This is a genomic window from Algoriphagus sp. AGSA1 (genome assembly GCF_021390545.1).
Taxonomy (GTDB): Bacteria; Bacteroidota; Bacteroidia; order Cytophagales; family Cyclobacteriaceae; genus Algoriphagus.
In genome coordinates, this window is the sequence record NZ_JAJUWR010000001.1 from 230687 (window position 1) to 288357 (window position 57671).

Annotated in this window: 51 protein-coding genes (1 of these 51 cut by a window edge); 33 read left to right on the forward strand and 18 right to left on the reverse strand. The window is 42.7% G+C overall.

Features of this window, described 5'->3' with window-relative positions; all coding sequences use genetic code 11:
- Positions 1 to 74 precede the first annotated feature (74 nt).
- From LZF95_RS00870 to LZF95_RS00880, 3 genes are all read left to right on the forward strand, one after another.
- Positions 75 to 1211 carry a hypothetical protein gene (locus LZF95_RS00870; RefSeq protein WP_233753095.1) on the forward strand — a complete coding sequence of 379 codons (1137 nt, stop codon included), beginning with the start codon at positions 75 to 77 and terminating at the stop codon, positions 1209 to 1211.
- 55 nt (positions 1212 to 1266) lie between these two features.
- Positions 1267 to 1947, forward strand: a complete 681-nt coding sequence (locus LZF95_RS00875) for an SDR family NAD(P)-dependent oxidoreductase (protein WP_233753096.1) — start codon at positions 1267 to 1269, stop codon at positions 1945 to 1947.
- Positions 1948 to 2010: 63 nt separating this feature from the next.
- Entirely contained in the window at positions 2011 to 3012 is a 1002-nt protein-coding gene (locus LZF95_RS00880) for a phosphotriesterase (RefSeq protein WP_233753097.1), read from the forward strand.
- Between the two features lie 151 nt (positions 3013 to 3163).
- Here the strand turns inward: LZF95_RS00880 and LZF95_RS00885 are convergent, their stop codons facing one another.
- The 3 genes from LZF95_RS00885 to LZF95_RS00895 are packed head-to-tail and all read right to left on the reverse strand — an operon-like array spanning position 3164 to position 6188.
- Entirely contained in the window at positions 3164 to 3766 is a 603-nt protein-coding gene (locus LZF95_RS00885; protein ID WP_233753098.1) for a hypothetical protein, read from the reverse strand.
- Between the two features lie 58 nt (positions 3767 to 3824).
- Positions 3825 to 5534, reverse strand: a complete 1710-nt coding sequence (locus tag LZF95_RS00890; RefSeq protein WP_233753099.1) for a M28 family peptidase — start codon at positions 5532 to 5534, stop codon at positions 3825 to 3827.
- A 54-nt stretch (positions 5535 to 5588) separates the two neighbouring features.
- Positions 5589 to 6188, reverse strand: a complete 600-nt coding sequence (locus LZF95_RS00895; protein WP_233753100.1) for an outer membrane beta-barrel protein — start codon at positions 6186 to 6188, stop codon at positions 5589 to 5591.
- 216 nt (positions 6189 to 6404) lie between these two features.
- Here LZF95_RS00895 and guaA point away from each other — a divergent pair, with 216 nt between their 5' ends.
- From guaA to hemL, 3 genes are all read left to right on the forward strand, one after another.
- On the forward strand, positions 6405 to 7934 hold the full coding sequence (guaA, locus tag LZF95_RS00900) for a glutamine-hydrolyzing GMP synthase (RefSeq protein WP_233753101.1): 1530 nt from the start codon (positions 6405 to 6407) through the stop codon (positions 7932 to 7934).
- A 331-nt stretch (positions 7935 to 8265) separates the two neighbouring features.
- The gene (locus tag LZF95_RS00905) at positions 8266 to 9915 is read left to right on the forward strand and encodes an amino acid ABC transporter substrate-binding protein (protein WP_233753102.1); all 1650 of its coding nucleotides are present in this window, start codon (positions 8266 to 8268) and stop codon (positions 9913 to 9915) included.
- Between the two features lie 3 nt (positions 9916 to 9918).
- Positions 9919 to 11211 carry a glutamate-1-semialdehyde 2,1-aminomutase gene (gene hemL / locus LZF95_RS00910; RefSeq protein WP_233753103.1) on the forward strand — a complete coding sequence of 431 codons (1293 nt, stop codon included), beginning with the start codon at positions 9919 to 9921 and terminating at the stop codon, positions 11209 to 11211.
- On the opposite strand, the gene LZF95_RS27720 is transcribed toward hemL, so the two are convergent.
- Entirely contained in the window at positions 11208 to 11414 is a 207-nt protein-coding gene (locus LZF95_RS27720) for a DUF5615 family PIN-like protein (protein ID WP_368670757.1), read from the reverse strand. The two genes, hemL and LZF95_RS27720, sit on opposite strands and share 4 nt — an antisense overlap.
- A 484-nt stretch (positions 11415 to 11898) precedes the next feature.
- Here LZF95_RS27720 and LZF95_RS00915 point away from each other — a divergent pair, with 484 nt between their 5' ends.
- The gene (locus tag LZF95_RS00915) at positions 11899 to 12252 is read left to right on the forward strand and encodes a Spx/MgsR family RNA polymerase-binding regulatory protein (protein WP_233753104.1); all 354 of its coding nucleotides are present in this window, start codon (positions 11899 to 11901) and stop codon (positions 12250 to 12252) included.
- A 186-nt stretch (positions 12253 to 12438) separates the two neighbouring features.
- Here the strand turns inward: LZF95_RS00915 and LZF95_RS00920 are convergent, their stop codons facing one another.
- The 4 genes from LZF95_RS00920 to LZF95_RS00935 all read right to left on the reverse strand — a co-directional run bounded on the left by LZF95_RS00920 (position 12439) and on the right by LZF95_RS00935 (position 19693).
- Entirely contained in the window at positions 12439 to 13821 is a 1383-nt protein-coding gene (locus LZF95_RS00920) for a c-type cytochrome domain-containing protein (RefSeq protein WP_233753105.1), read from the reverse strand.
- A 155-nt stretch (positions 13822 to 13976) separates the two neighbouring features.
- The gene (locus LZF95_RS00925) at positions 13977 to 15482 is read right to left on the reverse strand and encodes a DUF1501 domain-containing protein (protein ID WP_233753106.1); all 1506 of its coding nucleotides are present in this window, start codon (positions 15480 to 15482) and stop codon (positions 13977 to 13979) included.
- 1 nt (position 15483) lies between these two features.
- Complete coding sequence (locus LZF95_RS00930; protein ID WP_233753107.1) at positions 15484 to 18225, reverse strand: DUF1553 domain-containing protein; 2742 nt, start codon at positions 18223 to 18225, stop codon at positions 15484 to 15486.
- A 520-nt stretch (positions 18226 to 18745) separates the two neighbouring features.
- Positions 18746 to 19693: an NAD-dependent epimerase/dehydratase family protein gene (locus tag LZF95_RS00935; RefSeq protein ID WP_233753108.1), complete on the reverse strand. Its 948-nt coding sequence runs from the start codon at positions 19691 to 19693 to the stop codon at positions 18746 to 18748.
- Positions 19694 to 19848: 155 nt separating this feature from the next.
- Between LZF95_RS00935 and kbl the strand changes: the two genes are divergently transcribed.
- Positions 19849 to 21045, forward strand: a complete 1197-nt coding sequence (gene kbl, locus LZF95_RS00940) for a glycine C-acetyltransferase (RefSeq protein ID WP_233753109.1) — start codon at positions 19849 to 19851, stop codon at positions 21043 to 21045.
- A gap of 264 nt (positions 21046 to 21309) precedes the next feature.
- On the opposite strand, the gene LZF95_RS00945 is transcribed toward kbl, so the two are convergent.
- Positions 21310 to 22032, reverse strand: coding sequence for a DUF5715 family protein (locus LZF95_RS00945; RefSeq protein WP_233753110.1), 723 nt, complete (start codon positions 22030 to 22032; stop codon positions 21310 to 21312).
- Between the two features lie 318 nt (positions 22033 to 22350).
- Between LZF95_RS00945 and LZF95_RS00950 the strand changes: the two genes are divergently transcribed.
- Positions 22351 to 22551, forward strand: a complete 201-nt coding sequence (locus tag LZF95_RS00950) for a helix-turn-helix domain-containing protein (protein WP_233753111.1) — start codon at positions 22351 to 22353, stop codon at positions 22549 to 22551.
- Between the two features lie 23 nt (positions 22552 to 22574).
- Here LZF95_RS00950 and cdaA read toward each other — a convergent pair whose 3' ends face one another.
- Together cdaA and folP are read right to left on the reverse strand one after the other, a co-directional pair.
- Positions 22575 to 23456 carry a diadenylate cyclase CdaA gene (gene cdaA, locus LZF95_RS00955; RefSeq protein WP_233753112.1) on the reverse strand — a complete coding sequence of 294 codons (882 nt, stop codon included), beginning with the start codon at positions 23454 to 23456 and terminating at the stop codon, positions 22575 to 22577.
- Positions 23453 to 24337, reverse strand: a complete 885-nt coding sequence (gene folP, locus LZF95_RS00960) for a dihydropteroate synthase (protein WP_233753113.1) — start codon at positions 24335 to 24337, stop codon at positions 23453 to 23455. Before folP ends, cdaA begins: the two co-directional genes overlap by 4 nt.
- 14 nt (positions 24338 to 24351) lie before the next feature.
- On the opposite strand from folP, the gene LZF95_RS00965 reads away from it, so the two are divergent.
- Genes LZF95_RS00965 through LZF95_RS00975 form a run of 3 tightly spaced genes read left to right on the forward strand, consistent with a single transcriptional unit; the run spans position 24352 to position 26535 of the window.
- The gene (locus LZF95_RS00965; protein ID WP_233753114.1) at positions 24352 to 24897 is read left to right on the forward strand and encodes a DUF1599 domain-containing protein; all 546 of its coding nucleotides are present in this window, start codon (positions 24352 to 24354) and stop codon (positions 24895 to 24897) included.
- A complete protein-coding gene (locus LZF95_RS00970; RefSeq protein ID WP_233753115.1) occupies positions 24890 to 25990 on the forward strand; it encodes a BT_3928 family protein in 1101 nt (366 codons plus the stop codon). The genes LZF95_RS00965 and LZF95_RS00970 overlap by 8 nt, the downstream gene beginning before the upstream one ends.
- Positions 25991 to 25992: 2 nt before the next feature.
- Complete coding sequence (locus tag LZF95_RS00975) at positions 25993 to 26535, forward strand: shikimate kinase (RefSeq protein ID WP_233753116.1); 543 nt, start codon at positions 25993 to 25995, stop codon at positions 26533 to 26535.
- Here the strand turns inward: LZF95_RS00975 and LZF95_RS00980 are convergent.
- Both LZF95_RS00980 and LZF95_RS00985 read right to left on the reverse strand, forming a co-directional pair.
- Entirely contained in the window at positions 26513 to 28024 is a 1512-nt protein-coding gene (locus tag LZF95_RS00980) for an OmpP1/FadL family transporter (RefSeq protein WP_233753117.1), read from the reverse strand. The genes LZF95_RS00975 and LZF95_RS00980 overlap by 23 nt on opposite strands.
- A gap of 372 nt (positions 28025 to 28396) precedes the next feature.
- Positions 28397 to 29713 carry a hypothetical protein gene (locus tag LZF95_RS00985; RefSeq protein WP_233753118.1) on the reverse strand — a complete coding sequence of 439 codons (1317 nt, stop codon included), beginning with the start codon at positions 29711 to 29713 and terminating at the stop codon, positions 28397 to 28399.
- Positions 29714 to 29837: 124 nt separating this feature from the next.
- On the opposite strand from LZF95_RS00985, the gene proS reads away from it, so the two are divergent.
- The 3 genes from proS (at position 29838) to floA (ending at position 32897) form a co-directional block, all read left to right on the forward strand.
- Positions 29838 to 31319, forward strand: coding sequence for a proline--tRNA ligase (proS, locus tag LZF95_RS00990; protein WP_233753119.1), 1482 nt, complete (start codon positions 29838 to 29840; stop codon positions 31317 to 31319).
- 101 nt (positions 31320 to 31420) lie between these two features.
- Entirely contained in the window at positions 31421 to 31879 is a 459-nt protein-coding gene (locus tag LZF95_RS00995; protein WP_233753120.1) for an NfeD family protein, read from the forward strand.
- 1 nt (position 31880) lies between these two features.
- Positions 31881 to 32897, forward strand: a complete 1017-nt coding sequence (floA, locus tag LZF95_RS01000) for a flotillin-like protein FloA (protein WP_233753121.1) — start codon at positions 31881 to 31883, stop codon at positions 32895 to 32897.
- A 142-nt stretch (positions 32898 to 33039) separates the two neighbouring features.
- Here the strand turns inward: floA and LZF95_RS01005 are convergent, their stop codons facing one another.
- On the reverse strand, positions 33040 to 34611 hold the full coding sequence (locus LZF95_RS01005; protein WP_233753122.1) for a WG repeat-containing protein: 1572 nt from the start codon (positions 34609 to 34611) through the stop codon (positions 33040 to 33042).
- 171 nt (positions 34612 to 34782) lie between these two features.
- Positions 34783 to 36048 (reverse strand): glutamyl-tRNA reductase, encoded by a 1266-nt coding sequence (hemA, locus tag LZF95_RS01010; RefSeq protein WP_233753154.1) that lies wholly within the window; start codon positions 36046 to 36048, stop codon positions 34783 to 34785.
- Between the two features lie 206 nt (positions 36049 to 36254).
- Between hemA and LZF95_RS01015 the strand changes: the two genes are divergently transcribed.
- From LZF95_RS01015 to LZF95_RS01090, 16 genes are all read left to right on the forward strand, one after another.
- Positions 36255 to 36938, forward strand: coding sequence for a helix-hairpin-helix domain-containing protein (locus tag LZF95_RS01015; RefSeq protein ID WP_233753123.1), 684 nt, complete (start codon positions 36255 to 36257; stop codon positions 36936 to 36938).
- Between the two features lie 48 nt (positions 36939 to 36986).
- Entirely contained in the window at positions 36987 to 37460 is a 474-nt protein-coding gene (locus tag LZF95_RS01020; protein ID WP_233753124.1) for a type I restriction enzyme HsdR N-terminal domain-containing protein, read from the forward strand.
- 63 nt (positions 37461 to 37523) lie between these two features.
- A complete protein-coding gene (locus tag LZF95_RS01025) occupies positions 37524 to 38237 on the forward strand; it encodes a Crp/Fnr family transcriptional regulator (protein ID WP_233753125.1) in 714 nt (237 codons plus the stop codon).
- Between the two features lie 69 nt (positions 38238 to 38306).
- Positions 38307 to 38792, forward strand: a complete 486-nt coding sequence (locus tag LZF95_RS01030; RefSeq protein WP_233753126.1) for a rhodanese-like domain-containing protein — start codon at positions 38307 to 38309, stop codon at positions 38790 to 38792.
- Positions 38793 to 38881: 89 nt separating this feature from the next.
- Positions 38882 to 39646, forward strand: coding sequence for a DUF547 domain-containing protein (locus LZF95_RS01035; RefSeq protein WP_233753127.1), 765 nt, complete (start codon positions 38882 to 38884; stop codon positions 39644 to 39646).
- 50 nt (positions 39647 to 39696) lie between these two features.
- On the forward strand, positions 39697 to 41049 hold the full coding sequence (locus LZF95_RS01040) for an NAD(P)/FAD-dependent oxidoreductase (RefSeq protein WP_233753128.1): 1353 nt from the start codon (positions 39697 to 39699) through the stop codon (positions 41047 to 41049).
- Positions 41046 to 42590, forward strand: a complete 1545-nt coding sequence (locus LZF95_RS01045) for a 4Fe-4S binding protein (RefSeq protein WP_233753129.1) — start codon at positions 41046 to 41048, stop codon at positions 42588 to 42590. The genes LZF95_RS01040 and LZF95_RS01045 overlap by 4 nt, the downstream gene beginning before the upstream one ends.
- Positions 42591 to 44057, forward strand: a complete 1467-nt coding sequence (locus LZF95_RS01050) for a cellulose synthase family protein (protein WP_233753130.1) — start codon at positions 42591 to 42593, stop codon at positions 44055 to 44057. It begins immediately after the preceding gene.
- A 6-nt stretch (positions 44058 to 44063) separates the two neighbouring features.
- Positions 44064 to 44756, forward strand: a complete 693-nt coding sequence (locus tag LZF95_RS01055) for a glycosyltransferase family 2 protein (protein WP_233753131.1) — start codon at positions 44064 to 44066, stop codon at positions 44754 to 44756.
- 88 nt (positions 44757 to 44844) lie between these two features.
- Positions 44845 to 45723 (forward strand): hypothetical protein, encoded by an 879-nt coding sequence (locus LZF95_RS01060; RefSeq protein WP_233753132.1) that lies wholly within the window; start codon positions 44845 to 44847, stop codon positions 45721 to 45723.
- Positions 45720 to 47063, forward strand: coding sequence for a glycosyltransferase 87 family protein (locus tag LZF95_RS01065; protein ID WP_233753133.1), 1344 nt, complete (start codon positions 45720 to 45722; stop codon positions 47061 to 47063). Before LZF95_RS01060 ends, LZF95_RS01065 begins: the two co-directional genes overlap by 4 nt.
- A complete protein-coding gene (locus LZF95_RS01070) occupies positions 47053 to 47781 on the forward strand; it encodes a hypothetical protein (protein WP_233753134.1) in 729 nt (242 codons plus the stop codon). The genes LZF95_RS01065 and LZF95_RS01070 overlap by 11 nt, the downstream gene beginning before the upstream one ends.
- Positions 47782 to 47812: 31 nt before the next feature.
- On the forward strand, positions 47813 to 48562 hold the full coding sequence (locus tag LZF95_RS01075) for a DUF6503 family protein (protein ID WP_233753135.1): 750 nt from the start codon (positions 47813 to 47815) through the stop codon (positions 48560 to 48562).
- A gap of 6 nt (positions 48563 to 48568) precedes the next feature.
- Positions 48569 to 49789, forward strand: coding sequence for a bifunctional alpha/beta hydrolase/OsmC family protein (locus tag LZF95_RS01080; protein ID WP_233753136.1), 1221 nt, complete (start codon positions 48569 to 48571; stop codon positions 49787 to 49789).
- Entirely contained in the window at positions 49786 to 50826 is a 1041-nt protein-coding gene (locus tag LZF95_RS01085; RefSeq protein WP_233753137.1) for a hypothetical protein, read from the forward strand. The genes LZF95_RS01080 and LZF95_RS01085 overlap by 4 nt, the downstream gene beginning before the upstream one ends.
- 285 nt (positions 50827 to 51111) lie before the next feature.
- Positions 51112 to 52524, forward strand: a complete 1413-nt coding sequence (locus LZF95_RS01090; protein WP_233753138.1) for a Gfo/Idh/MocA family protein — start codon at positions 51112 to 51114, stop codon at positions 52522 to 52524.
- 105 nt (positions 52525 to 52629) lie between these two features.
- Here LZF95_RS01090 and LZF95_RS01095 read toward each other — a convergent pair whose 3' ends face one another.
- Together LZF95_RS01095 and LZF95_RS01100 are read right to left on the reverse strand one after the other, a co-directional pair.
- Positions 52630 to 53493, reverse strand: a complete 864-nt coding sequence (locus tag LZF95_RS01095) for a DUF1080 domain-containing protein (RefSeq protein WP_233753139.1) — start codon at positions 53491 to 53493, stop codon at positions 52630 to 52632.
- 9 nt (positions 53494 to 53502) lie between these two features.
- The gene (locus LZF95_RS01100) at positions 53503 to 54303 is read right to left on the reverse strand and encodes an endonuclease/exonuclease/phosphatase family protein (RefSeq protein WP_233753140.1); all 801 of its coding nucleotides are present in this window, start codon (positions 54301 to 54303) and stop codon (positions 53503 to 53505) included.
- 172 nt (positions 54304 to 54475) lie between these two features.
- Between LZF95_RS01100 and LZF95_RS01105 the strand changes: the two genes are divergently transcribed.
- A complete protein-coding gene (locus LZF95_RS01105) occupies positions 54476 to 56110 on the forward strand; it encodes a hypothetical protein (RefSeq protein ID WP_233753141.1) in 1635 nt (544 codons plus the stop codon).
- A gap of 250 nt (positions 56111 to 56360) precedes the next feature.
- On the opposite strand, the gene LZF95_RS01110 is transcribed toward LZF95_RS01105, so the two are convergent.
- Positions 56361 to 56762, reverse strand: a complete 402-nt coding sequence (locus tag LZF95_RS01110; protein WP_233753142.1) for a PRC-barrel domain-containing protein — start codon at positions 56760 to 56762, stop codon at positions 56361 to 56363.
- Between the two features lie 184 nt (positions 56763 to 56946).
- Between LZF95_RS01110 and LZF95_RS01115 the strand changes: the two genes are divergently transcribed.
- Positions 56947 to 57671, forward strand: partial view of a helix-turn-helix domain-containing protein gene (locus tag LZF95_RS01115; RefSeq protein WP_233753143.1) — the beginning only. The gene runs 1531 nt beyond the window's last position; the window shows 725 of its 2256 coding nt (coding positions 1-725); the start codon lies at positions 56947 to 56949; the stop codon falls past the right edge of the window.

Consider the following 57671-nt stretch of genomic DNA (forward strand, 5'->3'; position numbering starts at 1 on the left):
GATAAATCAGAAAATCTATCGTTCAATTTTGAATTCCTGATCATCACACCTATCTTATTAGGAAAAAAAATTGCATGAAGAATTTTTTATTGATTTCAATTATTCTAGTCATCATTTCCTGCGGGGAAAAGACTGATGAAACTAAGGTAATGGCTTATATTCCTGAATTGGTGATTACAGATAGTCTAGTGATTGATAACTTGACCGAACTTGCACTAATAGATGTCAAAGAGGATCACTCTGAATATCTTTTTTATGACTTTAAGACCGATGAGTTCTTCAGAGTAAATAAGCTTGGAGAAATCATCCTCAAAGCAAACCGAAGTGAAGATGGTAAGGATAGTTTCAAAGCAAGGTATTTCACCACCGCGCACTACTTACAGGATGATCGCATATTGGTACTTACCCGTACGCTTACCTCTATCTATGATCTTGATTTTAATTTAATAGACTCAAAACAAAATGATTTTGAACTTGTTTCCCGAACTGTAGGAGGGAGCAGGGCAGCTCTAACTTTTGGGGATTATTTATATACTTTCTCAATGGATATTTCCGAGGATGCACAAGCGATCTATGAGTCAGATGAATTTAGTATTGCCTACCCTTTTATGCAGGTACGTGACATCAATACCTTAGAGACCTTACATCAGGAATATCTTCCCAAAGAATCACAAATGGCTATCAATCCGGGTCTATACAATAATCTGGATCCAATTGTCAAAATCATGCAAGAAGAAATGTTCGTTGTTTTTCCCAATTCTCCTGAAATGTATGTGTATGGGTTCCCGGAATTGAAACTAAAAACATTTTGGAAGTTGAATCCCGGAGAAGATTACAAACAAATAAAGCCTAGTAACCCAGATATTGGATTGGATGGCTTCTTCCAATCCTTAGCAGCTTCCGAATACAAAGGATTTGCTTTTTCCAATGGATATTTACTCACCTTTTTTGAACGTGGAGCTCCCCAAGATGAAATTGATGCGTTGCCAAACAGAACTGTGGGCAGTACAGAGTTTAACGAGTTAGTGAAAAAGTATAAGTCAAACTATAATTACCAGATCTTCAAAGGTCAGGACAAAATTTGGCAAGGAGATTTGGATGTGAATCTCTGGTCAGTGAGAGATGTGCTCTATTCCAACACAAAGCCCGGAGAAGATCCATATGCTGTGGAAAAGGATGTGCAGACCATCTACTTTTATGAGTTAAAATAGCTTTTGCTTCAAAACAATCTTTGCTTCTCATTGCTTTTAAGCAAAAAAGAAAACAATGAAAGGGAAGAACATAGTCATCATAGGAGGAAACTCTGGAATAGGTAAAGCTGTAGCAGCTTTGGCAAAAAATAATGGAGCAAATTTATTTCTCTACTCTAGATCCGGAAAAGGAAGCAATCAAGTAGATGTCACGGATGATGGGATGGAGTTCTTGGATTTACCGGAGGTAATTGATGGATTGGTTTATTGTCCTGGATCTATTAACCTAAAGCCTTTCCACAGGATTACTGTGGAGAATTTCCAATCAGAAATGAACATCAATTTTTTTGGAGCGGTAAGAACTCTCCAAGCCTGCCTGGAAAACCTTAAAAAATCAGGCAATGCTTCAGTAGTGCTATATAGCACCGTAGCGGTACAGACCGGAATGGGCTTTCATGCTGGAATTGCCTCAGCAAAAGGAGCAATAGAAGGTCTGGTACGATCGCTGGCTGCTGAATGGGCGCCAATCAGTATCAGAGTAAATGCCATTGCTCCATCCTTGACGGATACGCCGTTGGCAAAGCAGTTGGTGAGCAGCCACGAAAAACGTTCAGCTTTCGACAAGAGACATCCGTTGGGACGGATAGGAACGCCAGAAGATATTGCCGAAGCGACCTGTTTCCTTTTGGATGAAAAATCCTCCTGGGTCACAGGACAGATACTGCATGTGGATGGCGGAATGTCTTCCTTGAAATAAGAATAGTTACAAACCAATTCATATGGAGTTGACTTTATGGGAAGGTGTTGCTTAGTTTTATATATGAAGCATTCTCTATTAGTAGGATTCGGTTTTTTACTGTTGTCTGTCTCCTGTACAAAATTTGAATCTGAGTCCATATCCATCAATACCGTCACTGGTACGATTCCCTTAGATTCTATGGGACTTACATTAATTCACGAGCATATGCTGGTGGACTTTATAGGTGCGGATTCAGTCTCTCAGGAGCGGTATGATCATGATGAGGTTATCGCTAAGGTTTTACCGTATTTGATGGAGGTAAAGAAGTACGGGGTGAAAACAGTTTTTGACTGCACGCCTTCTTACTTGGCAAAAGATCCTGTTTTGCTGAAAAAACTTTCAGACCTTTCAGGGGTTCAGATGATCACCAACACAGGATTTTATGGAGCAGTGGGAGGGAAGTACCTGCCTGACTTTGTTTTTCAAGAAAGTGCAGAGGAATTGGCAGCGCGATGGATAGAGGACTATGAGAACGGTGTAGAAGGTACAGAAATCCGGCCGGGATTCATCAAAATTTCCGTCAATGAAGAGATGCCGCTTCGTGAAATCGATGCCAAACTGGTGAAAGCAGCCGGGCTAACCCATGAAAAGACGGGGTTGACAATAGCATCTCATACCGGGACTTGGGCAACGGCAAAACAGGAAGTAGCAATTTTGCAGGAAATGGGAGTTGATCCCTCGGCTTTTGTTTGGGTTCATGCACAAGCGGAAGGGGATTTTCAGAATTACCTAGAAGCTGCTAAACTTGGGGTTTGGATCAGTTTGGATGGAATAGGCTGGAGTGTTGATGAGTATGTGGATCGCTTGTTATTTACTAAAGAGCAAGGGATTTTGGGAAACATCTTAATTTCCCATGATGCTGGCTGGTATGATCCATCCAAACCCAATGGTGGAGAATTTGTGCCTTTTACCAATATTTTTGAAAAGCTCATGCCTGCGTTAAATCCAAAGCGATTTACTGCCTCAGATTGGGAAATGTTGTTGGTGGAAAATCCAAAGAGAGCTTTTGGAAATGATCAATGATCAAGCTCAATTATCAATTTTCAAGGATAAGACTAGATTACTTTAATTTGAAACCCATTACCAGCCCTGTGAGTGTCTCCTCACGGAAAAATGTGGTAGGGGTACACCCGGATTAGTATCTAGAGCTAAACACTGATCAAGTTTATGGAAACTATCTTAATCTGTACCCTATTCTGTAAGTCGCCATCAGGTACCACGGCCAATAGCCGTCAAATGAAGACATGCTGACCACGGCTGAATTTCTACGGTTTTCGTTTTTACTTTTCCAATCAAAAGCGATCTGCTGTGTATAGCCCAATCTGAAAAAACGCTCCACGGTATATTGATGAACATAGTAATTTTCAACATCATCATAGATCAAATATGAGCCTCCATATCCATTTTCACTCCCTATCTGAAAAGAAGGGCCAAAAGCCAGTGAGATTTTGAAGTCATTTTTAGTTTTTAATACATCATACTTGAATGTTACATTGGTGAATAAGCCAGAGGAATTATCCTGTCCAAATTTCGGGTCATCAAAGTTGTCAAAGGATTTGATCGATTGATAGTAAGTCAACGAAGGATTAAGCGAAGTTCTTTTCCCCACACCAAAACTGAGTTCGTTACTTATATTGATTCCGTACAGCCCAATATTCCCATCAATGGCAGGGCCTATTCCCACATAATATGTCAGCTTGTTATTATCCTGAGCTACAGCGGATGAATGTATAAAATAAGTGACAAGCGCAAAACATAGGAGTAGGGATCTTTTCATAATAGTAGCTTAAAGTGATTCTGTGTAATATATCAAAAAAAATAGTTACACCTGTGGTTTATAGTTGAGGAGCTTGAGCCTTGATGGCTTCTTTCGCAAGTGTTATTCTCCTCAGGGTTTTTTCATCATTTTCAGGTACCAAGTCCTTGATTGAGTCCATGGCGTTCGAATAGTAATCAGTCCATGTGTCGAGGATTTTCTGTTCTTCATCTTTCGATCCACCTTCCGCAATGGATTTTTTGCTGAGTTGAACTTCTGTAAGCAAACGTATTTGGGCTTTTGCCGTGATCAGACCCATTATATGATCTACCGTTTTTGCATCTGCATTTAATAAGGTATAAGCAGAAACCAAAGCCGCTGTCCCGACATTCTGCATGGTTTTCTGGGAGACTTTATCCAGCCGGTCATTATCTGTGTGGTAAAACTGATCAGTAAAGTGCCACAGCAATAGTCCCGGAATATCTGCCGTCAAAAAGGGAGTATGATCCGAACCTCCTTCGAAGGGATTGGTCTTGACCACCCAATCAGCATATGCTCCTTGGGCTTCAAAAACAGTGATTATAAAATCATTCAGATAATGTGGTTTCATCTGTTCCACTGTCATGGGTGCACCGCCCCATTCACTGTGTTTATCCTCCCCGCGCGTCCAGATCGCACTTGGATCAGGCATCTTTTCGATCAGAAACGTGCCTCCCGTGATATCTGTATTTTCTCCCACCATATCCAGGGAAATCCCCCAGTTGATTTCTGCTTCTCTTCGTTCTTTTTCCTGTATGTATCTTCTAGTGGAAATGATCTCGTCTCCCCAGAGAAAAGTCAAGGTCCGTTTAAGATCCAGCTTTCCTTTTTGGATCAGATCAGCAGTGATACTTGCCATTTCCAGCTGTGTGCCTACGCCGGTCGCGTTGTCATTTGCTCCGGGTTCTTGGATATGGGCCGAGAAAACCAGGCTTTCCAACGGCATTTCCGAGCCTTTTACGTTTGCCACAACTGTCAGTTCCTCGGATTCATAAATTTCCGTTTCTAACTTCACCTGCACTTTTACTTTGCCTTTATTCAGTTCCGCTTTTAGTTTCTCTTTGGCTTCATAAGAAAGGGCAATGGCCCAGGCAGGATTTTGCCCGTTGTATCTCAATCCTCGAAACTGGATGGAAGTGGTGTTTTTCTCTGGCTGCAAATAGGATGGCATATCGTAGGTGAACGCGCCCAAAGCACCTTTCTCTGTAATTGCAGATTGCAAAGTCCTATAGCTGACCTTATCTGAAAAGAGGATTTTTCCTTTCAAATCCGTAGAAGAAAGAGCCTCCTTACTCTCAATATATATGACTTCCCCGGTTATTCCTTCATCTGGAGTGGATGAGGAGTATTGATAAATCATATTTCGGTTAGTCTCTGAGGAAAGTAAAGTTTCATCGCTGCCGACTAGTTTCAAGGATCCGGAGACAGGTTCCCAAGTTGGCTGTTTCATCTCCCGGTTTTCTATTCTATAGGTAAATCTATCTGTCTCCTTGGCTTTTTCCTCCAAGACATAACCAGCTGCTTCCAGCTTTTCCGCAATTCGGTGCACCGTATTGTTAAAACCGGTATTTCCTGCTATCCGCCAATACTGCTCCACAAAAGCGACAGTCTCGTAGGCCAAATCCCCTTTGAACTCTGGTCTTACCAACTTAAAGTAAGGATTAGTTATTTTCTGAAGAGGAGCTTTTTGAGCAAAGGTGTTGAGAGAAATGAACAGAAAAACAATGGATAGAATGTGGAAAGATTTCATGCGGCCGATGTGTGTTGATATACTTTTTGGGCACAAGATAGAGCTTTAGGTTTATTACTTCCCGAGTTTAAATCGCATTTTATAGGTTGCGTTAAGATACCATGGAATGGCATTGTCAGCTCCAAATGCCGAAAGACTGACCGCATTTTTACGGTTAGGATTCTTGGAATTCCACTCAGCTTCTAATTCTATGAACAGTCCTATGCGATGATATTTGTTCACAATGTAGTGAGTGGTAGGAACATCCGTAAAATAAGACCGAACAAAAGATTCTCCACCAAGCTGTAAAGAAGGTCCTGCGGAAAAAGCAAGGTTGAATCCAGAAGGGCTTTGTATAATATCGTATTTGAAAGATGGGGTAATAAAAATGCCAGAAGACTGTTCGTTGTTTTTCCCGTTTGAATACTCAGGTAATGTTTTTTCATTGTAACTACCCAAAGATTGATAGAATAAGAGTCCTGCATTGAATGAGGTTCTCTTACCAAGTCTTACGTTTAATTCATTGGAAAAATTGAGCCCATAAAGATCATTCATGCCGTCAATGGAGGATCCAAATCCTACAGTGTATTGGAGTTTGGGTTTTTCCTGTGCATAAGTTGCTATGGGAAGTAAACTCACGAAAAATAGGACGAGAAATAGTAGGTTTATTTTCATGTTAAAAGGGATTTTGAAGTTGTTTCAACAAACATCTACTAATCTTTTTACTAAAAAAATACTCCTTAGTTATTTTTAACTAAACTTTCACTAAAAGTTTATAATTCAAAATCTTAGCTTGTTTTCAGTAAATGATTTCCCTCTTTCTTCCAAATTCTCTCACCAAATTTTCTTTGCCGGATTTTAGTAAGCGGTCTTGACTGCTTACCTTTGCGCATGGCAGAACAAATCCTCATCCTTGATTTCGGTTCTCAGTACACACAACTTATCGCCCGACGAGTTAGAGAGCTGAACGTTTATTGTGAAATTCACCCTTACAACAAAGTTCCAGAGATCACATCCGATATTAAAGGAGTGATTCTATCTGGTTCTCCCTGCTCCGTCCGTGACGAGGGCTCCCCTGATTTGGATCTGGATGTTCTGAGAGGCAAACTTCCTTTATTAGGTGTATGTTACGGTTCCCAACTTCTGGCTCAGAAATATGGTGGAGAAGTGCTTCCATCTGAGATCAGAGAGTACGGAAGAGCTAATCTGAGCCACCTGGACAATCATTATGACCTGCTCAAGGAAATGAGCCATGGTTCACAGGTATGGATGTCCCATGGAGATACGATCAAGAATTTGCCTGATAATTTTGAGGTAATCGCAAGTACCGATTCTGTACGAGTGGCTGCTTTCAAAATCCAGAATGAAGAAACATATGGTATTCAGTTTCATCCAGAGGTAACCCACTCCACTGAAGGGAAAAACCTGCTTAGAAACTTTGTAGTAGGAATCTGTGGCTGTGCGCAGGATTGGACTTCGGATGTGTTCATAGATGCCACAGTGGCCGAACTCAAGTCTAAAATCGGCTCTGATAAAGTGGTGATGGGGCTTTCTGGAGGTGTGGATTCTTCAGTAGCCGCTACTTTGATCCACCGTGCGATAGGGGATCAGCTGATCTGTGTTTTTGTGGATAACGGCTTGCTTCGCAAAAACGAATTCGAGGAAGTGTTGGATTCCTACAAGCACATGGGACTGAATGTGATCGGTGTAGATGCCAAGCAAAAATTCTATGATGCACTTGCCGGTATTACTGATCCTGAAGCCAAGAGAAAAGCAATTGGAAACGCCTTTATCGAGGTTTTTGATGAGGAATCAAATAAACTGGAAGGAGTAAAATGGCTTGGCCAGGGAACCATCTATCCGGATGTGATTGAGTCGATTTCGGTAAAAGGCCCATCTGCGACCATCAAATCCCATCACAATGTGGGAGGCTTGCCGGACTTTATGAAGCTTTCTGTTGTGGAGCCTTTGAACACCCTGTTCAAAGATGAAGTAAGGGAAGTGGGGCGCGCATTGGACATCGTGGAAACAATCATAGGGCGTCATCCTTTCCCAGGTCCGGGGCTTGGTATCCGTATATTGGGGGATATCACTGCCGAGAAAGTGAAAACACTCCAGGAAGTTGATCATATTTTTATCAAAGGACTAAAAGATGCAGGGTTGTATGACGGCGTGTGGCAGGCAGGAGCAATACTACTTCCTATCCAATCAGTAGGCGTGATGGGGGATGAGCGGACTTATGAGAAGGTCGTTGCTTTACGTGCCGTGGGATCTGTGGATGGCATGACGGCGGACTGGATCCACTTACCATATGAGTTCCTGGGCAAGATTTCCAATGACATCATCAATAAGATAAAAGGGGTTAACCGTGTGGTTTACGATATTTCTTCCAAGCCTCCCGCAACGATTGAGTGGGAATAGAAATCTCAAATCTCACGTTCGAAATTGTGAAACCCGGAGATAACTCTTCGGGTTTTTGCTTTAAATGGTTACCTACATTTGAAAGCCGTGAGTTAAAATCATCATAGGGAGGATTAAAAATGAAGCAGTTAAGCTACTTCCGTCACTTGTACTGGGCGAAGTCGAAGTATCGGTCTGTGGTTTTCCGTCTGCCAAATCAAGGGAAATTAGGTGTTTGACATCAATTAAGATAATCATATTCCTTCTTTAGCCTTTTCGGCCTGAACTTTGGGTTTGAAAATAATGGGTTAAATTTGCAGACCCTGTTTGATGTTTGATTCACCTTCATAAAATGAAAAAATCTCTTTTAGTAATTCCGGTATTTTTTATCATGAGTTTGGCTTTAGCTCAAATCCCCACACCGGATGCTTATCGCAAGGCTCAGTCTGAATTGGCAGCCAAGAATTATTGGGAAGCAATTCCGCTTTTCAAGCAATTCATTAATCCTAAAGAATATGGAAATCTGGCGAATTATGCGGCATTTCACTTGGCTGAAGCTGCGTTAGCCGCAAACCAACCTGCACAGGCGATAGATGCATTAGAACCAGTAGTGAACGGAAGTTGGGCGAAAACTGAGGAAGCCAGGTACCTTCTGTCTGTTGCTTATTTCAAAAACCAACAAAATATAGAAGCACTTAAGCTGATCAAAAAGATCAAAAATGAGAAGATAATGGCTATGGCAGAAAATGCCACCTATGAGCATCTTAAGCAGGTCAGTTCCAGCTTTATGATAGCCAATCTATCAGAATATAAAGACAATAGGGGATATGGGGAGGCACTGAAGCGGGTGCTGGAAAGCCAGACCATCCTATCGGCTACAGAGCGCGCGGCGTATTACGAGCTCCAAGGCAAATCCAATGAGAGCGCTAATGTGGTTAAAGACCAAGTGTTGGATATTGTAGTGATTCTGCCTTTTACAAATTCATCCCGTACCAGTTTGACAAGTATCTCACAGAATGACTTCATATACGAATTGTACCAAGGCCTGGAATATGGTGTGGAGCAGCTGAAATTGGGCGGAGCAAGGGTCAATATGTTGACTTTTGATTCAAAAAGGGATGTGTCTCATCTACAAAAGTTGCTTCGTGATCCAGCTATTTCCACGGCAGATGTTATTATAGGCCCTATTTACCCTGAAGAATCATCCGCAGTCAGCAGTTTTGCTGAGACGGCGAGGATTCCCTTCATCCACCCGCTTTCTAACTTAGGAGAGAGGTTTGAGGAATTGAATTATAGTTATTTGTTCCGCCCTTCTGTAAGTTCCATTGCTGATGGGATAGTAGCTTCCTTAAAAAGGCAAAACTGGGGTGATAAAGTCGCCATAGGCTACAGCAGTAGCTCAAGGGATGAGATGCTGGCAAAAATGTTACAGGATAAACTTGGGCGTGCCGGATTTAGACTGGTGAAATCTGAGCAGATAAACTCAAGAAACAGCAGTGAATTTTTGCAGGATTTGGGAATCCGAAGTGGACAGGAAGTTATGTCTGTGGATCAGATAATCTTACTTTCTGATGACCCATCCATCGCCCAGCCTGTTTTCTCCCTTATGGAATCCATCACGGCATCGATCCCAACACTGGTTATGGATTCCTGGTTGGGCTTCAATTTTGCCAACTACGAAATGCTGGAGTTTCCAAACTTTTATTTCATTGGAAACAATACCTTGAATTTCTATGGAGATCCTATGAAGAAGTTCAGGAATAAATTTTATGATAAGTATCTGAATCTTCCAAGTATAAACTCTGCCTTAGGGGCAGAATTAATAACTTGGATTTCGTCCAACATGTCAGATTCCAAAGGGTTTGATTTGAGAAGAAACCTTGATCAGAATGCTTTCCAGACAGGGAAATTGACTTGGGGATTTAATTTCCAAGGAGCTCATAATAATCAATACGTGCCGCTTTTTAAATTGGAAGCAGGCGAATTGAAACCTTTAGATTAAACCATGAATATTTCCAAGAGTAAGGCGCTTTTTGCAAAAGCCCAAAATTACATTCCAGGCGGAGTGAATTCCCCTGTTCGTGCATTTCGTGCAGTCGGTGGAGAGCCACTTTTTATTAAAAAGGCAGACGGTGCATATTTATACGATGAGGATGGGAACAAATTCATCGAATTGATCAACAGCTGGGGGCCTATGCTCCTAGGCCATAATCATCCAAAAGTGAAGGAGGAGGTGATACAGGCTATGGAGGATGGTACTTCCTTCGGTGCTCCTACTGCCCGTGAAGTGGAAATAGCTGAGCTGATTGTAAGCATGGTGCCTTCTATAGAGAAAGTTAGAATGGTCAATTCCGGGACGGAGGCTACTATGTCGGCTATCCGAGTGGCAAGAGGCTATACTGGGAGGGATAAGTTCATCAAGATGGAAGGGCATTACCATGGTCATGGGGATTCGTTTTTGATTGCTGCCGGATCTGGTGCCATGACCATGGGTGATCCGGATTCGCCGGGAGTGACTAAAGGGACAGCTAAGGACACGCTGATAGCTCCTTACAACGATTTGGAAGCTATCGAGAAGCTGATAGAAGCAAATCCAGGAGAGATTGCCGCGTTGATTTTAGAGCCTGTTCCGGGAAATATGGGTCTTTGCCTTCCAAAAGAAGGGTATTTGCAAGGTCTTCGGGATATCTGTTCCAGAGAAGGTATAGTCTTGATCTTTGATGAGGTGATGACTGGATTCCGAGTGGCAAAGGGCGGTGCTCAAGAGGTATTTGGAGTTACTCCGGATATGACCACTTTGGGAAAAATCATCGGTGGTGGCATGCCTGTAGGGGCTTATGGAGGAAAGAAAGAGATTATGGAATTTGTATCTCCTGCCGGCCCGGTTTACCAGGCAGGTACACTTTCGGGGAATCCAATTGCGATGGCGGCAGGATTGACCATGCTGAAATTTCTGAACGAGGATCCAACTGTTTATTCTGAGCTAAATCACATTGGCAGGAAGTTGACCGAGGGCATTACAAGCATCAATAGAGAATTAGGATTGAATTACACGGTAAACAGTCTGGGAAGCATGTATTCCCTGTTTTTCACCGATAAGCCCGTATTTGACTTTGAAAGCGCAAAGACTTCTGACACTGCTTTATTCGGTAAATATTTCCAGGCCATGCTGAAACGTGGTGTTTACCTGGCACCAAGTCAGTTTGAAAGTTTATTCCTGTCCACTGCTTTGAAAGATGAGTTGATAGATCAGATCCTAGTGGCTCATAAAGAGGCGATGGTGGAGATAATTTCCTAAACTTGAATCAAGTGAGGGTTTATTATTTCCAGTCTTTTTAGAGATGAGAAATCTGAAGTGTTTCTAGTTAACAGAATATAATTAAAAGTAATTGCTGTGGACGCTATAAGAGCATCGGGTAATTTTATTTTCGAGGATTTTCTTATCCTAATACACTCATTTACAATCTGATCTGAAAGGTTGATTATTAAGGAACCATTTATGAAATTCCTTAATAAGTCTTCGTGGCTTTTAGAGGTATTGAATCATAACAATTCAATCTTTGTGATGACTGAAATTGTAGGTGTTTGATTTATTATCTGATTTAAAAAGTTCTGCTGATTTGCTTGAAATTTCCCTGCAAGCCAATCGATGATAACATTGGTGTCTATTAAGTAGGATCTTTCCATTCTGAGCGACTTTTGGTAACATATTCTTGAAGTTCCTCAGCTATTTCATCAGGTAGTTTGCCTCCATACTTCTCAGAATGGGATATTGCTGTATTAGGTTCTTTTTTAAGGACTTTCAAAATATTCAATGCCTCTAAGTCTTCAAGTAACTTCTAGGCTTTCTGGTTGTTTATTTGAATTAGGACGGTTTCCATAGTAAAGTCGTTATACTTACTAAGTTACTAAAAAATAGGATGAGAGTTTATTTTCTTTAGTAAGCTGAATCTTGAATCTTTATAAAATATTAAAAACAAAAATCATGTCTATCAAAGTTTACGGAATCAAGAATTGCAATACGATGAAGAAGACCTTCGATTTCCTGGAGGAAAAAGGAGTGGAGTATGACTTTGTCGATTATAAGAAACAGAAGCCTGATGCGCCACTTTTGGAAGGTTTTTTAGAGAAAACAGATCTTGGTTCTTTGGTGAATAAAAAAGGAACGACTTACAGGAAGATGAGTGATGAGCAGAAATCTGCTTTAGAAAATGAGGAGACTGCGATTCCTATTCTGGAAGAAAACTCAAGCATGATCAAACGTCCGGTGATAGTATATAAAGATGGGAGTTTGAGTCTAGGGTTTGATGCGGAGGTGATTGAAGGGCATTTGAAATAAGTCTGTCGCACCGGCGCAAAATCTCCCGTATCGGAGCTAAGTTTACTTGGCTTTTCGGGATTTGTAATAGGGCTATTGGAGGTTTGTCACCTCGAATAATTTATTGTTGGATTTTTAATCCTTAAGTAAACTTCGGAATTGCAAAATTCCGAAGAGTTGAGGTTTTCGAGCCTTTGCAGGAGATTCTTAATAAACAATCGTATCTGTAGGCAGAGGGGGCAAGTTCAGATTCCCTGTTTCCAGGTAAAAACTCAACAGGGAGGATTTTTCAGAATCAGCCGCCGGTGAATCAAAAGCAAACACTTTCTCCAGGCTTGGATGGCCATCGAGAACTGATAATTTATCGACGGTCACTTGAGTATTGTTGATATAAAGCAGTTTCAGATTCTTGTTTTCTACTAGCTTTCCCAAGCTAGACCCATTGATACCAGTCTGATTAAGTTTCAATACGGTCAGGTTTGGAAGGGAGGCAATTTCCTCCAAAACGACATCGCTTATTGCTGTTCCGGTCAGATCCAAGTACACAATCTGGTCTTTTGCCGATTGGAGCATTTGCCAGTCAGAATCAGAAAATGTCGGAAAATTGATACAACTAACCTTCAACAATGGAGAGTCTTTTTTTATTTGTTCAGCGAAGAAACCTTTCTCCCTAAGTTTCGAAATTGAATCCTGTGGAAGCTTTGCTACCTCAATTACAGGATAAAATGGTATCTCGTTCTTTTTGAAAAATGGGGTTACCAAACTCGCGTTTATCGCTGCTTCGCCAAGCTTCGCATTTTCAGAAGGTCCTGATGCGATCCACGCTTTGATCAATTCAATCTCTTCTTTTCTAGGCTGGCGTTTATCCTTTGGGGGCATGTGGTCTTCATCATCTTCCGGTAAAACCAGGCGAGTAAATAGCGAGCTTTTCTCAGGATTGCCACTTTCTAAAATAGCTCCGTCTTCGCCTCCTTTTTGTATGCCTTTGAAGGTACTTAGATCCAATTCTCCCTTAAGTTTTTTAGGGTTATGGCAACTTTTACAGTTTTGATCCAAAATCGGCTGGATTGCTCCAGCGTAAAACTCTACTTCTTCCCAGTTGTCCTCTGGAAGTTCAAGAGGTTCATTCTTGCTTGTTTCACCTCCCAAGAAAACTTGAAGCTCTGGAGGCAAAACTTCGGTGAAGTAATCGTCCCCATGGGTAATATTACCTCCAAGATGGCCGGTGAGCGTTAAAATCACCAAAAGTGTAGCCGCTTTGATTTTCAGGTATGCAGGATATGCAACTGATTTTTTTAAATGATACCAAAGCCCGAAAGAAAGGAGTGTAGTAAGAATCCCCAAGATTAGGTGAAACTTCACTGAGTCCCAACCGTAGCCCTCTCCTTGGTATTGAAGAAATCCGCTTATACTGGCAAAACCGGCTGAAATTCCACCTAACAGAAATGCCAGTTGGATAATAGGAGAGTATATCGAATACTTCTTTCCTGCCCAAAAAATCAGAATCACTCCAAATACCAAAAAGCCAATGGGCAAGTGAACCAAAATCGGGTGAAATCGCCCAACCAGAGGAAAAATAAAATCAATCATATCCATCTTTTCTGGTGCGTTCTAGAAATTCATCCAAGGGGAGTTTATTTCCCCAGTCAGTTTGAAAAAATTGAAGTTGCGTCTGGGCGAAAATAGGGGGTAACATGAGACTGAAAAGCAGAGCGACCAGAGATAATCTTTTAAGCATTGAAATTCTAAGCTAGTATTTTATGGATCAATTCTCCTTCAACATCAGTCAACCGGAATGGGCGGCCTTGAAAATCATACGTAAACTGTTCATGATCAAAGCCCATCAAATGCAGAATTGTGGCATGAATATCATGTACAGAAACTTTCTCTTCAATGCCGGAAAATCCGAAATCATCTGTTTTGCCATAAGTCACTCCCGGCTTGATGCCACCGCCTGCCATCCACATGGTAAAGGCGTCTCCATGATGGTCTCTACCTAGGAAACTTTGGGTTTTACCCTCCCGGTTCTCCTGCATTGGCGTACGGCCAAATTCACCGCCCCAGACTACCAAGGTGTCTTCCAGCAATCCTCTTTGTTTCAAATCAAGGAGCAATGCAGAAACTGGACGGTCCAGCTCTCGGCATTTATTTCTCAATCCCATATCGATCGATCCATCATGATCTGTACCGTGCGTGTCCCAGCCCCAATCGTATAACTGCACAAAACGTACGCCTTTCTCCACTAATTTTCTGGCAAGGAGACAGTTGTTGGCAAGGGATTCTGTGCCAGGCTTCGTGCCGTACAATTGGTGAATAGATTCAGGTTCATCATTGATATTCATGACTTCCGGTACTTCGATCTGCATACGGTAAGCCATTTCATATAGGTTGATTCTGGCAAGAATTTCAGGATCCCCATAGGCATCAAATTCTTCTTTGTTGATGGTATTGATAGCCTCAATGACGTTTTTCTTAAGATTTCTGGACATTCCTTCCGGGTCGTCTAGATAGAGAACCGGGTCGCCTTTGGATCTGCATTGCACTCCTTGATAGACGGAAGGCAGAAATCCAGATCCCCATACACTTTTGCCTGCATCAGGAGTTTTTCCTCCTGAAGTAAGCACCACAAAGCCCGGAAGATTTTGGTTTTCTGTTCCCAGACCATAAGTCACCCAGCTTCCTAAGCTAGGACGACCAAGTCTTGCACTTCCCGTTTGCATCAAAAGTTGAGCTGGGCCATGATTGAATTGATCGGTGTGAACCGCTTTCAAAAAGGAGACTTCATCAGCCATTTTTTGAAAATGCGGCATATAATCTGAAATCCATGCGCCCGATTCCCCATGCTGGGAGAAATTGGCCTGAGGACCAAGTAGATTGGGAACTCCACGGATGAAAGCGAATTTCTTTCCTTCCAATAAGGATTGAGGGCAGGGCTGATTGTGATATTTTACCAATTCAGGCTTGAAATCGAACAGCTCCAACTGGGAAGGAGCTCCAGCCATGTGGAGGTAAATGATAGCTTTTGCTTTTGCTCCAAAAGGTGGGGGTAAAGGAGAAAGCGGATTCAAATCACGCTGGGTTAGATTTAGACGGTTAGAGGCTGAAGATGAACCAGTATCACATCCAAACAGTAAAGGTGCCATTGCCAATCCGCCGACTTTGGACACACAATCCATCAGGAAATGTCTTCTTGTTTGCTTTTCCAGCTTTTGCTGTGCAAACTCCATGAGCATTTTATCTAAATTCATCATATCATGGCTTGGTTAAGAATTCATCCATATTCAAGAGGGCATTTGCCACCACAGACATCGCCGCTTGCTCAGGATTGGTTGGTTTATCTTTCACGCTAAAGAATGCCACTAGCGATTCAGGCTTGCTTTGATATTCGGCGAAAGCCTCTGCATAAAGGTTAGAGAGCGTCTTCAGTTTTACATCTGAAATAGGATTGAGCACAAGTTTTTGATAGCCATAGACAATTCCTTTTTCAGGATTTCCACCACTTTCTTCGATCATATCTTCCGCTAAAAAATAGGCAGCTTCCAAGTACACGGGGTCATTCAGCGTCACCAAAGCCTGAAGAGGGGTGTTAGTGACAATTCTTCTGCTCAAGCAAACTTCCCTACTTGCGGCATCAAAGGATATGAAGGAAGGATATGGGCTAGTTCGCTTCAAAAACGTGTAAATACCGCGTCTGTGTGCGTCTTCACCTTCACTTTCTTTCCAAGATTCTCCATTATATACGGTTTGCCATATGCCTTCAGGTTGGTGAGGCTTTACTCCTGGGCCATACATCTTGTCACTCAGCAACCCTGAAACGGCCAATGCCTGATCACGGACTTGCTCCGCACTCAACCTGAATCTTGGGCCACGGGCATACCATTTGTTTTGGGGATCTTTTTTGAAGAGGTCTGCTGAAACAGCAGAGGATTGTCTGTAGGTAGCTGAAGTTACTATTTCACGGATCAGACTTTTCATGCTCCAATTGTACTCATTCATAGTTTTCCATGCCAAATAATCCAGCAGTTCAGGATGTGAGGGAGGGTCAGACTGGGTTCCCATGTCCTCCAGTGAACTCACGATTCCACGCCCAAAGAGCTGATCCCAAACTCTGTTTACGAAAGTTCTCGAAGTCAACGGATTTTCCTTATCAGTAAGCCAATACGCAAAACCCAGCCGGTTATTAGGCCATTCTGGTTTCCATCCATTCAAACTTTTTGGCGTTTCAGGATTCACTTTTTCTCCCAGACTCATCCAGTTTCCCCGCTCAAAAACATGAGTTTCCCGAGCCATGTAATCAGGATTTTCGATCATAATCGGGAGTTTTGTTCCTTTGAAGTTCAAAGCTGTTTCCCAGGATTTTTGTACATCTCGGAAGCCAGGTTTATCAGCTCCCGCTAAACTTGGTACAAATGCAAACCAGACGAATTTGGCGGCATTTTGATCGGATCTCACACTTGGATTTCTAATCTCTAAATAGAGATCTACAAAGCCTTCGGTAGGTTTGAACGGTATGGCACGGACGATGTCTCCGCCGGTTTTATTTATAGGGAATTCTGCGAGCACTTCTCCTTCCGGGCCACCATTTCGAATAGTCATTTTGCTACCATCAAGACCAGATCCGTATTGCATCAGTAATTGATCAGAGCCTCGGGTGTCTATTTTCCTGAGGAAGGCTGAACCATTTGCCTGAATTCCCAGCCATTTGGTATCGATAAGTTCAGCATTGGTGAAGTCAACCGCATTGTGCGAAGGGTACTTCGGTTCTAGATAAGTCAGGAAGTTTTTACGGGCAGTGGCGGCTTCGATGCCTTCGTGTTCCCGAACCCAAGCCAAAACTGACTCGATTTCCGAGTTTTCCTCAGGCGAATAAAATCTCAGCCTTGGCTCTTCATCATGTGTGTCCTCGTCCCGGGAATTATTGAAAAAAGCCGCTGACTGGTAAAATTCTTCATGACGGATAGGATCGTAAGGATGACTATGGCATTGGACACATGCCATGGTAGTACTTTGCCAAACTTCATAGGTGGTGCCCACTCGGTCAAGTACAGCAGCCACTCTAAATTCCTCGTCATCAGTTCCACCCTCATCATTGTTCATGGTATTGCGGTGAAAAGCCGTGGCGGCCAACTGATCTTCTGTGGGATTTGGAAGTAAGTCTCCAGCAAGTTGCTCAATGGTGAATTCATCAAATGGCTTGTCGGCATTGAATGCACGGATCACCCAGTCGCGATAAGGCCACATCGTACGGGAAACATCCCGCTCATAGCCTTTGGTGTCGGCATACCTGGCTAGGTCTAGCCACCAGGTAGCCCATTTTTCCCCGTATGTTGGAGAGGAAAGAAGCAGGTCGACTGCTTGATCATAAGAGATTTTTCCAGATGAATATTGGTTCAAAAGGTCTTCTGAAGGAGGTAGTCCAGTGATGTCTAGCGAAGCTCTTCGAAGAAGTTTAAGTGGGTTTTCCTCTGGCGAAAATGTTAGGTCATTCTCTTCGAGTTTTTTGCCTATATAAAAATCGATGGAATTTATTGCGGAAGGATTATTGTCAGAAGCGAAACCCGCAGTAGTTCTTTGCTCCGCTACCTCAGGCGCCTCGACAGGATCATAAGCCCAATGTTTGCCCCATTTTGCGCCCTGTTTGATCCAGGTTTTCAGAAGATCTATTTCCTCCTCCGAAAGTGGAGAACGTTCATAGGGCATTCTCACTTCAGGATCTGAAGCTGTCAATCTTTTGATCAATTCACTTCCATTGGGGTCGCCGGGAATAATTGCAGGGTGTCCAGAATCTGTGTTTTCAAAAGCCTCTTCTTCGAAGAGTACAGAGAATCCTCCGCTTTTTTTGACCCCACCATGGCAGGAAATACAGTTCTTGTTTAATATAGGCTTGATCTGGGTGCTAAAATCGACTTCCTTTTCTTGGCCAAAAACGAAAAAGCCCGCAATGCCTATGATTACGGCTAAGGAAAGTAAGCCAGCTACTTTAAGATTATTCATGGGTCATTGAATGAACCTGAATGTAAAGAATTCTGGGCTACTTCGAAAACCGTTTATAGGATTTGGGTAATTATGGGTAAGTGTGGGCTTTTATTCTGGGATATTGGGTTTGGTAAGATGTATCGGATGTATAGTGATTTCTGACGGTATCTTGCTTTATAGGACAAGCTAATTATCAAAGTAATAAATCCCCCTTGCTCCCTTTGCGAAATTTTTGGTTCCAAAAAGTACTTAAAAAGTAAAGAGGAGTTATTCCAGCTCTGACACCAAAAGTTTGTGTAACACCCCGTTGTGATGCGAAATGACCGTAATCTATACGTTCCTCGTGTATATGAAAATCAGTGAACTAAGATCTGAAAACCAGGGGAATCGCCTTTAACAATCCTAAAGGGGAGAAACCCTTCAAGGGTTAAGCTATCTGAAAGTAAATATACTTACTTCATCCAGTCTCAATTTTTTCCTGGCTAACCCTTGAAGGGTTTTGAAGAAAACACCCCGCTTTTTAGGGCGGGTAGAGTAATTAGAATTTGAAGTTTGGAAGATTCTCCAAAATATCCTTGGTCATGGTATCCAGATCATAGTCGTGCCGCCATCCCCAGTCTTTCCTCGCACAGGAATCATCGATGCTGTCCGGCCAGCTATCGGCGATTGCCTGTCGGAAATCAGGATTATACTCGATTTTGAAATCAGGAATGTGCTTGAGAATGCTTTGATAAATTTCTTTTGGGGTGAAATTCATCGCTGCGAGATTGTAGCTGGATCGGATTTTCACAGCTTCCCGTGGTGCATTCATCAGGTCCAAGGTGGCTTTGATCGCATCGGGCATGTACATCATCGGAAGGGAACTGTCTTCACGAAGGAAGCAATTGAATTTTTCCCCCGCCAAAGCTTTATGATAAATATCCACCGCATAATCTGTCGTACCACCTCCAGGAAGGGATTTGTATCCTATTAAGCCAGGGTATCGCAGACTTCTAACGTCCACATTGAATTTCTGAAAATAGTATTCGCACCATCTCTCACCGGCTTGCTTCGAAATACCATAGACGGTATTCGGCTCTTTCACGCAGTATTGAGGAGTATTGATTTTGGGGGTATTTGGGCCAAATACCGCTATAGAAGACGGCCAATAGACTTTGTTGAGCTTAAATTCCTTGGCAAGTTCCAGCACATGGAGTAAGCTTTCCATATTGAGCTCCCATGCGAAAAGAGGCTTTTTCTCACCTACGGCGGAAAGCACTGCCGCCAAATGATAGATTTGGGTGATTTTTTCTTCCTTGACTAGATTTCTCAAACCTTGCTTGTCCATCACATCAAGGACTTGAAAGCGACAAAAGTCAAATTTTGATTTTGCCGATTCGTTGAGATCTGTTGCGATTACTTGCTCAGCACCAAACTGATCTGTCAGGGATTTGGTGAGTTCAGAACCCAATTGCCCTGCAGCGCCTATTACCAGGATTTTTTCCATTAATTATTCTTTCAAAATCTACCTAAAGCTGAGCTCTGGGTTTTTGTTTATATTTGGGTTTGCGATGGCAAAAGTAAGAAAAAACTGCTTCCTGAGCAGGATTTTTGACTAAAGGAATCATACGTTTTTGAATAACATAAAATCAACTAGCTATCATGTTCGATCAGTTCAGACCCAAATTACAAGAAGAGCTAAAGGGAATAGAAGAGGCCGGCCTTTTTAAGAAGGAACGGGTTATAACTTCTCCGCAATCAGCTGAAATCACCATTGCCGGAGGGCAGAAAGTGTTGAATTTCTGTGCGAATAATTACCTGGGACTTTCCTCACATCCAAAAGTCATAGAAGCGGCTAAGGCTGCTATTGACTCCCATGGATTTGGCATGTCTTCCGTACGGTTTATTTGCGGAACCCAGGATATTCACAAGGAATTGGAAAAGAAAATCTCTGAATTTCTGGGTACAGAGGACACAATTCTTTACGCCGCGGCTTTTGATGCAAACGGAGGAGTCTTTGAACCGCTTTTGGGGCCAGAGGATGCTATTATATCAGATGCTCTGAACCACGCATCCATTATCGATGGTGTGCGTCTGTGTAAGGCAATGCGTTTCCGCTATCAGCACAACGATATGGCTGACCTTGAGGCACAGCTAAAGGATGCCGTTGCTAAGGGGGCAAAGCAAAAAATCATCGTTACCGATGGGGTTTTCTCCATGGATGGCACCATTGCACAGCTGGACAAGATCGTGGAGTTGGCAGAGAAATATGAAGCCATGGTGATGACAGATGAGTGTCATTCCACAGGCTTCATGGGTAAAACCGGTCGTGGTGTGCATGAGCATTGTGACGTGATGGGCAGGATAGATATCATCACTGGCACCCTTGGGAAGGCTTTAGGTGGTGCTTCAGGAGGATTTACTTCTGGAAGGAAAGAGATTGTTGAATTACTTCGTCAGCGTTCCAGACCTTACTTGTTTTCAAATACATTGGCACCATCCATCACAGGTGCTTCAATAGCGGTATTTGACCTGCTGTCTGAGACGACTGAACTGAGGGATAAACTGGAGGAAAACACCAAGTATTTTCGGGAGAAAATGACCGCTGCCGGTTTTGATATCAAACCAGGGGAGCATGCCATCGTGCCGATTATGCTGTATGATGCTGTTCTTTCGCAGAAAATGGCTGAGAAAGTCTTGGAGAAAGGCATTTATGTCATTGGTTTCTATTATCCCGTAGTTCCTAAAGGGCAGGCCAGAATACGTGTTCAGATCTCCGCAGGTCATGATCGGGAGCATCTGGACCAGGCGATTGCAGCTTTCACGGAAGTGGGGAAAGAACTGGGAGTGATAGAGTAACCATCAAGGATCAGGTTAATTAACACTGATTTTATAGTAGGTTGTTGGATGCCAGATGTCCGATACTTTAAAGCCGGGTTTCTATTTTAGATTCCCGGTTTTTTTTTAACCACAAAGGACACAGAGATTGACGCAGAGTACGCAGGATTGTTTAACCGCAAAGTACCCAGAGGTAGCGCTAAGAAGATGAGGAGGATTTGGCCGTCGTGAGTGTCTCACTCACGACTTTTGTTTCCGAAGTGTCTTGCTATTTGTCTAAAACAATCACCTAACCGTCACATGGTAACAACTCTGTTTTCTTTCTTTGATAAAGAATATTTTGCCGTCTTCCTGAAATTCATCCAGAACCTTTTCAAGTGCTTTTTGCTTTTTCCTGTCGAAGCTTTTCTTACCATTAAATCTAATGTAGGAGATGTCAAAGGAGGATCCGTAAGAGTGGGAGCTAATGCCTTCAGTTGCGTTTCTGTTTCTTTTTCTTAGGCTTTTTTGTTGATCAGGAGTTCGGGTGACGGATGTGAGAACGAAGAAGGTCTCTGTATCTGTGAGGGTTTGGAACGCAGTGCCTATTTCTTCAAGGACGGTTTTTGAGTAGGGAGTAATAAACGGATGGCTATGCGTCAAAGTCATTACTTCGTACCCATTTCCTTCGCTCACCTGCACTAGTTTCTCATCCTCAACCAGTTTCTTCATATGATCTTCATCCTCGATCAAACCAAATCCATTGTGTTCAGCAGCATATAGGTGCTTGTCATATTCTTTCCCGATCAGGCCTTCAGGGATAGAGGGGATGACCCTGGGAGCGGGTAGATCCACTTCTATAGGCTCAGGTTTTTCAGGCTGGGGTGCGGATGTAGGATTGTTGGTAAGGGAAGAATAGGTGTTTTTTAGCTGTTTTTTCAATTCAGGCATATAAGCTTGGGTAGCTAAAGTACCTGCCGTAAAAAGTATGAAAAAAGCGGCTAGATAGATTAATGGTTTTTTTCTCATAAGGGGATAAATTCCTTTCTCTTTTAAATTTTACAGAAGGTTAAGGTGCAAAGCAAAGATTAAACCATATCCTTACAGTAAATTAATTTTAGGTGGTTTATTGAATGGGGGTGTTGCCATTTTTGTATTAACTACAAACCTTGGTTTTTTCCAAACCCTATCCCAATAGAAATTTATCTTCGGGTTATATAGCGTTATTAAAGGTATTTTGTACAGCAAAAAGGCACAACGACACATATGTCATAAGAATGACGTATTCCCGGCGCAAATAGTATGGGATTACCAAACTATTTTTGGATTCAACAAATGAACAAAAAAATGGATAGTAAAGCACTTGGAGTAAAACTGAAGACACTTCGGTTAAAAAATGGGTTTTCGCAGGATGAATTGGCAGCAACAGCTGGTGTCAGTCTGAGGACTGTGCAACGATTTGAAAATTCCGAAGCAATTCCGAGGATGGATACTGTAAAGCGGATTTTTCAAGTTTTTTATTTCTTTAAAATCAATTTCTTGCGATAATTTAGATGGGAAACGAGTCCTTATTAGGATGCCGATTTACTGGTCATAGCTAGTTTTCTCCGCTTTTTCATTTCATACTCTTCCAGATCTTCAAAGCGTGTATCAACATCCAGGTTGTTCAGGTAGTCATTGATAGTTTCTCTGATTTCCTGGAAAGACATATTATGAAGAATCTTCCCGTTTTTGGACATGGACAATTGGCCGGTCTCTTCAGATACGATTAAAATCAATGAATCCGTAGCTTCGGACATACCTATGGCAGCACGGTGGCGAAGCCCAAATTGCGCAGGAACTTCACGCTCCGTGACAGGTAAAATACAGCGTGCGGCTTTGATTTTGCCATTATGGATAATCACAGCGCCATCATGAAGAGGGCTGTATTTATTGAAAATGGAAATAAGCAATCTTTTGGAGAGTTCTGCATCCAGAATATCCCCGCTTTCCGCATAAAATTTGAGCTCAGTACTTTTAGAGATCACCATCAATGCACCTGTGTTACTACCGGCAAGTGTTTTGGAAGCATCGATGATAGGGCTGATGTTGAATAGGGAATTGTCTTTCTTTCTCCAGAAGAATAGCATGTCTTTCCAGACGTTGTCGTCTGAAAGGAGGGAAGAACGACCGATCAGTAAAAGGAACTTCCTGATCTCCGGAGCGAAAATAATGATTGCTGCTATCACACCTACGCCCATGAATTGGCCTAGAATAGCAGTTAACAGTTCCATTCTTAATGCCCTAACTAAAAGGTAGATTAAGTAGATGGAAAGAAAGCCAAGGAAAATCTTAATGGCGACACTGCCTTTCAAAAGTTTGTAAATCTGATACAATAGGGCAGCAACCAAAGCTATATCGATGATATTGACAATGGAGATGTCTAAAAATCCTATTTTGAAAAGTAAAGTCAAGGGTATAAAGTGTTGAATAATTTTAATGTTTCGTTTGCTTCTTTAACGTCGTGAACCCTAAGTATGTTTGCCCCATGACATAAAGCAAACATGTTTAGTGCCGTGGTTCCATTCAACGCATCATCTGCGCTTACCTCAAGTGCATTTGCAATCATTGACTTTCTGGAAAGACCTACAAGTAACGGTAATGAAAGCGTCTTAAAGTGGTGAAGGTTCCGCAGCAAGAAATAATTCTGTTCTAGCATTTTAGCAAACCCAAATCCTGGATCGATAATTACATCTTTGATGCCAAACTTTCTGAAATGTTCTAGTTTTTCAGAGAAATAGAACAATATTTCTCCTAAAATATCTGAATATCCTGTTTTTTTCTGCATGTTCTGAGGATTTCCTCTCATGTGCATGGCAATGTAGGGCACCTGAAGCTTTGCCACGGTTGGGATCATCTCTTCATCTAGATCCCCCGCAGAAATATCGTTTATGATATGGGCTCCGTGTTTGATCGCCTCTTTGGCAACTTTCGAGCGAAATGTATCAACAGAAATCAATATTTCCGGATAATTGGATATAATCCAGTCTATGGCAGGGATCACCCTATCTATTTCTTCCTGAATACTTACCTCTACTGCCCCAGGTCTGGAACTATAGCCGCCCACATCCAGGAAATTTGCACCATGGGCAATATGCTTAGTAACTAGGGTGTCAAGTTTTGATTTGGATTTTTCTGCCCTGCTGCCTTCAAAAAATGAATCTGGTGTCAGATTAACAATCCCCATGAGCTGAGGTTTGTCCAAGCTGACAAGCCGTCCATCGATTTGAAGGGTGATTTTTTGGGGAAATGATTTATCTTCGGTGTTAGAAGACTTGCCCGGAAGAGGAAACATTAAATTAATAAACTTTGGAGACGCAAACGAGTAACGAATATAAGGAAGTTATCAGCCGTTGTAAAGAACTATTTCGTAAGAAGACTATAGATTATGGAACAGCTTGGAGAATATTTCGGCTTTCCTCCATTACAGACCAGATTTTTATCAAGGCCCAGCGGATTCGATCCATTCAGGAGAAGGGAAACCAAAAAGTGAACGACCCTATTGAAGATGATTTCGTTGGGATCATAAATTACTGTCTGATCGCATTACTGCAGATCAGCTATTCCTCCGATGAGAGAATGGAGATTCCTTTTGATGAACTGGAACCGGTCTATGATCATTGGGTAAATGAAACCAGAGGCCTACTGGAAAATAAAAACCACGACTATGGAGAAGCATGGAGAGATATGCGAGTAAGTTCCATGACAGACATTATTCTGATGAAATTACTACGCACCAAGCAGATCGAGGATAATAAAGGGCAGACTTTAGTGTCTGAAGGCATAGAAGCTAACTATCAGGATATGATCAATTACGCTGTGTTTTGTTTGATTAAATTAAATTACCATGTTTAAGCAAGGCTTTTTGTGGGTCATCCGGCTTATTGTCGGTGGACTTTTCATTTTTTCAGGGTTGATCAAGGTGAATGATCCTGTCGGTACTTCGATCAAGCTGGAAGAGTACTTTGATGTCTTCTCTACTGACATTGCCGGTTTTTTTGCCTATTTGAAGCCTTTCGCTTTGGAACTGGGTGTTTTTTTGGTCGTGGTGGAAGTAGTACTGGGCGTGATGCTTATCCTGGGTGTCAGGAGTAAATTCACCGTTTGGGCACTGGGATTGATGATCCTGTTTTTTACATTCCTCACCTTTTATTCCGCGTATTTCAATAAAGTGACTGATTGTGGCTGCTTCGGCGATGCGATCAAACTGACTCCCTGGGAATCTTTTTATAAAGACCTTATCTTATTGGTGCTTATCGCTATCCTGTTTTTGTTTCAGTCAGACTTACCTAAGAGTTCTGCCACTTGGGCTAAAGGTGCCACTCTAGGCACATTGATTTTATCTTTTGTGCTGGCAATAGTAGCTGTACGCAATCTTCCTTTTATAGATTTCAGAGCGTATAAGGTAGGGGTGAATATCCCTCAGAATATGCTCCCTTCAGCCCAGTTACAGTATGATTATGTGATGAAAAAGGATGGGGATCTAGTGACCTTCGAGGAATACCCCTCAGATGAAAGTCTGGAGTTTGTAGAAATGAACTTGAAAAACCCGGAGGCGTTGCCCAAAATTTCTGATTTTGCCGTGTGGAATGATGAAGGGGATTTTTCTGAAGAGTTATTTACTGGCAATAAAGTACTTGTCCTGGTCAGTAATTTCGGTAAAATGAACCAGTCTAACCTTGACCAACTGGATTTATTGGTGAAATCCCTTTCTGGGACACCTATACAACCAGTGCTTGTAGCGGCTGCTTCCATAGGAGAGATCAATGAATTCACCCAGAAGAGGGGATGGGATGTTCTTTCGCTTCAGGCAGATGCCACTGTGGTCAAAACTATGATCCGTTCCAACCCCGGGATTATGGTCTTAAAAGACGGTACAGTGCTCGCCAAATACCACCATAACAATACACCTGATGCGACAGAGGTTTTGGATTTTTATATGAACTGAAGATGGGAAAAGATCTTAAAATCGTTTTGGTGGGTCTTCCCGGCTCCGGGAAAAGTACGTTTGGGAAGCAACTTGCCGCTATGCTGCGATTTCCTTATTATGATCTGGATACTTTGATTGAGAAAAAGTACCAGATGAAAATCCCCGAGATTTTTACAGAATACGGAGAAGGAAAATTCCGTATGATGGAAACGAGGGTTTTGCAGGATTTTCTGGATCATAAGGGTTCCTATGTGTTGGCTTCCGGAGGAGGTTGTCCTTGCTTCAATGACAACATGGACCTGATAAACCAAAAAGCTGTATCAGTATATCTGGATGTACCATTGGAGGAGATCTCATCTAGGTTGGGGGGCTCCAGAACCCAGAATAGACCTATGTTTTTTGGACTTGATCAGGGCGAAATAACGTTGAAATTGAAAAGTTTACTGTTTGAGAGAGGGCATTTTTATGAGCAATCAAAAATAAAGCTCAGCGGAGAAGACTTTTCCACTGAGCTCTTGGTTTCGGAGTTGATCAGGTTGCTTAAAAACTCAAGCCCAGCGTGAGCACCCCATTGATCAGGTTGTTTTTCACCTCTGTGACCGGACCGATATTATTACCTTGATTGTCCAATACTTGGTAGCTGCTGTAAAGGGTATTGAACTTTTGGTTTACCAGGGCAAAGTCAATGGAGAATTTATTGAGCTTCACGCCTAAGCCACCGCTGATTTGTTGGGTGCTGCGGTCATAGTCTGAGTTGGCAATAGGATCTCCGAAGAAGCCATAGCCGCCCCGGATTCTGAAGTTGTCGAACCTATACTCAGCGCCTGCCCTAAAATTGATGGTGCTGCTATAAAGGTCGTCAATGAGCATATTGTCAGGGCCTTCATCGAAATCCCCTGATTTGATATTCGCAGTACTGTAATCCACCCAGTCCACATCAGCAGAGATAAAACCGTTTTTCCCAAGAAAAACAGATGCCCCACCTCCGATTTTTAGCGGGGTGTTTAGATTGTAGGAACTAAGTATGATGTCTGACAAGGCTTCAACCCGCCCAAGAACTATATCTTCCTGCTCATATTCATAGTTGTCATAATTGGCTACTATTGCAGCATCATATTCATCATTCAATGCATACCACGTCGGGGTCTGGAAGTTAAATCCGAGATTCAAATAGTCCTGTGGTTTGTAAATCAAGCCTAAGGTAAGGTTGACGCCACCACCATTAATAAAAAGATTTTCTTGCAGGGTTGAATTTATAAGGGGATCATCAGAAAACTCCTCATTATATATTTTCCTTGAATTGAAATTTATAGTTCTGATTCCTACCGACCCACCGACAAAAAGTTTATGACTGAAATTGGCGCCATAAGCAAAAGTGATTTGACTTGAGCTTCCTTCTTGGGTTATGTTTTCATCCTGAAATGGCAATCCTAATACAAATGAATCGTAGGTATCTGGGTTAGATATAGGGTTACCATCTTGATCTATCGCTACGGGATTGATCTGATAAGTATTGTATGCTAATCCGGTTAGTCCGTAAGACTCGATTTGGTTTTCAGGAATTCCATTTGCGTCCTGCAGATAGAAATCTATTATCGAGGTTTGACCAGGTTGATCAGAGTAAAAACCATATTCCGTATTGAAATTAGCGATTCTTTGAATACTGATTCCAAAAGCTCCTCCTTTGAATGCTCCCCGGTCAAACTCACTTTTTGGGTTTGCCATTACAAAACTGACATTGGGCAGGGAAAAATTTGAAGTATTGTAGTTTTTACTTTGTCCCAAATAGGATGTTTCCACTCCCCAGTCAGTGTAGCCCAAAGTGACACTTGCCTCTGAGGATCTGAAAAATCCCAGTCCTGCAGGGTTGCCTGCTATATTGGAAACATCTCCTCCCAAAGACCATTGTGCTCCGCCCACGCCCATAATCCTGGCAGATCCGGCAGGAATTGATTGACTGAAACGATAAGCATCTTCATAGTATCCACTTTGAGCTGATACATACGTGGACGAAATTACAACTATGGATAAAACCAGAATGAAAATTCTCATTTAGATTTGATTTGGATGTATTGAATAAACGTGTAGAGTGGCTATAATTGTTACTTAGATCCAGTGCTTTCTTCGCAAATTACTGAAATTATGCCCGAATTTTACCTTAATATTAGTTTTCAATCCCCCATACCTGCTGGATGAGTAATCTTTAGGATGTAAGAAGCCTTTCTGCGGATTGAGTCATTTTTATGCAGGGTAGAGTTTGCTTCAGACAAAGCAGAATAACGGAATTGGGAGTGATTAGTTAGGGATTAAGTAAGGGAAGAATGAGCAGTTATAAGTTACCTACTTGAATGGCTGACCGGATCCCGCCCCACAAACAAATAAGGCAGTGAAACCACTGCCTTATCAATAAATAAGTATGATAAATTAATTTCCTCTACCTCCTCGGGACGACCCTCCACTGCTTCTGCTTGCTCCTCCAGCTGGTGAGCTGCTTCTTGATGGAGCACTATAAGAAGGAGTACTTCTGGTAGGCGCGGTAGATCTAGAGGGGGTTATCATTCTGGTATTGGTGTTGCTTCTATTGTAAGAAGGGGATGCGTTTCTAGTAGGCACATTGCTTCTGTTGTAAGAAGGGCTTGCAGATCTGCTGTTCGAAGGATAAGTAGATCTTACTGAGGATCCTCTATCGGTATTGATTGTTCTTGAGTTGGAAGGATTTACAGTAGGTCTAGCTGAAGGCATCGCACTTCTGGTTCGGGAAACCGGTCTTTCCAGGGCCGCAGAATTTACATTTCTGGCATTTTCTGTTCTTGACCTGGTATTGTAATAATCATTTTGAGAAGTGCTGAAGTCTCTGGCAGAAACTCTGGAATTATCAGAGTTAGATACGAGTCTTCTAGAGGATGTCGCAGTATTATTACGGTTTACTACATCTCTTCTTGCCTGAGCTCTGGCGGTACTTGGCTGAAGCGCAGTGTTATATGAACCAGTTCCTCTAGAGGCGGCCAGTGATGAACCTCTGGTAAGTCTTGAGCCTGTGGCTATCCTACGATCCCCATATTCACCTCCAGGAAGCACATAAATTGGTCTATATCCGTAAACAGGATATCCATACATAGGAAAGCCGCCAAACGCATATCCAGGTCCCCAGAACGGATCATAGAATCCATACCCCATACCGGGTCTCATCCACGGAGAGCCAAACCCAAACCCGAATCCAATATTCATACTAAACCCTGGTCTAAAGCCGTATCCCCAAGGGCTGTAAAAACCTCCCATACCCCAAGGGCTCATCCAAGGGTTCATTCCCCATGCGCCCATTCCATACATCATTCCCATGTTGAATGCCATGGAATTATTGAAGTTGGAATTGTTTCCTACCCTGTAGTTGTCATAAGCATTGATGTCGGCACTGCTTTCTTCAACCCCGCCTTCATCAAAATAAACCACATCATCCTGAACAGTAGTTTCTTCTGCTTGATATCTGGCAAGGTAGTCAGGGTTTACATTTCTGGAGCTAAAGCTTTCCTGAGGGACTGCTTCGGTTGTCGTAGTCGAAAGGGACTGGAATTGCTGCGGATTATTGTTTTGCACAGCATATTCAGTTGCCACTTTGGCATCTGAGGCCATGAAATACAAATTGTCATCAACTCCCGTAGTAGCCAGTTTATTAGTGCTACAGGAAGCCAAGACTATTGCGCCTAGGATAAATGTTGATGTTTGAATTGGGAAATTCTTCATGGTTGAAGTTTTAATTAGTTACTTTCTTATACGGCACGATGGGCGAAGGGTTATACTTTTTACTTTATATTTGCCCCGCATAAGTTAGCAAAAATAACCATAATCTGTATCTCAACCAACCAAAATGAGTAAAGGACTACCTAAGAGAAGCGAAGATTATTCGCTATGGTACAATGAATTAGTGAAAAGAGCCGATTTGGCGGAGAATTCAGCTGTCAGAGGGTGCATGGTGATCAAGCCTTATGGCTATTCCATCTGGGAGAAAATGCAGGCTGAGCTTGACCGTATGTTCAAGGAAACCGGCCACTCCAACGCATATTTCCCACTTTTTATTCCCAAATCTTATTTGAGCAAGGAGGCCAGCCATGTAGAAGGATTCGCTAAAGAATGTGCGGTGGTTACCCATTACAGGTTGAAAAATGCGGAAGATGGCAGCGGAGTGATTGTGGACCCGGAAGCAAAACTGGATGAGGAACTGATAGTTCGACCTACCTCGGAAACAGTGATATGGAGTACATACAAAAATTGGGTGCAATCTTACAGGGATCTTCCTTTATTGGTAAATCAGTGGGCAAACGTCGTGCGCTGGGAGATGAGGACCAGGCTTTTCCTCAGAACGACGGAGTTTCTATGGCAGGAAGGCCATACCGCCCATGCCACTAAAAAAGAAGCTGAGACCGAGACCATGCAGATGATGAATGTCTATGCACAGTTTGCTGAAGATTTTATGGCTTTGCCGGTAGTGAGGGGCAGAAAAACAGAAAGTGAGCGATTTGCCGGTGCCGATGACACCTTATGTATTGAGGCGATGATGCAGGACGGGAAGGCGCTTCAAGCGGGGACTTCCCACTTTTTGGGACAGAATTTCGCTAAGGCTTTTGATGTGAAATTTGCCACCAAAGAAGGCGGTTTGGAATATGTATGGGGTACTTCCTGGGGGGTAAGCACTCGTCTGATGGGTGCGTTGATCATGGCACACTCAGATGACAATGGATTGGTGTTGCCTCCGAAATTGGCGCCGATCCAAGTGGTGATCATCCCTATTTTCAGAAAGGACGAAGAACTTGACGCTATTTCTGAAAAAGCCAACGAACTAATGATTGAGCTTCGTAAAGCTGGTGTGACCGTGAAATTCGACAACAGGGATACTCATAAGCCAGGATTCAAATTCGCGGAATATGAATTGAAAGGAGTGCCATTGAGAATTGCTATAGGGCCTCGCGATTTGGAAAATGGCACCATAGAAATCGCAAGAAGAGACACGTTGACTAAGGAGCAATTTGAATTATCCTCTCAGCCGATTGGGGAGAAAGTAACTGGAATGCTCGAAGAAATCCAGTCCAGCATTTATTCTAAAGCAATGGAGTTCAGAACGGAGAAAACCACCGAAGTTAATTCCTGGGAGGAATTCAAAGAAGTGTTGGAAGGGAAAACCGGGTTCTTGTCAGCTCACTGGGATGGAACCCCGGAGACGGAAGAGAAGATCAAGGATCTCACCAAAGCTACTATACGGTGCATCCCTTTGGATAGAAAGGAAGAAGAGGGGGTTTGTGTCTATTCAGGCAGGCCATCGAAAGGAAGAGTCCTCTTTGCCAAAGCATATTAAATCAGTGAGCCCGGAAATTTCCGGGCTTTTTTTTGGTTCTATTCACGTGCGTTAACAAGGAAACTTGTATTTTAGACAACAATTGTTTTTATGAAACGTCAATGACAATTCTAGTTTTATCAAGTCTGCTTCTTATCGGACTGATCCTTATGCTGGTGGAAGTGCTTTTTGTTCCGGGAACCACTATAGTGGGGATTTTTGGACTAATAGTAAGTGTAATTGGAGTGGTCTATGCATTCATCAGCTTTGATGCGGAAGTGGCCTGGTGGATTACCAGCCTAGCCATCATTCTGAATCTTGCAGCTATAGGGTATGGATTCAGCTCAGGGGTTTGGAATAGATTTTCTTTAAAATCCGTCATACAGGGCGGGGCGTATGATGGGCGTACCGATAGCTTGCAGGTAGGAATGCCAGGCAAAACTATTTCGGATCTGAAACCTATTGGGAAAGCTAGCTTTAAAGATGTAATATATGAGGTGAAATCAGAAAGTGGTTTTATTCCTGTGGAAACCGAGGTTACCATAATCAAAATTGAAAACAATAAAATTATCGTAAAATAATATGGAGAATTTAGATCCGAGCAGTTCAATGTTCATCCTGGTGGCTGCAGTCGCAGGAATCGTCCTACTATTCATCTTCTTGTACTTTGTGCCAGTCAATCTCTGGATTACGGCCCAATTTTCAAATGTGAGGGTAGGAATAGGAGAGTTAATCGGGATGAGAATCAGAAAAGTCCCGCCAAGTATTATTGTCAATTCGTTGATTACTGCGACGAAGGCTGGACTTCAGTTGACAACAAATGATTTGGAGACCCATTACATGGCTGGAGGAAACATCCCCAATGTGATCAGGGCTTTGATCTCGGCTGATAAAGCAAATATCAACCTAACATTCAAGCAGGCTACTGCTATTGACTTGGCAGGTAGGGATGTGTTTGAAGCGGTTCAGATTTCCGTAAACCCCAAAGTGATCAATACACCAAACGTAGCGGCCGTAGCAGCGGACGGGATACAGCTCATTGCGAAAGCCAGGGTGACTGTTCGCGCCAATATCGCACAGCTGGTAGGTGGTGCGGGGGAAGAAACCATACTGGCCAGAGTAGGAGAGGGTATAGTGACTTCTATTGGTTCTGCCGCGACGCACAAGAGTGTGCTGGAGAATCCTGATAAGATCTCAAAACTGGTGTTGCAGAGAGGATTGGATGCGGGAACCGCATTTGAAATCCTGTCTATTGATATCGCTGATATAGACGTAGGGACAAACATCGGTGCCAAATTGCAAATCGATCAGGCTTCCGCTGATCTAAAAGTAGCGGAAGCTAGAGCAGAAGAGAGACGTGCAATGGCCGTGGCACTGGAGCAGGAGATGAAAGCCCGAAACGTGGAAATGCGCGCTAAAGTGGTGGAAGCGGAAGCAGAAGTTCCCAAGGCTTTGGCTGAAGCCTTCAGATCAGGTAGATTGGGAGTGATGGATTACTACAAGATGGAGAATATCCAATCAGATACTTCCATGAGAGAGTCTATCGCCAACTCAGATGAATCGAAAGATTCGTCCAAAGGCAAATCAGATAAAAAATAAAGAGGGGCTGCCTCATAACTCATAATTGTCACTTTGAGCGCCCGCCTGCCGGAGGTAGGAAGTCGAAATGGGCTTAATTAGCGCATAAAAGGCTTCGACTTTCATGCCTTCGGCAGACTGGCTGCTCAGCCTGACAAGAAACTTACTTTTCGGACAGCCTCTTCTTTTTCTTACCTGGTTCCTCCACTGTCTGTATCACCGTAGGGACAAACTTGTTTTTAGTGAATATCTGCTCATTTGCCCAATCTACCAAGATTTTTTCATAAGCAATTGGCAGTATTACCTCACCGGATTCATTGATGATGCCCGTAAGTCCATCTTTTTGGGCAATTATAAAATTCTTCCGCTCCCTACGCAATCCCTCAAACTCTACGGGAAGCACCTGTGCCCCTTCATTGTTGAGTAATCCGGTTTTTCCTCCTTGCTCTACGATAAAAAAACCATCATTTGTTCGAAGGATATTATCGTATCCTTCAGAATTGATAGGTGATCCGAATGCGTTCAGTAGGAAATATTTGCTATTGGACTTGGCCACAGCGAAGCCTTTCTGAAACGCTTTTATTTCTTCCCAATTAGCGTCGGAGATAAGTTCTCCTGAAGAATTGACCAATCCCCAGTTTATGCCATTCCGATAGGCTGCTATATTTTCTGAAAACAAGGTAGTCTCAGCATATTGAGGGGAGATGACCCACTCTCCGGCTGGGTTTAAGAAACCATAAGCTCCTTTTGAAAGAGCTGGGAATAGACCCTCTGAACCTTGTTTGATGCTTTCTACTTCCGCCACTGGCTTTACCAACCAGCCTTTTTTGCCCAATAGCCCTACTTTGGCATCCCTAAAATAAACATTGTATAAGTCCTTGCCTATTTTATTGACAGCGGTCATACCTACCTCATCGAGCAAAATCCCATCATCTTCCATGACCCTTCGTAGTTTGCCATGGATATACTCCAGCATAATATCATTTTCAAATGTGATTTTGTGAAAGGAATTGTACCGGATGTTTGATTTGATGTCATTTCCTTCTATCAGCAGGTACTGGTCCTGATTGTGTCCAAAATAAAAATTGCCGTGGGTATGCCGCAAAGTCTCTATGATGGGATCCAATACGTAGTCGCCTTCTCTGTTGATCAAACCATACCCGCTAGGTTCCTTTGCCAGAACAAATTCACCATTATTGTCAGACAGCAGTTCGAATGTTTTGTCAGGATTTGAAGATAGGGGCATGGAATATTCATTCCCTTTTCGGATGATAAGCAAACCGGTATTGGTAATTCTGGCCTCATCCAATTCGCCCAAATAGGTCGTTTTGTTTTTACCGCGCAGGAATACCCAATATTCATTTCCCTTATTTGCCAGGAGCATGTTGAAATAGGTGTCTATTTTCTCATATTCCATGGGTAATACCTGCTGCCCATATTCATGATATGCTCCTATGCCTTTAGGGCCTTTGACCAGGATCCATGGTTCCAAGTACTGGTAAATCTGTGTGCCTTCCAGTGTGACAGCTGGTCTAAGATCATTTGATAGTAAAGAGACCGCTGAGTCTGTTTTTCCTATTCTCACAGTTTCACTGAGTAGATCTATTTCATCATATATAAGTCGGGATTGAAGTTGAAAATTGGTGTTATATACCTCCCATGATTGGGAATTGACATCTTCGATAGAACAAAAAGTAAGAAGGGTGCCTACGAGCATGGCGAGGTTTTTATTCATGGAGGTTGAATTTTAGTGTTAAATGTTTTATTGGGTGTGACCTTCCGGACTTTGTGGCACTATAAGTCCACTTGTACAGATTTAAGTCGTTCAGAATGGCTTTAAAGGTAAAATGACCAAAGGTTTGATTCAATCCTTTGGTCATTTTTTTATTAGAGTTGATGGAGGTATTTACTCAGTTTTCACTTTTTCCAGGTCAAAAAGGTCTGAGATCATCTGGATCATCTCCTCAGCCTGATCACGCTGACAGGCTGCCCGAAGCTGTACCACCGGTACTTTGAGGATTTTCTGCATCATGCTCTTTGTGATCTTGTCGATCACGGCATACTCTTTTTTATCTGCGTTTTTGGCAAATCTTGCCATTTCTTCCTGCCGGATTTGCTCCAGTGATTGTTTGAGTTTATTGATGGTCGGAGAGGCTATCATCTCTTTTTTCCAATCAAAAAACTCTTTTATGCTTTCTTCGATGATTTCTTCCACCTTTGGCACTGATGCCAAACGTTTTTCCAGCGTTTCAGATGCTTTGCTCCGGATATTATCCACATTATACAGGATGACCCCCGGCACATCTTCCACGGAAGTTTCTATACTTCTTGGGACAGAAAGATCCACTAGCAGCTTGTAGCTGTTGATAGGAAATTTTTTAACGAGTTCCTTAGTGATGAATGGTTCGGAACGTTGTATAGAACATACAACTACATCCGCCTCTTCCATAGCACTGATGCAGTTCTCAAAAGGAACCATCTCAAAGCCCATTTCCGAGGCAATGACCTCCGCTTTAGAAATAGTCCGGTTGGTGATTTTTACCTTCGCAGTAGGGATATGTACCATGTTTTTGGCTACATCTTCACCTATTTCCCCAACGCCTATCAATAGGATTCTCGGCTCAAAGGTATTCAGTGTCAGGCTTTCGATCAGTTCAATAGCCGCATAGGACAAAGAAGCAGCTCCGTCCCTGAATGCGGTTTCCTGAACAATTCTCTTGTTAGTAAAGAAAACCGTGTGCATCAGGCGATGTAGGAACGGTCCTGTCATGTCCAGGTCCGCAGATGCCTGATACGCTCTTTTTACCTGATTGGAAATCTGGATATCTCCCACGACCTGTGCTTCCAGTCCCATGGAAACCCGAAACAGATGTCTGATTGCTTGCCTATCATCATTGAAAAGCTCGAAATACTCCAAGTAATTAACAATATCGGCAATGCCTTTTTCTAAACCGATCATTTTGATCACCTCGGTACTTATGTCTTGGTCGTGGCTGTAATATACTTCAGTCCTGTTGCAGGTGGAAAGAATAAGCGCATCATTAAGGCTGAAAAAGTCCTTGAGTTTCAGTAAGATGCTGTGTATGGCCTGCTCGTCCAAAGAGATGATTTCCCGGATTTGAACTGGTGCGTTTTTATGTGATAAACTGAGTGCTCTAAATTTGACTTGCATCATGCTTAAGCTTGTACCGCAAATTTAACAGACAAAGACACGGGAAGTGTCCATTTTAGGATGTGATCTGGTAATTTGTAATTTGTCTAAATAGTGTGTTGGTTTGAGGATACAATAGTATGAATAATTGATTTCTTAATTCAATACTATTAACTTATGGCTAATTGATAGATTCTATCACATTCTATCACCTTTTTCGTCAGCTTATGAAAGCTAGATTTTTCTATTGGCTAAAAACCCACTTAGGTTTCTCGGGCAAGGAATCACGGGGATTTGTGCTCTTGGTACCAGTCTTATTGCTTTTGGTGGCGGCTAAGGTTGCTTTGAAAGAAATCAGAATCAACAAAGCCAAAAATTTTCACCTGCATTATCTCTCCAAAATAGACAGCCTAGAGTCCGCGGGAGTGGCACTGATAAGTTCTCCGTATCCTGTGTTCAATCCCCAGGACACCAGTGCAACTAAGCCAATTAGTAAAAAACTGGACAACCTCAATAAAATCCCTTTTGCCGAAGCCGATTCTGTCACCTTGCAGATTGTGCCGGGAATTGGGCAAAGTATTGCGGGTAGGATCATTAGATTCAAGGAAAGCATGGGGGGATTACATAGCAGGAGCCAGCTCAATGAAGTGTATGGCCTGAAACCGGAGACAGTTGAAGCTATGTGGGACTATTTTGATTTTGTTCCGGATATATTCAGAAAAATCCCTGTCAATAAAGCAGATGTGAAGGAATTGGCCCAACACCCCTATATCGGTTATTCCGAATCGAAAGTAATAGTGGCGTTCCGTAACCAGCACGGCGAGTTTAGCTCTGCTGAGGATTTTACAGCTATTAAAATTTTCAAACAAGACTGGATAAATAAAATTTCACCTTACCTGGATTTTCAATAGTTGGAGGATTCGCTTTTCCCAAATGCCGATTTTCCCCATCTTTGATCCATGGATTCCAATTTGGATCAGATTCAACTACCCCAGCTTAATTTACCGCATTACACACCAAAGTTATTCCAGAGGGAGGGGAAGCTCTGGATTTTTGATGTGCTTCGCAAAAAACAACTTGTCCTCACTCCTGAAGAGTGGGTGCGGCAGCATTGGATTAGTTTCCTAAGTACACAGCTGAAGTTTCCCAAAGGACTTTTCGCACTGGAAAAGGGACTTGTTTACAATAAACTTGTAAAACGTACCGATTTGGTAGTGTGGGACAAAAGCGGAAAACCCTACCTGCTGATTGAGTGTAAAGCCCCCAAAGTGAAGCTTACGCAAAAGACAATAGAACAAGCCTGCATGTATCACAAGAAGCTGAACTGCCCATTTCTGATAATAAGCAATGGATTGCAGCATATTTGTTTGAGTTTTGATGCGAAAGCAGGAAAGTTTACCCAGGAGAAATCATTTCCCGAACCGCCACTTTAGATGAAGTGTTGTAAATTTGGAACTTAAGATGCTTAGTTAACTCATTAGATACACCTCGGTAATATGACAAAAACAACTTCAAACCACCCATGCGATCTCTGCAGTAGCCGTAAGTTGTCCATGTTTTCTGATCTTACTGTTGAACAGGCCTGTAATATTGCGGACAATAAAAATATGATTTCCCATCGTAAGGGTCAGATTATATACTATGAAGAAGCGAAGCCACTGGGGGTTTTTTGTATAAATGAAGGGGTGGTTAAAGTCTTTAAAACGGCTTCCAATGGTAAAGACCAAATTATCCATTTAGCCAAAAAAGGAGATTTGCTAGGGTACTCCGCGCTTTTGGGCGAAGAGAATTATACCAATTCAGCGATGGTAATCGAAGATGCCAAGATCTGTTTTATCCCGAAGGAGACTTTTTTGAAAGCGCTGGTGAATAACGGACAATTTTTCAAAAGGCTTACCAAGGCACTTAGCCAAAACATAGGAGTGATGGAGGAGAAACTTGTGGATGCTTCGCAGAAAAGTATCCGGGAGCGATTGGCATATCTTCTTTTGCAGCTGGCCAATTCCTATGGCTTGGACGGTGGTGAGCCCCAGCAGATTAATCTGGTGCTCAGCAGAGAAGAGGTTGCCAGCCTGATCGGTACTGCTACCGAGTCTGTAATCAGGCTTTTGTCAGAGTTTAAGAAGGATGGGCTTATAGAGTTGAAAGGCAAGAAAATCTATATTTTGGATAGGAAGGGGTTGGTCAAGCTTTCGGATTTTTATGCGTAGCGTGAACTTAGTCGCTTTTTTTGGGTTAGGGTAATTATGAGGTTTTGCGCCCTTCGTTTTCTACATTGCATGGTTATCTTTTCCCTGGTTTCCCTATTGGTGCTATTGGGCAATCAGGTTTCTGCCCAATCGCTTGCCTACAAAGCTTTACTCTCCACTCTTTACGATTCAGATTTTCCAGTAGTAAAGTCATCGCAGCTTACAGACTTGACCAAGTATCAGATCTTGGACACCCGGGAAAAGGAGGAGTTTGAAGTCAGTCATCTGCAAGATGCCAAATGGGTGGGGTACGAAACATTCTCATTACAAAGTGTAGGTGAATTGGATAAAAATCAACCGGTTTTGGTTTATTGTACAGTTGGAGCTCGATCTCAGGAAATCGGCAAAAAGCTGAAAGAAGCAGGCTTCAAGGAAGTTTACAACCTCTATGGCGGACTGATTGAATGGGTAAATGAAGAAAAACCGATTTTTCATGGAGACTCATTAACCAATCATGTACATACTTATTCTCGTTCGTGGGGTATTTGGCTTACCAAAGGCGAAAAAGTTTATTAACAGGTATTTTGGTCTTGTATCTGACCAATTCTTAATTCTCTACATCTTTACTTGGCCACTGATCGTAAATCAGTTCAAAACACCTACTCATGCAAAAAAATAAAATCAATATTATCATCTTCTTATGTATTATTCTTTTCAGTTGCCAAAGCTCGGTTCCCGGTATGGCAGGTACCACTCCACCAAGTCATAAGTCCTGGAATGAATTGCTCAAGGCAAATGTGAATGCCGATGGAAAAGTGAATTATAAAGGATTTATCAAAGAAAAAGCTAAGCTCGAGGCCTATTTGAAGAGCATCAGCGAAAACGCCCCCGACCGTAACACCTGGTCAAAGGGTGAGCAATTGGCCTATTGGATCAATGCATATAATGCCTACACAGTGAAATTGATCGTGGATAATTATCCGGTAGAGAGCATCAGGGATTTAGGTCCTAAATTGAAAATCCCACTGATCAAAGACGTGTGGCATTACAGGTTTTTCCAGATTGGAGGTCAGGAATCCAGCTTGGATGAAATTGAGCATTCTATTTTGAGAAAGGAATTTGAAGAACCACGAATTCACTTTGCCATCAATTGTGCATCGGTTTCCTGCCCGCCTCTGCTTAATGAAGCCTTCGAAGCGGCTACTATTGATGCCCAATTAGATAAGGTTGCCAAATCGTTTATTAATGATCCTTCAAGGAATGAAATCAGTCCAGACGCTGTACAGGTATCATCTATTTTCTCCTGGTTCAAAGGAGACTTTACTAAAAAGGGAACTTTAATTGATTTTTTGAATAAGTACAGTGCGACCAAAATTAATGCAAAAGCAAAGGTTTCCTTTTTGGATTATGATTGGAATTTGAATGAATAGATTCAGGTTTTTGGTACATTTCCAGTGAGACAAAAATTATCCCCTCCCCAATGAGTTCAACTCGCCATGTAGTCATCATCGGCAACGGCATAGCAGGAGTGACCTGCGCCAGACAGCTTCGGAAGCTGGATGATGCAGTCAGGATTTCTGTGATTTCAGGTGAATCCAAGTACTTTTTCTCTAGAACAGCACTGATGTATGTTTTCATGGGGCATATGAAATTTGAGCATACCCAGCCTTATGAGAATTGGTTTTGGGAGAAAAACAGGATAGAGCTGAAAGAAGCCTGGGTCAGATCCATAGACTTTTCTGCCAAAACCCTTCATTTCAAATCAGGTGACAATATGAGCTATGATGAGCTGGTAATTGCCACTGGTTCCAAACCGAATAAATTTGGCTGGCCAGGTGAAGATCTGCAAGGGGTACAAGGACTGTATTCCAAGCAGGATTTGGAGATGATGTATGAAAACACCAGAGCTGTGCAAAGAGCGGTGATCGTGGGCGGGGGCCTTATCGGGATAGAAATGGCGGAAATGCTGGCCTACAAGAAAATCCCGGTGACTTTCCTCGTTAGGGAATCAGGATTTTGGAGGAATGTGCTTCCCAAGGAAGAGTCCGAACTTGTGGGCAGGCATATATTGGAACATCATATCGATCTAAGGCTGAATGAAGAGTTGGATGAAATTCTAGCTGATCCCAATGGCCGCGTCCAAGCCGTACGAACTAAATCTGGAGAGGTAATTCAATGTCAGTTTGTAGGGCTCACAGCTGGGGTTTCCCCGAGCATAGATTTTCTTCGAAACACTGAATTGGAGGTCTCCCGTGGCGTGAAAGTTGATTTTGGTTTTAAGACCAATATTCCCGATGTTTTTGCCATCGGCGATTGTGCGGAATTCCATGAAGCTCCGGCGGCAGACCGAAAACAAGTGGAACAAGTTTGGTACACGGGAAGAATGCATGGGGAGTCGCTTGGATTTATTTTGGCAGGCCATGAAGTGACTTACCAACCCGGTATTTGGTTCAATTCGGCCAAATTTCTGGATATAGAATATCAAACTTATGGTACGGTACCTACGAGATGGGACAAGGGAAAAATCACTTCATTTTATTGGGAGGATGATGGAGGCAAAGTTGCTTTTCGCATGTTGATGGATAGGGAGGGAAGAATCCTTGGAATTAATAATCTCGGCTTCCGTCTGAGACATGAGTTTTTTGATCAGGCAATCCGGGAAAAATGGGATGGAGCTAAAGTGATCTCGAAATTGGATAAAGCCAATTTCGATCCTGAGTTTTTTGCGCCATACTATATAGAAATCCAAAAGATGTTCAAGAATCAATTCGGAGGAGAATTCAAGGTTTCCAAGAAGACATTTATCCAAAAAATATTCGGAGCAAGGGTATGAAGGTAGTTCAAAGTTTAGGTATTCTGTTGTTTTTGGTGGGCTTAACGGTTTTTTCCATGATGCCTTTTTTGGGAAGTTATATGCTTACTGAGGAGTTGGTTTTGCAGAATACAAAGGATATCCATCAGGAGAGAATGAGTGAAATTCTGGCTCCAATGTATGGAGAAACCTATTCATCAAACTTCTCTTTTATAGCTGCTTTCAATGATTATTTTGATTCTAGCAATGATGTTCTAAAGGAAGAATCAAAATGGGAGGATGTAATCTGGGATGATTACAGTTTTGTGCTGGCAAAAAGCTCGATCAGTAGTCCTGTCCGTGATAATCCCTGGCTTTTCTTTGGTTTATCCATAGGTCTTGCCGTACTGGGAGGCTTGTTTTACAATCTGCCAAAACACAGAGATGAGCCTGCAGGAATCAAAAACAACGGTATATACCATTCTTCGATGAAAAACCGTGGGTGGATGGGGATGATCACAGGAGCGTATCTGATTATTTTCTACATTATCTTGTATTGGTTCCCGGCTTATATTGTGAACCAAGTCTGGATGGTGAATCCTCTCAGCATAATCCTGAGTGGTAACCCTGCCAGCCAATGGTTTCTTTATGGGACGATTTATACTCTGGCGATAGCCGTGATGGGCGTGAGGATGTTCAGAAAATATAAGGGCAATAAATACCAGCAGCTACGTACGGCATCAGTGATGTTTTTCCAGACAGCCTTTGCGTTTTTGATTCCCGAGATCCTGGTATTGCTGAATCAGCCGTATTATGACTTTAAAAATATCTGGCCACTGGATTACGATTTCTTCTATGATTATCAGGTTGAAACCTTCATCAGTGCAGGTGGAGTAGGGATGTTTATGTTGATATGGGGGATCTTGCTCATCATTATAGCGGTTCCGGTCTTTACCTATTTCTATGGGAAAAGGTGGTATTGCTCCTGGGTGTGTGGATGTGGAGGATTGGCCGAAACTGTCGGGGACCCTTACAGACAGCTTTCTGACAAATCCTTAAAAGCTTGGAAATACGAGCGGGTGATAGTCCACAGTGTCCTTGTTTTGGCGGTGGTAATGACAGCCGTAACCATCGCCAATTATTTTTCAGGGTTTGCGCTTTTGGGGAATGTCACAGACCAATTACATTCGTTTTATGGTTTTGCGATTGGGTCGGTGTTTGCAGGCGTGGTCGGTACGGGTTTTTATCCATTTATGGGCAATAGGGTTTGGTGTAGATTTGGCTGCCCGTTGGCTGCTTATCTGGGAATAGTCCAGCGATTCAAATCCAGGTTCAGGATCACCACCAACGGTGGTCAGTGCATATCCTGTGGCAACTGCTCCACCTATTGCGAAATGGGAATAGACGTGCGTTGGTATGCGCAGCGGGGGCAGGAAATCGTGAGAGCCAGCTGTGTAGGATGTGGGGTGTGTTCGGCAGTTTGTCCACGTGGGGTACTGAAACTGGAAAATGGACCAGAGGAAAACCGGATCAATGAAATGCCGATAATCATTGGAAATGATTCCATCAAGGTAAAAGTGTAAATGATCTTATTATATATTTTGATTGGGATATATGTCCTGGGAATGCTGTTCGTTTTCGTTTACAGCCTCGCTCAAGGCCATTTGCTTTTGAGATTTTTAAGTGCCAAAAAATCTCTGGGAAAAGTAGCTCATCCTGAGCCCGAATCCTGGCCGAAAGTGACTATACAACTCCCTGTATTCAATGAACTTTATGTTGTGGATCGGTTAATCACGGCTATCGCCAGCATGAACTATCCTACTGATCTGCTTGAAATCCAAGTGTTGGACGACAGCACGGACCACACAGCCGAGTTGATCCAAAAGAAAATTCTGGATTTTCCGGATGTCACATTCAAATACATTCATCGTTCTGACAGGTCAGGTTTTAAAGCCGGTGCATTGAAAGAAGGTTTGGCTAGAGCCAGCGGAGAATTTATAGCGATATTTGATGCGGATTTTGTCCCTGACCCTGATTTTTTGTTAAAAACTATTCCTTTTTTCTCTTCAGCAAAAATCGGAATGGTACAGACACGATGGACACACTTAAATAAAAACTATTCTTTATTGACCCGATTGCAGGCTTTTGCCTTGGATGCTCATTTTCTGATTGAGCAGATCGGCAGAAACAGCCAGCATGCTTTTATCAATTTCAATGGGACTGGAGGGCTCTGGAGAAAGTCATGTATTATCGATGCGGGAGACTGGCAAGACGATACTTTGACAGAGGATTTGGATCTTAGTTACCGCGCACAGCGCAAGGGTTGGGAGTTCATCTATAGACCGGAGATTGAATCCCCTGCAGAACTTCCGCCGATTATGTCAGCGGTCAAGTCCCAGCAGTTCCGTTGGACGAAAGGTGGAGCCGAATGTGCGAGAAAGCATGCAAAGGCAGTTTTGAGAGGGGATTTTTCGCTCTCTACTAAATTTCACGCCATGGCCCATTTGTTCAATAGCAGCATTTTCATCGCCATCTTGCTTGTCAGCCTAAGTAGCATAGGCGTTTGGTATGCGGGCACGCAGGGAATGATATCAGCTAATCTATACAAACTAGCAGGACTATTTATGATAGGATTCGTCGTCATCGCTGGTGTATATTTGGTTTCTTATTTCTACGAAAAAAGGAGTTTCTGGCGCAGCTTGCTTCAGGCTATGTATATGTTGCCATTGTTTCTTTCAGTCTCTATGGGCTTAGCCTTGCACAATGCACAGGCTGTTTGGGAAGGGCTTTCAGGAAGAAAATCACCATTTATACGTACACCCAAATTCAATCTGGAGGGAGGTTCCGGATTGGAAAGCAATCCCTATATAAAATTTAAAATTCCGGCGACAACCTGGATGGAAGGAGTCTTAATGCTGGTCTTTTCAGTCATGGTGGGGCTGCATATTTACTTACACTCCTTCGCTATGTTACCTTTTCATTTGATGCTGGCCGTGGGCTATGGACTGGTTTTCTTCTCTTCATTTAAAGCTTACAGTTTAGGTAAATAACAATTCATGCATACCCCCCCAATTATCGATGTAATCATCCCCGCCTACAATGAGGAGAAATCCATTCCCAAAGTAATCGGGGAAATTCCCTCCGTAGTCAGAAATGTGGTGGTAGCAAATAACAACTCTACAGACAGAACAGGAGAAGTAGCGGAAGCTGCCGGGGCAAAAGTGGTTTTCGAACCTCAAAAGGGCTATGGAAAAGCTTGTCTGACCGCGATGGGTTGGATAAAAAAACAGGATATCCAACCGGATATTGTGGTCTTTTTGGATGGAGACTATAGCGATTTTCCTGAGGAATTACTGGATTTGATCCAACCGATATTAGCTGGTAAAGCAGAAATGGTAATAGGATCCCGGGCATTGGGTAAGCGGGAATCGGGCTCCATGACTTTTCCCCAGGTCTTTGGGAATTGGTTGGCAACCACCATGATGAAGTATATGCAGGGAGCTGAATTTTCTGATTTAGGACCGTTTCGGGCCATTGTTTGGTCAAGGTTGTTGGACTTGAATATGGTCGATCAGAACTTTGGTTGGACGATTGAAATGCAGATCAAAGCACATAAGGCGGGACTGCGCTATACGGAAGTACCGGTGAATTACAGAAAGAGAATTGGGGTGTCCAAGGTAAGTGGCACGGTGAAAGGAGTTTTTGGGGCTGGATACAAGATTATTTATACGATATTCAAGTATTGGTGAGTTTTTAGACTTTAGTAGCAAGACATAAGTATCAAGACATGAGACTTGATTTTTAAACCTCCAACTTGATTTTAGTAATTTCAGTCCTATGAAAAATTTATTCAATTTAGGTCTAATCCTGTTCATAATCTCCTCCTGCGATCCCACTGGCCGAAAAGCAATCGACGAAGAGCAGTTTGCGTCGCGTTGGTATCAGGGTAAGGCTGAGATCAATGTATTTGACCTTAAGCAAATGCGATATGGTGAAGAACGGGATGGAAAGGCAGTAATGATCTTTGTGACAGAGGATTTTTCAAAGCGTAAGCAGGTCAAGCTAGATGATCCTTCCCGAGCCGGAAAAGACGCAATGAAAGTAATGAAGCTGAATATGACCCGTGAATTTATGACGGGAGTATATCCGTATAATACGATGCTTTCGGTGTTCACACCGGTCTATACTGACCTGAATTCTCCAAAAATCACCGCCTCTGTGACCGAATGGTGCGGGCAGTCTTTTGTGCAGATGAATTCAAGAAACAGTAAGTATCAAGTCAAACTGTTCTCGTATTTCGAGTCAGAAGGCGATCAGGAGTTGTCCATAAGCGCTATGGCTGAAGATGAGATTTTCAATTTGATCAGACTGAACCCCGATCTGGTTCCCACGGGTCACTTGAAATTAATCCCCAGTTTGATTTATAACCGATTTACCCACCATCCTTTGGGGGCAGAAAGTGCCAACATCAGGAAACGTAAGACGGGATCCAATCAGGCTGAAATGGAAGTCGAATATGGGGAAATCGGCAGGAAATTACTGATCAGATATATGGACGCTTTTCCCTATGAAATCATTTCTTGGCAAGAAGTCCAAACCAAAGAAGATGGCACGGTAGAGATTACTTCTGCAGTCCGCACCAACGTAGAAATGATTGATTATTGGAAGAGAAATGGGCTTCAGGATGAGTCCATCCGGAAAGACTTAGGACTTTGAGCAGGGAGTTTCACAAGTTTCTGATAGCCGCGGTCTGTTTGCTTATGGGAGCTGGGTTTTTTATCATGGCTTATTTTGTGCCGAGAGAGGAGTTTTGGTTGACCCTGGCTTTATTTTCAATGCTTTTTGCAGGAATGCTGGCTGTTTGTTTTTTGGATAAAGCACCAAAGTGGGGATGGATTTTTATCCTGGGGTTGTTTATTCGACTTTCACTTTCAGTAGCTGTTCCAAAATGGTCGGACGATTACCCACGGTTTCTCTGGGATGGTGAATTGCTGAAAATGAACGAGAACCCTTATTCTGAAACTCCTGCCCAATGGCTTAAGGATCATCCCGAAATGGCAAATCCCTATCTTGGGAATCTTTATCAATTGATGAATTCCCCATTTTATTTCTCAGTTTACCCTCCCGTGAATCAGGGGATTTTTTTCACCGCTGCCAGGTTAGGGGATTTTAGCTTGCAGCAGGGGATTTTAGTATTGCGTGTGATTTTAATCCTAGGGGAAATAGGAGTGTTCTTTCTGCTTCTAAAGCTTTTTGGTCATTTTCAAATACCTGGAAAAAGACTGATTCTCTACTGGCTGAATCCTTTGGTGATCATGGAGATTACAGGGAATCTTCATTTTGAAGGCCTTGTCCTACTCTTTTTGCTTGGCAGTTTGTATGCCTTTAGCAAGGATAAAAATTTACTTTCGGGAGGATTTTGGGGACTTTCCGTAGGGATAAAACTGCTACCACTAATGCTGATGCCCACTTTCTTTGCATTTATAAAAACCAGGAGGCGCATCGCTTTCTGGACAGGTTCGACCATTGCTGTCATCTTAAGTTTTGGATGGCTTTTAATAGATTATTCTTGGGTTCATTTTTTTCAAAGCCTGAAACTCTACCAAGGAAAATTCGAATTCAATGCATCGGTGTATTATCTGCTTAGGGAGGTTGGGTTTTGGGTGAAAGGGTATAATACCATCGGAGAAACCACGCCAATTTTAAGTGGAATAACTTTGGTGGGGATTCTTTATTTTTCCTGGAAAAGGAAGCCACAAAACCTACTTCAGCTTATAGATCTCTGGGTGATAATCTACCTGTTTTATCTGATCTTACAGCCTGTTGTGCATCCTTGGTATCTTATTCCAGCTTATGGCTTAAGCTTATTTACGGATAAAAAAGCCTTCCTAATTTGGACTTTTGCGGTAATTTTTTCGTACCAAGCCTATAGTGATCCTGATTACCAGGAAAACCCTGTTTTCCTATTCATAGAATATATATTTCTCATCTCGGCGGTTTATTGGGATTATTCCAGCAAAGCCCCTAAATCAATTTTACCTACGCATGAATTATAGATTATCTCTGATTTTCTCTTTATCGTTTTTGATTTTTTCCTGTACCCCAAGTCCCGAAAAGCAGGCTCAAAAACTCATCGAAAGATCCATTGATGCACACCAGCTTTCTAAAAACTGGGAGGATGTTGCGGCTGTTAAATTCAAAAAGATGAGTCGCCAGATGGATGAAAATGGAGCTGTAGCAAGTGAGTCTGAGCAGTGGGTGGAATTTCGCCTTAAACCTTATTTTGAAGGGAAACTAACTTGGGAAAAGGACAGTGTTATTCATGTAGCCAATTTCAATGGAAGCAGGATGAGTTATCAGATGGGTGAGAATCCTATTCAGAATGAAGGCTTTTTAAAATCCAAAAGAGCGGAAATTGAGACTGCTTTTTTTGCTTTTGCCCAACCTTGGAATTTATCGGATGAAAGTTTTAATCTTGCCTACGAAGGAGTAAAGTCTGTGGGAGAAGGAAAAATTGCAGAATCTGTTCAGGTAGCTCATGGGCCGAATCTTGATTTTTCATGGATTTATTTTGACCCAAATTCCGGTAGAGTTGTCGCAAACCAAATCCAGGCCAAGGATCATAAAAGTCTGATCGAAACTGTTTCCTACGATGAGTCGAGCGGGATAGTGTTGGCAAAAGAACAGAAGAATTACAGAATTGATGATATTGGCAAAAAACTGTTTTTACAGGCAGATTATGTATATTCTGATTATCAAGTCACTTTTGAATAATTAACCTTTGACTATACGGGTGTTTATACCAATGAGATTAAAAATAATTTTCCTTGCGCTGGTAATACTGTGGGCAGCCGCAGCATGCAATTCACGTTCTGAAGCCGAGAAGATCGTTGATAGCGCGATAGAAGCGCATGGTGGTGCAGCTTATTCAAGTTCAAAAATAGAGTTTGATTTTAGGGATATTCATTATACCATTCTCAAGACGCCAGATCGCTTTGAATACATCCGGGAGTTTTCAGACTCGACTGGCAATGTCAAAGATCGCTTGAATAATGAAGGCTTTGTACGTACGGTAAATGGGACAATAATCGACACCCTCTCTGATGAGTGGATTGGGAAATATTCACGCTCAGTGAATTCAGTGGCCTATTTTGCTTTTTTACCCTATGGACTGAATGACCCTTCGGTTTTTAAAAAATCTCTGGGTGATACGGAAATCAAGGGGAAGAAGTACCATTTGATCAAGGTGACATTTTCAGAAGAAGGCGGGGGAGAGGACTTCGATGATGAGTTTTTATATTGGATAGATAAGGATGGTTTTACCGTAGATTATATGGCCTATAGCTATCATACGGATGGGGGAGGTGTGAGAATGCGGGAAGTAAGTAATGTGCAGGAAGAAGGAGGAGTAAGGTTCCAAAACTATCTGAATTATAAGCCAACCGATGAATCGGTCCCTCTGGAAAACATGCAGGAGCTTTACCAAGCTGGAGAATTGGAGTTGCTTTCAGAGATTAACCTGGAAAATATCAAAGTGGAACCATTGGAAAAATAAAACGAAATGAATCCAAAACGACTGACATTCGAGAACAGAAACGGTTATCAATTAGCGGCACACTTGTATACTCCCGCCGATCAAAAACCGAAATTTTTCACGCTGTTTGCCCATTGCTTCACCTGTTCTAAAAATTTCTCAGCTGTCACCCGCATATGTACTGCTTTGTCCCAAAACGGAATTGCGGCTTTAAGTTTTGATTTCACGGGGCTTGGTATGAGTGAAGGGGAATTTGCGGAGTCGTCCTTCACCAGTAACGTTAGCGATTTGCTGGATGCAGCGGCTTTTTTGGCAAGGGAGTATGAATCTCCCAAAATGCTGATCGGCCATTCACTTGGTGGTGCCGCGGTATTGTATGCATCAGCCGAAATGAAGGAGATAGAAGCAGTGGTGACTATTGCCGCTCCGGCATTTCCAGGGCATGTGCGTCATTTGTTTAAGGATAGTATAGATGAAATAGAAAAATCAGGAAGTGCAGAGGTTAGCATAGGTGGCCGCCCCTTCCGGATCAGTAAAAGTTTCGTAGATGATTTGGATCAAAAGCCTCTGTCAACTTTTCTGAAGAAGCTGAGAAAATCGCTTCTTATTATGCATTCACCTCAGGATGAAATCGTGGAAGTCAGCAATGCCGCTGAGATTTACAACGCAGCCCATCATCCGAAAAGTTTTATATCATTGGATGGGGCGACGCATCTGATTTCAAACCCTCAGGACAGCGAATACATTGCAGAGGTGATCGGGAGCTGGAGTAAGCGCTATGTATTATTGGTGGATGTGGAAAAACAGGTAAATGATACCCGTGGAAACCAGGTTTTCGTACGACTATCGGGAGAGAAATATACTACTGAAGTAATGACCCCAAATCATCATCTGATCGCAGATGAACCCTTAGATGTGGGAGGAGCTGATCTGGGACCTAATCCTTACGATTTGCTGATGGCTTCTCTGGGAAGCTGTACGGCGATGACCTTGAAAATGTATGCAGAGCGTAAAAAGTGGCCTTTGGAGCAGGTTTCTGTTTTTCTCAACCATGAAAAAGTCCATCTTTCCGATAGCGCTCATCCAGAGGATAAATCCGCAAAAGTGAGCCAGTTTACCCGAATCATAGAAATCGAGGGTGATTTGGATGCTGAGCAAAGACAGAGACTATTGGAAATATCCAATAAGTGTCCTGTACACCGTACACTTCAGGAGGAGATTATTATTCAAACCATGTTGGCAAAATGAAAAAGGTCTGGACTAGGGATTATTTGCTGAGCTCGGTTCTCATAGTATTGGGATTAGGAGTTTGGGCAATTTTCCCTTTTCAAGCAGATCTAATTACGGCGGATGAAAAATGGAAAGGGGTATGCTGGGTGGGAAGCCGCAGCCCCCTTTTAGGATCCGAACTGGAAGCTCTGAAAGCCACAGGTGCAGATGCGCTTTCTCAAACTCCTTTTGGCTGGCAAAAAGAGAAAAACAGTCCCGAAATCCGCTGGGATACACAAAACGAGAAGCAATGGTGGGGGGAATCTTCGCTGGGTATAAAAGCGACTTTAGATTCTTCTGCCCGTCATGGAATCATGAACATGCTCAAGCCCCACCTCTGGGTTCGAGGGAGTTGGCCGGGAGAGATAGCCATGGATAGCGAGGAAGACTGGGAACTTTGGTTTGCCAATTACGAGGCATTTATTCTCGATTATGCAAAAATGGCTGAGGAGTACCAAATCCCTATGTTATGTGTGGGGACAGAGTTGGAGATGACCTCTTCAAGAGAAGCAGACTGGAGAAGGGTTATTTTGGAGATCAGGAAAATCTATTCGGGAAAATTGGTCTATGCCGCCAACTTTACTGAGTTTGAGCAAATCAGATTTTGGGACGCACTGGATTACATAGGGATCCAAGCTTATTTTCCCTTATCCACCAATAGTGATCCAACCCTTTCGCAGCTAAAATCTGGCTGGAAAAAGCATCTGAAGAGAATTGAATACGTGGTATCGGCCTACCAAAGACCGGTGATGTTCACCGAGATTGGCTATTGCAATACCGTAGATGCGGCCAAGGAGCCTTGGATTTGGCCGAATGAGCGTAAGGAAACCGAGCTTTCTGAGGAAATGCAGGCGCTATGCTATGAGGCGTTTTTCCAGACCGCCTGGAAAAAAAACTGGATGGCAGGTGTGTTTTTCTGGAAATGGTACCCGGAAGGAAAGCACCGCGAACCTGACTTCACTCCGCAGGGGAAAATGGCGGAGCAGGTAATGGCAAACTATTTTTTAGCTGACTGAGCCTTAATGAATTATTTGATCTATGTCATTTTTTTATGTTTTTCTTATGCGGTATTTTTGCACCGAAGAATCCAAACAGTCCTTCCTATTAAAAGTTTGCTGGAAAAGTGCAAATCACTCCTCGTTCCGGTTAGATTTAAATTGTAATCCTTGCAGTTACACTGAAATCCAAAACATTAGCCGGAGCTAGCCGAAAGTTATAGAGCTTTCGGTTTTTTTATTTATAAGACAATGGGACTTCTTGTAATTTTTTATTAATTAGCTGGGACAATAGAACAATATACCATGCAAAATAACCAGAGAAGAAAGTTTCTTAAATCTACAGGTTTGGTAGGTTTAGGCCTTTTTGGTGCGGGTAACGCGCTCGCCAATGAATACGATATCCTTCCTTTACAGGCTAAAAGAGGAGTGAACCGCATCCAATCCTTTAATATGAGCGGTTTTGCTGCTCCCAAAATTGATACTGTCCGCATTGGCGTAGTTGGATTAGGCATGAGAGGACCAGGCGCGGTTGACCGGTTAAGCAAGATAGAAAATGTAGAGATAAAAGCTCTATGTGACTTGATCCCCGAGCGTGTGGAAAAAGCAAAGGCTCAATTGAAAGATACTACCCATAAGCCTGATGGCTACTCAGGAAACGCCTACGCATACAAAGAAATGATGGATAGGGATGATCTGGATTTGATTTATATCGCCACTCCGTGGGAATGGCATACCCCTATGTCTGTTTACGGTATGGAAGCCGGCAAGCACGTTGCTTGTGAGGTGCCTATCGCCCGCACGCTTGACGAATGCTGGCAGTTGGTAGAGACTTCCGAGCGAACCAAAAAACATTGCATGCAATTGGAAAATTGCTGCTATGATTTCTTTGAATTGATGACCTTGAAAATGGCCCGGGAGGGATACTTTGGCGAGGTTTTGCACGTGGAAGGGGCTTATATCCATGATTTGCTTTCTTTGAACTTCAATAAGGAAAATGGCTACCAGGATATGTGGAGGCTTAAAGAAAACTATAGGGACGGCAATCTATACTCTACTCACGGCCTAGGGCCAATTTGCCAGATTCTCAATATTAATAGGGGAGATCAGATGGATTTTCTTACTTCCACCTCATCCAATGATTTCTCCATGCATGCTGAGGCCAGGAAGCTGGCGGAGCAGGATAATTTCTTTGCGTCTTATGCGGAGAAAAAATTCCGTGGTAATATGAACACTACCCTTGTAAAGACCAAGAAGGGTAAAAGTATCATGATCCAGCATGATGTTTCCTCTCCCCGCCCATATTCCAGACTGCATGTAATCAGTGGAACTGAGGGGTATGCGCAGAAATATCCCCAGCCAAAGGTGGCAAAAGGTCACGGTTGGCTGAAGGATGAGGAATTCAAGGATTTGGAGACGAAGTACACACCAGAGATTATTCAAAAAGTGGGACAGCTGGCCAAGAAAGTCGGAGGACATGGAGGCATGGACTTTATGATGGACTGGAGGTTGATCGATTGCCTGAGAAACGGCCTTCCTCTGGACCAGGATGTCTATGATGGCGTACTTTGGAGCTGTATATCACCCCTGTCTGAATGGTCTGTGGCCAATCGTTCCAATTCCATAGATGTACCGGATTTCACAGGAGGAAACTGGAAAACAAATACCCCGGTGGACATTACACTTGCTGGTGGGGGTACGACCGGAGTGAGGGTCTGACTACTTTAAGTACGAAGTGGGAAGTTGGTCTACTTTGATAGATAATAAAAAAGCCTGCTGATCTATGATGATTAGCGGGCTTTTTTGCTTTTATCCAATGGGCAATTAGTCAGAATGGGCCAGTTTGGAAGCCAATCCTTCATTTACTGCCTCCCTGAGCTTTTTCTGATCTCCCACATACTGGGTCAAGTCGATCAGACGCACGGTTCGGAAATCAATCGGGTGACTTTCACTTTGCAGGGAGATGTATCCACCGGTAAGCATTTGCCCATCCACTTTGACTTCTGGATCTACAGGGTTTACATTCCCCCCGCCTATTTGAGGTTTGGAATAACTTAAAACCGTGTCCTTACCTATGAGATGATGTATTTCTCCGCTTCCCAAAACAATGAAATTGGCAGTGACCCATTGGTCTCCGTGGAAAGTTTTAGAGCTAGAGTTTACACAATGGGAGGTGAATAATTTACCCTCCATTTCCACATGGGTACCTGGAGTGCAGAGATTGCTTGTACTTCTGTTGTCTTTTCCGTTTCCGCCCAGTAGCTGGCCTTCTATCGAGATAGGGAAGTCCTGATCTTTCAGCATAGTCTTGGGATCCTGGGAGTGGAGCATGGCACCTGAGTTTCTATAAGCCCAACCTTCTCCGCCTTTTGCCTGCTCACCTACAAAGCGATATTCGACCTGAAGCAGGTAATTAGAGAATGGCTTGTTGTAAAAAATATGACCATACTGCTGGTCAAACTGATCGTAACCATCATAGCGGACTTTCATCAGTCCATCCTCCACACGGAAAGTATTGGCAAAATTATAGTCCAACTCGTGTGTTCTGATCTTGATTGACCAATCGTCTATGTCTTTGCCGTTAAATAGCGTTTGCCATCTTGGTTTTTTAGTTTCCCTGTGAGCGTAATTAAAAGCAAATCCCAAGCCTGCCAGACAAAGGATTCCCAAGAGAATAGTTTTTTTCATTTTAGAAGTTTAAGGGGTTGTTAATCGTAGAGTTACCAACATCGGATAGTGGTCGGAAAATGGAACTTGGATTACTTTGTAATCTATTAGTTCAAAATGTTCGGAATCAAACCAGATATAGTCTATGCGCTTTCCATCTGGAGAATCAAAGGTAGGAGCGTCATTGCCAGCTGCCAAACCTGCGTCTGTCCATTTGGAATTAATACTTTTATATTCATCAGAAGCAGGATCAAAATTCAGATCCCCGACCCAAAAGGCAGGCTTGGAAAGTGAATCTGCATAATGGGTAATGGCTTGGAGTTGAGCAAGACGATTATCTGCATATTGATGGCAAAGATGAGTTGCTCCAAAGTAAAGTTCTTGCCTATCCCTCAGTTCTATTTTCGCCCAGGCTGCCGCCCGTGGCTCACCACCCGATGGGGTGGGTAATAGCTGGGTGTTATAATCCAGCGCTTTTTTCACTAGCACTCCCTCTCCGTATCCGCCTTCTGCGAAATCCATCGCTTTGGCAAAATAGCTTTGATATCCCGTCTTCTTTCCCAACTCTGCCACCCAATTTATTTTTTCACCATATATCCCCTTTAGTCGGGTAGTCATGCTGTCCACTTCCTGTAGCGCCACCACTTCGGGTTGAAGCAACATGATCAGGTTGGCAATCTCATCCAGGTTGGGAGTCCCTGCGGAATCAGGTTTTTCTCCATGGTAGATATTATAAGAAAGTACGGTGAATTCAGCTTTTTCTTCCTGGGCCAATGCGTGTAAATACGTAGAGAGTAAAAAAACAGGAAGTAGGATGGATTTGACTTTCATAGGATTATAAGTTGTGTTTTAAAGGTAAGGAATTTAAGGCTTTCCCTGGACGGCTTTATCGTCGAGACGATTTAGTTGTAAATTATTTGTATCTTTTTGCCGGTTACATAAGTCAGTCTTACGTAAAACCAGCCATACTTATTTTAGCGGTATCCTTTAACTTTAAATACACTTGAAAAAATTTCTGTGGGCTCTGGGAATTCTTGTTCTGCTGGCCGTGATTTCAATATTTTTGATTGAAAAATGGCTGGTCAATTCCTTGCCTGAGCGTATAAATGCCAATGAGGATAGGGCATATGATATACTTTTTGAAGAAGCGGATGTGAAGCTCTTCAGAGGCAGTATTGAATTGCGGGAGATATCCATGAAGCCATTGAAAGATAGTATGGAGACTACCATTACCGGGAATATGAAATCTGCTAGGCTTGGAGGGTTGAATATGTTGGGGCTTATTTTTGGAAAAGTGCTGGAAATAGGAGAGCTGAGTTTTCAAACTCCTAAGTTTGTTGTGGTTAGGAATGACTCCATATCACAAGATCCTGCCGACGTATCTATGGCATTCCAGGATTTTTTTGGTGATATAGTGTCCCGTGGTGTTATTCATAATTTCAACCTCCATGAGGGTTCCGGCGAGTTTTTTACCCGATCAGATACACTGCGGAAATTTGGCAGCTTTGAGGGTTTCAATATTACTGCGGAGGATTTGGAAACAGATTCGTTAAGGTTGAACTACGCTATTCCCTTTAAATTGGAAAGCCTCAAAACCAGTCTGAAGAATCTGGAAATTTATATTGATGAGCAGCAGACTTTCACGTTGGGGAGATTGAATTTTGATTCCAAGGAAGATGCCCTGGATTTTTTTCACTTAAGACTGGCCTACAGGGATAATATTGTTACGGTAGCTAAACGTTCATCTGTTCAAAAGGACTTTATTGAGATAGATCTAAAACAACTAAGGATTGAAAAAATCAATGCCCGGAGCAGTATCTATGGAAATTGGGCCATAGTGGCAGAATTGATGACTATTGACAGTTTGGTTCTTCATGATGTTAGGAATAAAAATAAGCCCCGTCCTATTGACGAACCTGTAAAGCCGATGTTCGAAGGCATGGTGGAGATGGTCCCTTTCCCCTTGGAAGTAGATACTATCCGAGCTTTGAATTCCAGCATTACCTATTCCCAGATTTCTGAAGGGAAATCCACTCCAGGGAGTTTGAAATTCGGACAATTGTCAGCTTTGATCACCCGTGCCATATCCTTGGATTCTCTTCAGTCAGGCAAGATGCATATCCATGGAGAAGCCGTGTTGAACGGGTTTGCCCCTATGCGTATGGATGTAACAGTGCCTTATACCAATGATTCCATGAAGGAAAGCTTTCATCTGGAGGCAAGCGTAGATCCCTTCGATTTGCCGTCACTTAATGGGATCCTGGGTGACTTGGTATCTGTGAATATCAATTCTGGCAGTATGGAAAAGCTGGAAATCACCATGGACGCGACGAGGCTTTCCTCTTCCAATTTCATGAAGTTTCACTATAAGGATCTCAAATTAGAATTGAGGGATGAGGAAAAACAAAAGAAAAAACTGATGTCCGCACTTTCCAATATGCTTATTTCCGGTAGCAATCTGCCAGAAGACAATAATTACAAAACCGCGACATTCAGAACAGAGCGAAATATATACAGGGGCACCTTCAACCTGATCTGGGCATCCTTGCGGGAAGGGATGTTGGAAATAGTGCCAGGGAACCTGATGCAACTGCTGATGAAGGAGCAGGATCCACCAGACGATGGGAAAAGAAGGTGACCCAATCATTGGACGGTCTGCCGAACGGTGTTAGGTATTGTGAATGCAAAAAAATCTGATGTGTAAAAAAAGGACAGGCTATTACAGAATCCGATGCATAAATATGAAAAAGGCTCCCCTAAAAGGAGAGCCCGATACAGATTCCAAGCGACACGCCTATTCAATCATCGCTCTTCTTCTGCCAAATCCATAATAGGTATGGCTAGTATTGATGAATTCATGTTGAGGACCTAGTGGCCAATCATCTTTTTCAAAACCCCGGAGCATCTTCAAGCTTCTCCTTGTCCACATTCACGATTATTTTCTCACGTTGGTGACCGTGAAAATCAAATGCCTGCCAGGGAAGAGCTAATAACCAGCTGCCTAAATTGAGGAAATCTTCCTCAACTGATAATACAACATAAGCTACTTCTCCGGTTTCTGTATCCAGCATGATGTCTTCTATAGATCCTACTGATTCATCACTTACTGCTCGTATATCGCAGCTTCTGGCCGTTGAGCTACTTATTAGGGAAATTATTGAGTGTTCATGGTAAATGGATTTTAGCCGATTACAGTCTCTTGTAGAAAGCAATCCAATGCTATGCCATACGGATATGGCCAGGCCCAGGGCTATTTTGCGGTTTTTTTTAAGGTTTTTTATGTGCAACAAAGGGGCGATTTGGGCAAACTCTTACTCTTGAAACTTTGGATATTATAACCATAGGCCATCAGGGAGGTTTGAATTATGATGGGTTTAGTTTGATTTTCTGGTGATAAAAGGCGAAATTAGGTTGAGGATACAGTAGATTTTATTCTCCTATTTCATTTATTTTTAAAAATAGTAGTTTCGCCAAATGGAAGATCAAAGCACTGATAAGCTAGAACTGGCCGCAAAGTTTGTAAACAATACCGGGGCACCGATTTTTTTGACAGGGAAGGCAGGAACTGGTAAGACCACATTTCTGAAAAACCTGGCGAAACAGACACACAAGAATCATGTGATCGTCGCTCCCACAGGGATTGCCGCCCTGAATGCAGGGGGTGTTACCATACATTCCCAATTTCTTCTTCCTCTTGGTTTTTTCCTGCCTGTCAATGAACCGGAGGGTAACTTCTCTGACCAATACGGGTGTTTTACCCAGCATACGTTGATCAGAAAACATCCACTGAACGCACTGAGAAAGAATGTCCTGAAATCTATAGAGTTGCTGGTCATAGACGAGGTAAGTATGCTACGCGCAGATGTGCTGGATGCGATAGATTACCGGCTGAGAAGCGTGAAAAGAAACTACAGTACGCCTTTCGGTGGGGTGCAACTATTGATGATAGGTGATCTTTTTCAGCTTCCCCCCATCGTAAGGGAGAATGAGTGGCAGGTACTTAGTAGGTTTTATCCCAGTATGCACTTCTTTGAAGCCCGGGTATTCCAGGATTCCGGTCTGGTGTACCTGGAACTGGATAAGATTTTCCGGCAGCAGGACGAGGACTTTATTCAAGTGCTCAATCATCTACGGGAGAACCAGGTAAGTTCCCAGGATATTGCACTGCTGAACAGGCATTACAAAACCCAGGAAGAGAT

Bases quoted from the DNA above. Each gene is read 5' to 3' on its own strand.
- LZF95_RS00905 (WP_233753102.1), top strand. From the start codon at position 8,266: ATGAAAAAATCTCTTTTAGTAATTCCGGTATTTTTTATCATGAGTTTG.
- LZF95_RS00995 (WP_233753120.1), top strand. From the start codon at position 31,421: ATGACAATTCTAGTTTTATCAAGTCTGCTTCTTATCGGACTGATCCTT.
- LZF95_RS00875 (WP_233753096.1), top strand. From the start codon at position 1,267: ATGAAAGGGAAGAACATAGTCATCATAGGAGGAAACTCTGGAATAGGT.
- hemL (WP_233753103.1), top strand. From the start codon at position 9,919: ATGAATATTTCCAAGAGTAAGGCGCTTTTTGCAAAAGCCCAAAATTAC.
- LZF95_RS00870 (WP_233753095.1), top strand. From the start codon at position 75: ATGAAGAATTTTTTATTGATTTCAATTATTCTAGTCATCATTTCCTGC.
- LZF95_RS00930 (WP_233753107.1), bottom strand. From the start codon at position 18,225: ATGAATAATCTTAAAGTAGCTGGCTTACTTTCCTTAGCCGTAATCATA.
- LZF95_RS00895 (WP_233753100.1), bottom strand. From the start codon at position 6,188: ATGAAAATAAACCTACTATTTCTCGTCCTATTTTTCGTGAGTTTACTT.
- LZF95_RS01040 (WP_233753128.1), top strand. From the start codon at position 39,697: ATGAGTTCAACTCGCCATGTAGTCATCATCGGCAACGGCATAGCAGGA.
- floA (WP_233753121.1), top strand. From the start codon at position 31,881: ATGGAGAATTTAGATCCGAGCAGTTCAATGTTCATCCTGGTGGCTGCA.
- LZF95_RS00890 (WP_233753099.1), bottom strand. From the start codon at position 5,534: ATGAAATCTTTCCACATTCTATCCATTGTTTTTCTGTTCATTTCTCTC.
- LZF95_RS00915 (WP_233753104.1), top strand. From the start codon at position 11,899: ATGTCTATCAAAGTTTACGGAATCAAGAATTGCAATACGATGAAGAAG.
- LZF95_RS01100 (WP_233753140.1), bottom strand. From the start codon at position 54,303: ATGAAAGTCAAATCCATCCTACTTCCTGTTTTTTTACTCTCTACGTAT.
- LZF95_RS00985 (WP_233753118.1), bottom strand. From the start codon at position 29,713: ATGAAGAATTTCCCAATTCAAACATCAACATTTATCCTAGGCGCAATA.
- kbl (WP_233753109.1), top strand. From the start codon at position 19,849: ATGTTCGATCAGTTCAGACCCAAATTACAAGAAGAGCTAAAGGGAATA.
- proS (WP_233753119.1), top strand. From the start codon at position 29,838: ATGAGTAAAGGACTACCTAAGAGAAGCGAAGATTATTCGCTATGGTAC.
- LZF95_RS01055 (WP_233753131.1), top strand. From the start codon at position 44,064: ATGCATACCCCCCCAATTATCGATGTAATCATCCCCGCCTACAATGAG.
- guaA (WP_233753101.1), top strand. From the start codon at position 6,405: ATGGCAGAACAAATCCTCATCCTTGATTTCGGTTCTCAGTACACACAA.
- LZF95_RS01080 (WP_233753136.1), top strand. From the start codon at position 48,569: ATGAATCCAAAACGACTGACATTCGAGAACAGAAACGGTTATCAATTA.
- LZF95_RS01085 (WP_233753137.1), top strand. From the start codon at position 49,786: ATGAAAAAGGTCTGGACTAGGGATTATTTGCTGAGCTCGGTTCTCATA.
- LZF95_RS01025 (WP_233753125.1), top strand. From the start codon at position 37,524: ATGACAAAAACAACTTCAAACCACCCATGCGATCTCTGCAGTAGCCGT.
- LZF95_RS01005 (WP_233753122.1), bottom strand. From the start codon at position 34,611: ATGAATAAAAACCTCGCCATGCTCGTAGGCACCCTTCTTACTTTTTGT.
- LZF95_RS00970 (WP_233753115.1), top strand. From the start codon at position 24,890: ATGTTTAAGCAAGGCTTTTTGTGGGTCATCCGGCTTATTGTCGGTGGA.
- LZF95_RS01095 (WP_233753139.1), bottom strand. From the start codon at position 53,493: ATGAAAAAAACTATTCTCTTGGGAATCCTTTGTCTGGCAGGCTTGGGA.
- LZF95_RS00980 (WP_233753117.1), bottom strand. From the start codon at position 28,024: ATGAGAATTTTCATTCTGGTTTTATCCATAGTTGTAATTTCGTCCACG.
- LZF95_RS01075 (WP_233753135.1), top strand. From the start codon at position 47,813: ATGAGATTAAAAATAATTTTCCTTGCGCTGGTAATACTGTGGGCAGCC.
- LZF95_RS01020 (WP_233753124.1), top strand. From the start codon at position 36,987: ATGGATTCCAATTTGGATCAGATTCAACTACCCCAGCTTAATTTACCG.
- LZF95_RS01060 (WP_233753132.1), top strand. From the start codon at position 44,845: ATGAAAAATTTATTCAATTTAGGTCTAATCCTGTTCATAATCTCCTCC.
- LZF95_RS01015 (WP_233753123.1), top strand. From the start codon at position 36,255: ATGAAAGCTAGATTTTTCTATTGGCTAAAAACCCACTTAGGTTTCTCG.
- LZF95_RS00975 (WP_233753116.1), top strand. From the start codon at position 25,993: ATGGGAAAAGATCTTAAAATCGTTTTGGTGGGTCTTCCCGGCTCCGGG.
- hemA (WP_233753154.1), bottom strand. From the start codon at position 36,048: ATGCAAGTCAAATTTAGAGCACTCAGTTTATCACATAAAAACGCACCA.
- LZF95_RS00885 (WP_233753098.1), bottom strand. From the start codon at position 3,766: ATGAAAAGATCCCTACTCCTATGTTTTGCGCTTGTCACTTATTTTATA.
- LZF95_RS01050 (WP_233753130.1), top strand. From the start codon at position 42,591: ATGATCTTATTATATATTTTGATTGGGATATATGTCCTGGGAATGCTG.
- LZF95_RS01045 (WP_233753129.1), top strand. From the start codon at position 41,046: ATGAAGGTAGTTCAAAGTTTAGGTATTCTGTTGTTTTTGGTGGGCTTA.
- LZF95_RS01090 (WP_233753138.1), top strand. From the start codon at position 51,112: ATGCAAAATAACCAGAGAAGAAAGTTTCTTAAATCTACAGGTTTGGTA.
- LZF95_RS00925 (WP_233753106.1), bottom strand. From the start codon at position 15,482: ATGATGAATTTAGATAAAATGCTCATGGAGTTTGCACAGCAAAAGCTG.
- folP (WP_233753113.1), bottom strand. From the start codon at position 24,337: ATGTTTCCTCTTCCGGGCAAGTCTTCTAACACCGAAGATAAATCATTT.
- LZF95_RS00945 (WP_233753110.1), bottom strand. From the start codon at position 22,032: ATGAGAAAAAAACCATTAATCTATCTAGCCGCTTTTTTCATACTTTTT.
- LZF95_RS01070 (WP_233753134.1), top strand. From the start codon at position 47,053: ATGAATTATAGATTATCTCTGATTTTCTCTTTATCGTTTTTGATTTTT.
- LZF95_RS00935 (WP_233753108.1), bottom strand. From the start codon at position 19,693: ATGGAAAAAATCCTGGTAATAGGCGCTGCAGGGCAATTGGGTTCTGAA.
- LZF95_RS01030 (WP_233753126.1), top strand. From the start codon at position 38,307: ATGGTTATCTTTTCCCTGGTTTCCCTATTGGTGCTATTGGGCAATCAG.
- LZF95_RS00920 (WP_233753105.1), bottom strand. From the start codon at position 13,821: ATGATTGATTTTATTTTTCCTCTGGTTGGGCGATTTCACCCGATTTTG.
- LZF95_RS01035 (WP_233753127.1), top strand. From the start codon at position 38,882: ATGCAAAAAAATAAAATCAATATTATCATCTTCTTATGTATTATTCTT.
- LZF95_RS00880 (WP_233753097.1), top strand. From the start codon at position 2,011: ATGAAGCATTCTCTATTAGTAGGATTCGGTTTTTTACTGTTGTCTGTC.
- LZF95_RS00950 (WP_233753111.1), top strand. From the start codon at position 22,351: ATGGATAGTAAAGCACTTGGAGTAAAACTGAAGACACTTCGGTTAAAA.